Below are 56,465 nucleotides of genomic sequence, written 5' to 3' on the forward strand. Positions count from 1 at the left end.
TAAACCCGTTTCACTCTTGGGCATACAACGCCGTAAAGCACAGGATCTCACGGGTCCGGGAGGAAGTAAAATTAGCTCTTCTTCTGGGGGTAATTCTGGTTGAGGTTGTCCCCTAAATGGCACGGGAATATTATGCTCTTGACAATATTTTCCTGCCACTTCTCCTGCTAAAATCATCATCTCAGCTACCACAAGGCGCGATCGAGACATTTCTAACAGTTCGATGGAAACTTCTTCTTCGTTTTTCACTTTGATAATGGCTTCTGGCATGGAAATCATTACAGAACCGTTATTCTTGCGCCATTGTTCCCTTTTCTTGGCTTCTTGGGCAATACGGATGATTTCTTCTTCTCCCTGAATATTAAGGGTTAACATCTCATCGACATCGTGGTAAGTAAGGCGATAAGTAGGTTTGACTAGGGTAGAATGAATTTCGTACTCCTTAACCGCCCCCTCTTCGTCTAAAACCACTCCAAAACTTAATGCAGGGCAAATTTGACCTTGTACTAAGCTCATAGGGCCTGTAGCTAATTCTGAGGGGAACATTGGCACCATGCCTGTGGGCAAATATAAACTTGTGCTACGTCTTCTTGCTTCTAAGTCTAAGGGATCATCGGGATTAATTAAACGGGTGGGATCAGCTATATGTATCCAAAGACGGGCTAAACCGTTATCTAAAAACTCTAAACTGATACCGTCGTCAATTTCGGTGGTGCTTTCATCATCAATGGTGTAAATTTTATGATGGGTTAAGTCAAGGCGTTGACTATCTTTATCGATAAATTCTTTAGTGAAGATGCGATCGAGGATTGAATGGGCCACTTCATATACCTGTTGAGGGAAATCATTGGGGTAAGAACTACGACGTAAAAAGATATTTTCGTGTTTACTCCATAGTTGCAAGTCTATCAGTAATTGTAGTGATGATTCAGGAGTTTTCTGTTTACCTAAAGATTCTAATATGTCTAATGCCTGTTTGGGGGGATTTTCAGGTTGTAGGACATATTTTTCGAGAAAATTTAGTCGAGTTAACTCCGAATCTTGCCAATGGACTTTTTCTCCTGACAACGCTTGTTGAATTTTTTGGGCGAATATTTCTTTTTCTAGTTTTTTTTGTATCTCAATTTCAATTTGATGTTTAATTTCTTCTACCTGAGTTTGAGGACGAGGTTCATAAACATCCCCTTTTTTCTTAAAATAAATCTTGTCATCAGATAAAAGTAAATGGGCGGCATAACGGAAAACTGGTGTTTCCTCCTCAAAAATGAGAGTTGCTAATTCAGCCGGAGTAACAGGAGTTGCTTCTTCAATCAATAACTCCCAAGCAATTTCCAAGCTAGAAGCATCTAAATGAGGGGTTACTTGTTTAACAAATCGGGGTATATCGGTATATTTAAAGGATTCTCCTTCTACTAAAAAATCTACTTTTTGGGGTCTAACTTTATGGGAATTGCCGTTTTCATCTATGGCTATCCAGTCTTTTTTCCCTTCTGGTTTTTCAATGACACCTAAGCGGCGATCGCCATTTACTTTAAATTCAACTAATGTTCCTTTTTCCACCCGTGAATCCTTGTTACTAAATTGACTGAGTTAGTTATTTTATCGTTACTCTTTTAATAATTTACCATCAATATTTCAATTAGCAATTAACAATTAACAATCAAAGGTAAAGGACAAAGTAAAAAGGGCAAAGATGAATAGTGAATAACTGATGTTACGCAAAAATAGAATACATGATTGGTTTTAGGTGTCAGGTGTCGGGTTAAAGAGTTGACAAGAAATAGATGTGATGTTTATTGATTTTCTTCTTTATTCTTGTACAAGAGTCTATTGAAGCATGGGCGTACAAGGGCGTCAATGAGGGACATTTGAATTGTTTATGTAAAACCTTTGACATTTGGAATCAATGTTTGAGATTCTTAAACCTGTTACCTGCTACCTGAAACCTCCCTATTTCTATTCACTACTCCAAACCTTCCAATATCTAAAACTGTACTAAATGTACTGCACAATGACTGCGATGAATAACATAGCTACTGACACTGCCTAATAATAATTCGCTTACGGTAGAATGTCCTCTCCTACCCATAACAATTAGATTTGCACCCCATTCTTGAGCCTCTTGACAAATAATAGTACCCGGATGCCCATAAATTTGCTTAAATTCCGCCTTTAGCCCTTGATCTTTTGCTTGATTTGTCCAATATTGCAACATTTCGATCGACTCTTGTTTATATTTCTCCCATTGATGCTGTAATTCTTTAATTATTTCCGTGTCGTAAGTAAAAGAATAAGGAGCAAAACTGAGGGGAGTTTCTGTGGTTTCCTGAGACAACACATGAAGGAAATTGAGTTGGGAGTGACAATTTTTCCCTAAATATAAAGCAGTTTCAAATACACTTTGTGCTATGGGGGAGCGATCGAGAGATACCAATATCTTGTCATACATACTTATTTACCTCACTATTAGCCCTATATATCTCTATTGTATTTTTCTTTTTCCCCTATTCCCAGATCTTGTAATGAATCATTACTCTCTGAAATATACCTAAATTTTATGGTTATTTGTAAAATATCTTAATAAATGAACAGGCAATCATATTTTGTGTTAGTCTAATTATTAAGCAACTACTGAATTTATATTCAGATATTCACAAATAGGAGAATTTTGATTATGACTACCACTACAGTAACTCAAATGAAATGTGCCTGTCCTTCTTGTTTATGTATAGTTGATATTAGTCAAGCAATTTCCAGAGACGGACACTATTATTGTTCAACAGCTTGTGCAGAAGGACACAAGGAAGGAGAAGGATGCGGTCATAGTGGTTGTGGATGTCACTCATAGATATTTATGAAAGGCAAGGAGTAAAGTTAAAAGGGCAAGAGACAAACCGCTCTGTGTCTCCCCTTAAAAAAACCCCCCTTTATCCCCCCTCACCCCAGCCCTCACAGCAGGGCTGTTTCATTCTAAAATTTTTAGTTAAGAGGGAGTAATGATTAACGAGTAATAAGTGATGAGTTTTGATAATTTAAAATAATTAATTGATTGCTTCAAGATTTTTTATTATTAGTTAAAATCTGTAAGGCAAAAATCCCCCTAATCCCCTAATACCCAAATCCCTTAACTTCTAACTCCTTCTTGGGATTTTAAGGAGAATTACTGAGATTTTCCGATAATATTTGTAAGAGAATTAAAGATAATAATTTAATATTCAATACTGTATGGGACAACTAGAAGTTAAGCCAAATATTCGTACTTGCGGAGTTAATCCTAATCATTGGTATGTGGTTGCTAGAAGTGTGGAAGTAACGGATAAACCCTATTGTGTGACTCTTTGGTATGAAAATATTGTAATTTTTCGTAACGCTCAAGGAAAAATTAAGGCTTTAGAAGACCGTTGTCCCCATCGTCAGGTAAAGTTAAGTGATGGTGTGGTAGTAGGTGATGATATTGAATGTGCTTATCATGGTTGGCGGTTTAATGAGGAGGGGAAATGTTCTTTTGTACCTTATTTACAGGAAAATCAACGGTTGCCCAATTGTAAGTTAAAGGCTTATCCCGTACAAGAATTAGATGGTTTTATTTGGTTGTTTTTAGGTGATGGTGACTCGGAAAAAATTAAGCCTATGGGTTTGCCTGAGTGGGAGCATCTCAACTATATTGCTAGTGTAACCACTATTGACTGCCCCGGACATTTTTCTTATTTAATTGAAAATTTAATGGATATGTATCATGGGCATTTACATGACAATTATCAGGCATGGGCGGAAGCGAATTTAAAGGAAATTGAGACAACTTCTCAACGCATAGATGTTTTATATAATGCTCAAAGTTATTATCGTATTGACAAAATATGGTCTGTTTCTCAATTATTTTTTCCTGCCCTAAGACGTTTACATCCTGAACCTTTAAGGGTAAGCTATGTCTATCCTCATTGGAGTTCGAGTTTAGGGGAAGATTTCAAAATTTATTGTTTATTCTGCCCCATTGATGAAACTACGACTAAGGCTTATCTTATTCATTTTACTTCTTTACAGGCTTTTTGGCGTTTACATAAGTTACCTGTGTGGTTTCGTCGTTTTGTCAAAAATAGTTTATTTAATGCGGCAAAGGGTTTATTAGATGGATTGGTAGAGCAAGATATTGCAATGATAAAACAAGAGCAAGAGGCTTTTAATCGTAATCCTTTACGGCGTAATTATGAATTAAATAGTGCGATCGCACCTGTACAAAAATTAATTATAAACCAATGGCAATTAAGAAATTTTTAAATATCTAAATAGAAAAAGGGGTAAAGATTATTCAACCCCTAAATTTAAAAGTCTATTACAAACGACGTTCGATCGCACCTCCCCAAGTATCAGTTAAATTATTAACATCGAGGGTAATGAGATTTTGTTCAGGATTGTTAATAACCAGAGAATTACCCTTAACAACTCCGATTTTTTGCCAATTATTGCCTAATTTTGCCGTTAATTGGGCTTCCCATTGCTCTTGATTGTCAGCAGATACAGAAACGATAATTAAACTGGCTAACTCTCCGAATAGCATAGTATCAAGGCGATTATCTCCCATTTCGAGGGTGACATCACAACCTAATTTTCCACTGATACAACATTCCGCTAAAGCAGTGGCAATACCTCCCTCCGCACAATCATGGGCAGATTTGACTAAATCCGAGCGAATCCCCTCACAACAGACTGATTGCACCGCTTTTTCTAACTCATAATCTAATTCTGGGGGTTTTCCTGCCACAGTGCCATGAATAACCTCTAAATACTCCGACGCACCTAAACTGGGGTTAAATTTACCTAATAAGTAGATAATATCACCCTCATTTTGCCATCCTTGTCCACAAATATGGTTAATGTCTGGGATTAAACCCACCATACCAATCACAGGAGTAGGATAAATAGGTTGGGGATTACCTTCGCTGTCAACGGTTTCGTTATAGAGAGATACATTTCCACCTGTAACAGGGGTTTTAAACTCTTCACAAGCCTCGGAAATGCCTCGACAGGCGTGGTGTAATTGCCAATAACCAACGGGTTTTTCAGGGCTACCAAAGTTCAAATTATCAGTAATTGCGATCGCATCTGCACCCACACAAGAGAGATTACGGGCGGCTTCAGCAACGGCTAATTTTGCCCCTAAATAGGGATCAAGATAGGTATAACGGGAATTACAATCAGTGGTGGCAGCGATACCCGTAGTGGCTAACTCAGGTTTACCATTGACAGGGCGCACCCGAATAATAGACGCATCTGCACCACCGGGGAGCATAACAGTATTGTTCTGCACTTGGTAGTCGTATTGACGATAAATCCATCGTTTAGAGGCGATAGAAGGGCTATCAAGGAGGCTTAAAAGGATTTCACCCCATTTTTGACCTTTTACTCCTTCTTTCGAGCATTCAGGCAATAATGACTCATGCCAAGCCCATGCTTTTTGGGCGTATGCAGGGGCTTCGCTCATCAATTCTCGATGGTAAACGGGAGTATTATCCGCTAAAGCTGTACAAGGCACTTCGGCGGCGATCGCACCTTGATGGAAAATTCTGACAATGGGATCTGCGATCACCTCTCCTGCGACAACCGCATGGAGTCCCCATCTTTCAAATATATCAATTAATTCCTGTTCCCGTCCTTTTTGGGCAACAAATAACATTCTTTCCTGAGATTCGGAGAGGAGATACTCGTAAGGAATCATACCCGTTTCCCGTGCAGGGATTTTGTCTAAGTCTAACTCAATGCCTAAACCGCCTTTTGCCGCCATTTCAGAGGTAGAACAAGTGATCCCTGCCGCTCCCATATCCTGTGCAGAAACAACCGCCCCCGTTTTAAAGGCTTCTAAACAGGCTTCAATTAAGGATTTTTCCAGAAAAGGATCTCCTACTTGTACTGCGGGGCGATCGTCCATAGATTCATCGGTTAATTCCGCACTAGCAAAACTTGCCCCTCCCATGCCGTCTCTACCAGTGGTTGAGCCAACGTATAACACGGGATTACCTACCCCAGAAGCCCCAGCTTTGACGATTTCATCGGTTTCCATAAGTCCGATCGCCATTGCATTAACGAGGGGATTGCCCCGATAAGCACTGTTAAAGTAAACTTCACCTCCAATAGTGGGTACGCCAACGCAATTACCGTAATGTGATATACCCTCTACAACCCCTTTAAAAATACGCTTAGTATGGGCATTATCAAGGTTTCCGAATCGTAGAGAGTTAAGAAGGGCGATCGGTCTTGCCCCCATAGTAAAGATGTCTCTTAATATACCTCCTACCCCTGTAGCCGCCCCCTGAAAAGGTTCGATCGCGCTTGGGTGATTATGGGATTCAATTTTAAAGGCAACCCGTAAACCATTACCAAAGTCCACAACCCCTGCATTTTCTCCCGGTCCAACTAAGATGCGATCGCCCTCTGTAGGAAATTGGGAGAGTAAGGGTTTCGAGTTTTTATAGCAACAATGCTCTGACCACATTACGCCAAACATTCCTAACTCGGCTTTGTTGGGGTGTCTGCCTAAACGATTAACAATATCTTCATATTCTGCTGGTTTAATACCTTCGGAGGCGATTTCTTCAGGAGTAAAAGGTGAGGTCATAATCAATAATTAACAATAAAAATAACAATAAACTAGGTTAGCTTTAGCATTCGAGACATCCTAACCTTTAGTTACAATATACCAGTTTGGGAAACGGTGATTCAATTAGAAATTAAGAAAAGGGCAAAGTTAGAAGGGCAAGGGGCGAAGGTCAATAGTTGATAATTAAGAATTAAAAACCCCTAACTCCTAACTCCTAACCCCGAACTCCGTACCGCTTCTAAAGAACGACTTGCATAGGCTTGATAACGTTCTCGTTTATTGCGAATTTTCTGGGGAAGATTGGGCAAAATACCAAAGTTAGGAGGCATGGGCTGAAAGTGTTTCGCATCAGCAGTACTAATAAAATCCATTAAAGCTCCCATCATGGTGACATTAGGAAGAGTAATCGGACATTGATTTAAAGCAATTCTCGCCGCATTCGTACCAGCTAACCATCCTCCTGCGGCGGCGGCGGTGTAACCTTCCGTACCGATTAATTGTCCTGCGGCTAATAAGGTATCTCGATACTTAAATTGTAAGGTGGGTTTTAAGAGTTGAGGTGCATTGAGAAAAGTGTTTTTGTGCATGACCCCCATGCGGACAAATTCAGCATTTTCCAACCCCGGAATTAAGCGAAATACCCGTTTCTGCTCTCCCCAACGTAAATTAGTTTGAAATCCTACCATATTCCAGAGTTGTCCTGCCTTGTCTTCTTGTCTAAGTTGTACAACGGCATAGGGTCTTTTAGCTTTATTTTCAGGAGCTTTGAAGTCCCCCAACCGAGAATCAAATAAACCAATGGGCTTAAGAGGACCATATCTCATGGTATCTTCTCCCCGTTGTGCTAATTCCTCTATGGGTAAACAGCCTTCAAAAAAGTTAGCACTTTCTCGCTCAAAGTCTTTCAATTCTGCTTGTTCTGCTCTACATAATTCTTGCCAAAAATGCAGGTACTGCTCTTTATCCATCGGGCAGTTGAGATAGGCCGCTTCTCCTTTGTCGTAACGAGAAGCTAAAAACGCTATATCCCTGTTAATAGACTCCCCGACAATAATGGGACTTGCCGCATCAAAAAAGTTCAGGTAATCCATTCCTGTTAAATCTTGTAGTTGTTGAGCAAGACTATCACTGGTTAAAGGACCTGTAGCTAACACCACAATACTATCCCTAGGAATTTCTTTAATTTCCGAGCGTTCTAAGGTAATTAGAGGATGATTGGCAAGGGTTTGAGTCAAATTTGAACTGAACACTCCTCTATCCACTGCTAATGCTCCTCCTGCAGGAACTTTATGTTCGTCTGCGGTTTGAATGATAATGGAGTTAAGACGGCGTAATTCTTCATGTAATAAACCTGCGGCTCGATCAACGGCATCCGCACCAAAGGAATTACTACAAACTAATTCTGCTAATTCTGAGCTATGATGAGCAGGGCTATTTTTTACGGGGCGCATTTCGTAAAGGGTTACAGGCACACCAGCTTGGGCTATTTGCCATGTGGCTTCTGTACCAGCTAAACCTCCACCGATTACAATTACATTGGTATCTGTCATAATGGCATAATGGTAATGATTTGTTAGGGATTTGGGATTTAGGACTTATAGTTAAAATGTACAAAAATTCAATCAATTGATTGTCAATAATTTTTTGTCAAACTTAACCAAAACGAGGCTTATTTTTATTAGTTTATATTTGTTGATTTATCTTTGTTAATTCCTGATTAGACTTTTTTCTATAAGTTCAGTAAAGAGAGAAAAGAGAAAAAAATTGATTTTAAATTATGGAAATTACATTTTAGCTTTATTTTCCAAAAGGTATTTTTATCCTACATTATGCTTGAGTAAATATTTGATGGTTTTTAATAGTTCCATCGTTTTAAAAGGCTTGATAATATAAGCATCAGCCCCTTGTTTGGTTGCCCAGTGAATATCAAATTCTTCTCCTTTTGTAGAGCAAATGATTACAGGGACTTTTTCTGTTCCGGGATTACTCTTTATCCAACGACATAATTCATAGCCATTCATTTCAGGCATAACTACATCAGTAATTACGAGGTTGAATTTTTCTTTCTCAATGATTTTGGTTGCCTCTACCCCATTGGATGCTTCGGTTACTTGAATATTAAATTGTTTCAGTGCTTCGCTGATCACTTCTCTGGGTGTGTGATTATCATCGACTACTAAAATTTTAATCATGATTTGATTAACGCTCAAAGATTACGGGGAGTAGATGGACTATATTAATAACAATACTTATATTATTTAATAATAAGCTAATCAGGTACATTAAGCTATAAATTAGTATAACTAAAAATGCTGGAAAGTTTTTTTCTGATTTAGTGGGAGTTGTAAATTGCTATTTTGTTGATCAATTATTTGCATTTCTAATGATGATGTTATTTGACCAATAATTTGACATTCTTCTCCGAATTTTTGCTGAATTTTCCTTGCTAAGTTTAAGGGTAAACATAATACTAATTCAAAATCTTCTCCTCCATAAAGCACCCACTCAAAGGCTGTTTTTCTGTCGATAATAGTTGAAATTGCTTCGTCGATGATAATTGAGGTGCGATCGAGTCTTGCCCCTACTTTACTTTGATGGCATATTTGTATAATAGCATCGGCTAATCCGTCACTACTATCCATTCCTGCAATGGGATAACCACATTGACATAGTTCATGTAAGTATTTTATTACCTCTAAGCGAGGTTTCGGGTATTGATGGGCAAAAATGACCTTTTCTCTAATTTGAGAGGGTATATGACTATATTTTTCGGGATAGAGGAGGATTTCTAACCCTGCCCTTGACAATCCATGATTACCTGTTACTAAAATGACATCGCCCACTTGTGCTTGATGACGATAGATACCCTGAGACGGAGAAACTTTTCCCAAGGCTGTAATGGAGATAGTGTTAGTGTCAGATTTAGTTATATCTCCGCCAAGAATATTGATGTGATATGGGGTTAAACATTTTTTCATTCCCTGATAAAGTTTTTCTACCCAATTAATTTCTGTGTCACCTCTGAGGGATAAACCTACGGTAATACCTATTGGCATTCCCCCCATGGCGGCTATATCTGACAAGTTAGCAGTTACACCACGATAACCAACCGATTCTGGAGGCGTAGTGCGATCGCTGAAATGAACATTTTCGACTAAAATATCAGTGGTAACGACTAAGTTTTTATCACTATCAAAAGGTATGATTGCCCCATCATCACCATTAATGGTTTGGTCACAATACTGATTTACGATTGATAATAGTTGATGTTCACCAATGTCTTTAATATACATTTAAAACTTAGTAAGAGAATAAAAGATAATGGTGAGGTTAGGGAAAAGGGCAGTGAGTGAATGATTGATAATAAAAAACTCTTAACTCCTAATCCGTCTTCCTTTTCTTCGTTAATACTGGATATTTTCAGAGCTAAGATTTAGATGAACTCTAATAGTTTTTATCAAGAATTAAGTTGAATAAAATAGTAATTATATAATCTTTAGTTCACTACCAGACGTTTTTCAAGAGATTGGACTCTTTTCGTTGCTACCATATTTTTAGGATCAAATTCAAGGGTTTTTTTATAACACTCAAATGCCTGAGTAATTAACTGTTTTTTCTCGTAAACGTTTCCTAAATTATTTAAAGCTATAGTATATTCAGGATATAATTTAATTGCCTCTTTATAGTTACGAATAGCAATATCATATTGTTCTTGAGAAAAATAGGCAAAACCTAAAGCATTATACATCAATGCCTTATTCTCAGGCTCTATTCCTTCATCGCTTTTTAAACCTCTTTGCAATAATTGTACTGCTTGTACAAATAGTTTTTTATCTAAGTAAATTCCTGCTAATTCGTAGTATTCTTGGGCAGTTCCTTTTTGATTTTGGAGTTTATTTTGTAGCTTGGAAAAGCGAGATTCTGTTCGCCTAGTTTTAATGATTTGTCTAAATAAAAGGATAGCAACTATTAATAATAAGCCCAATAAAATAGAGATATAAATTATAGGTAAATTCTCTTTCATAATATTTTTTTTAATGTTTGATAATTATATTTTCTTATAGAAATGCTATATTAGCACATCTCTACCAAGCACAAATCAAAGAGTTAAAATAAATTAGCAAAACAACGCACCAAGAAATTTAGAGTCAAACCCTCGGCAATATTTTACGTTTTCAAAAAATCAAAATTAACGGAGAAAAACCACTGTGCTAAGGAGAGATAAATACTAGATAAAGTATTATATTGAAATCAGTTTGAGCGAAAGATTCGATCGCATTTTATTCTAGTCTTTTCCTAAGAGTGACGATTATCAGGAGAAAATTTATCTAACTTGAATCAACTTGTAATCAATTTTTATGGGGCTTTTCCCTTAAACATCAATATTTTTACATCAAGTTCAGGTTAATATTAGTATTTTTAAACTACTATTCGAGAAAGATTGTGGCAAAATAAAGATAGTTAACTAGCAGAAATAGAGATACATTTATGAATAGCTGTGTTTTAATGGGAAAAATTGTCCGTAGTCCTCAATTACGATATACTCAGGACAATCAGTTGGCGATCGCAGAAATGATGGTAGAATTTGAAAATATATCGCCCAATAGTCCTCCTAATACCTTAAAAGTTGTAGCGTGGGGTAATTTAGCTTTGGATGTAGAAAAAAATTACATAGAAGGTAATGAAGTAGTGGTAACGGGGCGTTTAAAAATGGATTTAGTAGAGAGGCAAAATTATAAAGAAAAAGTCGCCGAGTTAACTCTTTCCCATATTTATCCTCTTTCGGGTAGTAACCCTCCTCATAATCCCGATAATGTCGTTAGTTTAAATAGTTATCAATCCAACGAAGATGCCGATGATTACAGTTTTGATGAAGGGGAAATAGATGGTAAAAATTTAGATAATATACCCTTTTAATAAGTTTTTCATTAATTAACCTCAGTTCGGTTAAGGATAGGTGTCAGGTATCAGGTGTCAGGTTTAAAGTAACTTTTAATTTTTGCTCTTTAAGATAGCCTAATCGTCCTATAATCATCAAATGAGTTTCGAGTTCTTTGAGTGAGCCATTTGCAATAGAAAGATGACGGATATAATCACCCAAATAATTTCTCCCTTTTCCTTCTGCGATGTTGGCAGGAATTGAAACTGCGGCTTTATTATTTCCTGAAACCTGAAATCTGAAACCAGAAACCCACTAAAACTTAACACATGAATAAGTGGGTAACGTCAGTTAGTAAGAGTTTTTAATTCTTCTTCTAGGTGATTATTCAATTTTGTTTCTGGTTGATAAATCAATAAATCAAACCAAAAAGTTGTACCTGCTCCCACCTCACTGATTAAATGAATACGGCTATTATGTTTTTCCGTGATGTTTTTGACGATGGATAAGCCTAAACCTGTCCCTTCTAAGGTGTGAACTCTGTTTTCTACTCTAAAGAAGCGATCGAATATTGCTTCTTGATCTTCAGGTGCAATACCAATCCCTGTATCTGCGACTTCAACCCTAACATGAGTTATATCATGATTATTTTCTGGGTCTCCTTTAACTCCGTAAGCCCTTACTGTGACTTTTCCGCCTTCTGGGGTAAATTTAAGGGCATTGCCCACCAAATTGGTAAATACTTGTAGTAAAAGATCATAATGTCCCCAAATAGATGGTAAATCGGCTTCTACTTCTTGAACAAGTTCAATATTTTTATCTTTGGCATTGAGTTGATATGTTCTTAAGGTTTGTTCGATGGGTTGAGCTAAATCAAGGGAATTAAATTGATAGCTACGGGAAGATTCAAGCCGTGATAGGTCTAAAACATCATTAACTAAGCGCGTTAGTCTGTCTGTTTCATGATTGGCAGTTTGTAAAAATTCTAGTTTTTCACTTTCTGTTAAATCATCTCCGTATTCAAAAAGAGTTTCAATGAAAGATTTGATATTGAATAAGGGAGTCCTCAATTCATGGGATACATTGCTAATAAATTGGCTTTTTGCTTCATTTAATTCCACTTCTCTGGTAATGTCTTGTACTGTCATGACTATACCCTTAATATTTTCCCTATTTTGGTCTAATACTTGGGTTAAGAGAATGCGAAAAGTGTGATGTTGAGGTTTGGTAATCGTAACGGTAAATTCTCCCCTAGTGGGCAGGATACTATTATTATTGTTTTCTTCTTCGGGATGCTCTCCATAGGAGATATTTTCTAGGGGTTGTTGCAGTTGTTGAGTAACTTCTTGAGGGAGGTATTCTAAAAGATTTTCCCCCAGAATGTGGGTTTCTTCCCAACCAAACATTTTTCTGGCGGTAGGATTAACTAATACAAGTTTTAACTGTGAGTCGAGTAAAATTGCACCATCAGCAATAGTAGCCACAAGGGTTTCTAATTTAGCCTTTTCGGCGGTTAATTCTTCAATGTTTTGTTCTTCATATTTTTCCAGTCTCTCCGCCATATCGTTAAAGCTAAGGATTAATTCCCCTAATTCTCCTCCAAGGGGTAAATCTATTCTCTGTTTAAAGTTTCCTGCGGCGATGTTTTTTACCCCCATAAGTAATTCTTTAATGGGTTGAGTTATGGTTAGAGCGTTGAATACTCCTCCTAAGATTACCATTGCCCAAATGGAGATAAATACTGCAATAGTAACATCTCTGGTTAGATTAGAAGACGCTACAACGGTGGGATTGGGATTAATTCCAATGGCTAAAACCCCTAAATATTCATTGTCGTTAGAAATGGGTACGAAAACATCGGTTACTTTTCCATCAGGGGTAAGGTGTTGTCTAACAACGGGGATATTAACAGTGGGGTTATATTCTTCTGGTAATTGTAGTTTGCGTTGGAGAGTAAATGAGTTTTTTACTTCTTGTTGAGAAAAAGGTATGCCAAAAATTATTTCCCCTTCTTTATTACTGTAGATGATATAACGAACGCTGGAAGTGCTATGAAAAAATCTCCCTGAAAATCTAGCGACTTGGGTTAAGTCTTCTTCTGCTAATAGGGGGGCGACATTACTGGCTAAAAGCAATCCTAAATCTCTGCCAAAACGAGTGTCATTCATTTGAGCATCTTGTTGAATGGAGTTGACAGCCCAAAAAGTTATACTACTCATAAACAAGGATACTACTAAAGTAGCGATCGCCATTAATTTAGTTTGTAATGTAAATTCTGACCACCAACGGGCGATAATTTCCTTAAAGACTTGCACGGGATTTATTTTCAATGATGAAATAAAAAACTGATTTACTAACTATGTTAATATTTACCATGATTGTTTACCTAACCTCTATTTTGTTTTACAAATCTTTGGTTAAAATAACCTATTTTAACAAGCTACAAACATCACGCTCTGGCAAAAAGAAAAGGAGATGAAGTTAAATCGCAATACAATAATTTTGTTTATCACTGCATTTAGTTTAATGGGGTTGGTGTTTTTAACGGAAATCAGGAAAGATGGTTTTAATATTTCTCCCGTTGGTAAACAAGAGGATAGTATTCCGTCTATTTTTCCTTTTAAAACTGAGGAAATACAAGCCTTAGAGATTAAAACAAATGGTCAATTGATAGCTTTTGAAAAAACTGGTAATGAGCCACTATCTTGGATGATGAAACAACCGGAAAATACTAAAGCGAGTGATGCTGCGATCGCATTTTTACTGAATCTTTTTCCCAGTGCTACAAAAAAAATAGAATTATTAGCAACAGATGAACAAAGAAAGGAATATGGCATTAACAACAACTCTCCTACTATCACTATAACCCTAAAAAACAGTGATCGCTATCAGATGATATTGGGTAAATCTAACTTTGATGATACTCAAATTTATGCGGAGGTGATTTTTCCAGAACAAGAAAAGATAAAACCGCAGATTTATTTAGTTTCTAAGAGTTTTCAATATGCTTTGGAAAGAAATTTTGATGAATGGCGAGAGAGAGGGAATTAAACTATTTCCCTATAGATTCAATCTCAAAAATAGTACCGACTCTACAATCTCTACAATCAATGGATTTTAATTCATGCCACAAAAATGCGATCGCATCTAAATTATTCAGAGAGACTCCTAATATATCTCCATTGTGAATTAAAGTCATCCCTTGACCAGTATCAAAAAGGATTCGAGAGTTATCCGCCTCTATCAAAAAAGAAAGTCCATGTTCACCCAATAAACCTCGCCTCCCTGCAGTATTTTCCACTAAAACCGTTATTTTTAACGATGAAATCATGATTTTTCTCTCAAATAAAATTAATAGAAATTACTGTTTTTACTTTTAAGTTTAGTTGTTTTGCTTAGTGCCACAATGATAACAATAGGATAAATATTTATAAGTTAAATTATGACAATTACTACATTCTTGATATTGATAAAAACCACAATGAGGACAATAGGCAGTGTCATGATGAATTTTTTTCCCACATCTCAAACACCTCGACTTTTCCACTCTTTTACTAGCTTGAGTGTAAGGGTTGAAAACAAATTTTTGAAAAAACTTAATTAATAAAAAGCCTACTAAGGGAATAATAAATATATATAAATAAGAAACTAAAAAGAGTAAACCGCCAAAAAGAATTGTAATTATATTTAATAAGGACTCAAAAATAAATCCAATTTGTAAAAACTCAAATAATTTAATCAGTAAGGGAATAAAAAAAATAACCAACAAATGCCAACTCATTAAAGAAACTAACCCATAACCCTTATTATCTGACCACTTATGAATTAACAAACTAATGATAATTAAAGGTACTAAAAATACCATTTGCCATAGTAATTTTATTGTTGGATACCAAAAATTAGCTCTTTCCCAACTGCTCTTAATTTGACTAAATTTGTCCTGAGAATTGACAAAATTCAAAAAAATAACCGATTCATTTTTAGTTAATAATTCTTTTTTAAGTGTATTAATTTCTCCAGTTAACAAATTAATATTATTTTGATTCTTAGCTAATTCTTCTTTAGCTGTTTTTGCCTCAATTTCATTGATAGATAATTCTCTGGGTTGCCCCGCAATTTCTTCGAGTAAAGTAGAGTCGTATTGTTGGCGAATTTGTTTATTTTTATCTTCTAATAGTCTAATTTGAGTATTTTTTTCATCAATTCTTCTAACAATATCCTGATTGATTTTATTATTTAAAGCCTGAGTTAAACTTTCATACTGTAAACACAGGGGAGATACTTTTCCTAAATGATTTTCCTCGACAGAGTTAAAAGAGGATGGGTTTTGATTTTCACCAATAAAATCCCGAATGAATTGATACTTATCCGGAGAGGAAGAGTCTTCTTGATAATTTTGCCAAGATTGATAACAAGGATAAGCCTGAGCAGGAGATAAAGGCCAGCGACTAATATCATCTAAACCATAGAAAACATTACCCAGTATAAATAAATCGATGATAATAATTACAATCAAACTAACTTTATTTATGGGTTCGTCTTCAATTTTTCTTGATTTTGCGAAAAATACTCTAATAAAGTCACGAATTCTATTCCACATATTCCCCCTGCCCAATTGACAATAAATATATCTTAAATTTATCTTAATTGATTTTCTTCTTTCTCCTGAAACCTGCTATTGCATTCTGTCAATGGTTCGATACTGAATAGCTTCGGCAATATGAGGGGGTTTTATCTCATTTTCTCCTGCTAAATCGGCAATGGTGCGAGAGACTTTAAGAATTCTATCCATCGCCCTAGCAGATAAACCTAGTTTTCTAATGGCATTTTCCAATAGATTTCGACTTGTTTCATCGAGAGAACAGAATTCTCTTAAATGTTGCGATCGCATCTGTGCATTACAAGAAATTTTAGCATTATGAAAACGATTTTGAGCTTTTACTCTTGCTTTTGCTACTCTTTCTTTAACTATCCCTGAGTCTTCTCCTGTTTTTTGCTGGGTCATTTCTTCAGGCTTGAGACGACTCACTACAACTTGTAAGTCGATGCGATCGAGCAGAGGTCCAGATAATTTTGCCCAATATTGCTCTCTTTGACGGGTAGAACAAGAACAAGGTTGAATAGTATCACCATAATATCCACAGGGACAGGGATAAGTGTACAATAACATAATAATACATTTTGAGGATATGTAAATATTTAGATGAGAGTGGGATATTGTCGGGTCAGTACAAAAGAACAAGCAGTCAATAGTCATGCTTTAGAGCAACAAATAGAAAGAATTAAATCTCAAAGGGTAGAAAAGGTCTATTTTGATATTGACTCAGGTCGAAAGAGTAAAAGAGTACAGTATCAACAATTATTACAAGATATTCAAGAAGGACTTATCACGGAAATAATTATTACCCGCTTGGATCGATTAACTCGAAGTTTGGCGGATCAAATTAAGACTTTTACTATTCTTGAACAGTATGGTGTTCAACTTATTGCTCTTGATCAGAAGACTGATTTTTCGACCGCTTCTGGCAAACTTACTCTAAATATGCTCGGTGCGATCGCACAGAATGAATCTGACTTAAATTCAGAGAGAACTCGACACGGTTATGAATATTTCCGTAAACAACATAAAGTGCATTCTGTTCCTTTGGGTTATCGTGTAGTTGACAATAATTGTTTTATAGACGATATTCCTTTTCTCTGTAATATTCATGATAAAAAAGAATATTCTAAATTTACTATTGCTCGTTTAGTAATTGATTATTTTTTGGATGAGAAATCTTTACACGGATGTTTAACGAGATTAAATATTTATTTTGGACTTCAGAGATTAAGTACTAAACAAGATAAATATTCTTTAAGTTTTTCAAAAGCTGGTTTAGATGTATTTTTTCATAACCCTATGATACGAGGACATTTAGCCTATTTTCACCGTAATAAAACAAAAGAAACTGTGATTATTTATAATAATCATCCTCCTATCCTAACTGACTTAGAGTATCAAGAAATTTGCGATATTATTGCCCATAATCGTAAAGTTAGGGGTTTTGGTAAAATTGCTAATTATCCTCTATCTGGCTTAATTTACTGTAGTTCTTGTCAATTTTCTATGAGAGCTTTAAAGTCTTTTCGTAACCATACTAATCCTCAGTTAGGACACAATTATTATTATCAATGTTATAACTGTCGGACTGGTAATTGTAATAATAAAAAAATGATTAGAATGGATGTAGTTGAAAGTTCTCTTATTGATATTTTCAGACAAAAATACAGAGAATTAACTAAATTATCTACTACTACGACTAAAATTATTAATCCCCAAATTATTGAACTACTACAACAAATTACCACTCTCAAATCTTTACCTAAAAATCCAGCTATTGATGAAGCTATCGATAAACTGGAAGCACAAATTAAAGAACTAGAATTTAATCAGAATAATCAGGATTTAAGTGTCAAAGAAAATCAGGAATATTTAAAATCTATCTTTTCTTCCTTCGGTTTTTGGGATTCTTTACTACCAGAACAGCGTAAAGAAATTTACCATAAATTAGTATCTAAAATTATTGTTAAGGACGGGAAGATTCAAGATATTATCCTTAAGATATAGGAACAGGGAACGAGATATTTACAGTTAATCTCTGTTGATTTTCTTCTTCTGTTATAGTCGATAATAGCTATTTACTCTTAGTTTCCCACAATGTTCAGTCTTAAGTTAATTTTCAATACACTTCTCTGTGTAATACCATTCTTTAGTTTTTGTGAAGACCCTGACGAAGCATTAGTGAAACAGATAGACCAACAAGAAAGAGCATGGGAACAACAATCTGATTCAATAACTTCTGAAATGTTAGAATGATAATTAAAGAAAGTAATCATTCAAAAGATGGATAAGCGTATTATTCTTCAGCTACTAATAGGGTTAAGAAATAACTCGGAGAAGGGTCTGTCATTAATCGAATTAATTGTTGCTCTCGTTATTAGTGGTATCGTTCTAACTTTTGCGGCTAGTGGTTTTGTTAATATTTTGAGGGCAAATCAAAATGTTGAATCTAAAACTGTGCGTAGTGCCACGATAGCTAAAGCTATAGCTTATATACAAGATGAAATTAAAGAAGCAAAAGCTGTTACCGCAGTCGCTGTAGGTTCTACAGGATGTCCTAGTGCTAGTGTTGACTCCGCTCATTGTTTAAAGCTGACAATGCCCGATGATAGTACTGTACTCTATGGTTTTGATGATATTAGCACTGGAACAAATGTATATTTAAAGCCAGGTCTTCTAAAAAGACAAGAGTATGATAGTTCAGGCAATGCGGTTCTACAGACAGGACAAACAAGTGCATGGGATACGCAATACACAACTATTGTAGATGGTCTAACCAGTGTTAACGAAACTGCACCCACTACTGTTGCTTGTAATCAGGAATTGACTGCTTGGCCTAGTGGCACTACCGTCTATGGTGGAACATCAGGGGGAAAAGGAGGATTCCGTTTTTGTCTTGCAGATAATACTGCAAATAATCGTCTAGCAAGAATATTTCTCTATGGACACATTACAGGTGTAGCTGACGGAAATAATGTTATCCCCGCAAGTACAATTAGTTTTGCAAGGTCGGAGTAATTCTATCTATCATTTTCTAAATTATTACATCGTCCATCGTAGTAACCAGCCCTAGTTAAGAGTCCATTAAATCCTATACAGTATTGTTCAGGATAATTACGAGAACTAATAATTAGTAATTCATCTGCCAATAATATTTTGTTGTTGTAGCTTAATTTTAGAGGTTTATCAATAACTATGTGTTCAGGTAATGTAAAAGCATCTGCACAGTTTGAGCTAATCTCCCCTTGTTGAATATTGACCTGACAGTTTCCTTGCTCTCTTATTCCTTCTATATAATCTACTATCTCCTTAGCTAATGATTGATAATGCGATCGCTCTATTATTCTGACAATAAAGGGAGAGGCTACCAGTACGCCACCAATTAAAACAACAATTATCTGAACTGTCTGAAAGTTAATTTTCTCTATTAGTTTCATTGTAATTCTCTGATAATTTCTTGAAGATTAAAACTAGGCACTAATACCTCCCCATTTATTGTAGAACCATCAATCGCTAGTGCTTGACAGGTGAGTTTATCGATATTATTACTAATTCTTTGTTTTTGGCAATCTCCTCTAGCCTCAAAGATCAAGGGTTCTTTTCCTTTTAAGTCCATCATTATTAAAAAAACATTGTTAGGAAATTCTACAGGCAATCCATAACTAACACTATATAATTTGTCTTCATCATTCCTTAAACCATAGTGATAATTAATAATATTATCGCCAACAGTAATAGCTAAATAATTACAAGGTAGTTCCGTTATTTCATCGGTAGTCATTACAACAGTACAATCATAGGTAGTAAAATAAGTAGCTGGAAATTGTTTAATAATTGTTTGTGCAACAACATTTTCTTTATGAGGATATTTTTCTTGTGCCTTGAGTCGGTTAATTAATAAACTGCTCGATGCTATAAAGGTTATTATCGTTACTATTTTATTCATCATTATGGATAAGCGGTTTGTGTTTAATGAGAGAATAGGACATAGAAGAAGGTGTAAATATTTACAGCCCTAGTGATGAGAGAAAAAATAATAATTTCTATTAATTTTCTTCAAATAAGTCATCAAAAGTGAGGTCAAAGCTATTATTGATCATATTTAAAGGAGAAGTCTTTTCTGTGGTTTTCTTAAACGCTCCTTCTTTTCTTCTATTTTGCTTTGATAAGTCTTTGACATTAATTAAACTTCCATGCTGAAATTTTAATTCTAATAATGTTTTGTATGCTGTTCCCTTTTGATAACCCATGTGAATATACAGTTCATTTATTAATTCTTTAGCAATCCTGATTACTCCCGTAAAATCAGTAAGTAAACTAAGGTTTTCATAATAAACTCCATAATCTTGTTGTTTAGGTTCTACTCCATTAATCTCAGGATATTGTCCTGTTATTTCCCCCACTACCATTTTTTGTAATAATAATTGATTGTCTTTAATTTCGTAAGTTGAATAAAAACCACGATAACAAGCTGTGTGAAGCATTTGAGGATTCATGCCATAATCTTGGGGAGTAATTAAGTCTCCACCTTTTAGATAGACTAACTCGAATTTGTCTTCGTTATAAATGAAAGTATCAGGAATTTGTCCAGTCATAAATTATCTCCTAAGTTCTTACTTATATATCAGTGTCATTTTTCTGATTTATGCAGAATTTAGAAATATTCTTTGACAAATTTGATTAACTTTTGTTTTAACTCCGCAGAAATAAGAGGGAACTGCTCTATTTCAATCACTATCTCTAATTTTGTTTTTCCTTTATCTCTCATCTCCCTCACCACTCCCTTTGCAATATTCTCAAACCCATATTCTGCTATTCCTTCAGATATTTTAGTTAACAGTAATAATACTCCTATCCCCCCTAACATTCCCATTGGACCACCTAAAGTAGCTAAAGCAGTAGTAATCGCCGCCGCCCCTGCATAACCAGAAAAGAACATTAGGAATAAGAGAATTAACCCTGGTACACCGAGACTAGCTATTTGTGTAATTAATTTATCCATTATTTTAAGTGTAATTCGTTACAATTAACTATCAGTGTTATTCTGTCTATTTATGCAATATGGGCAAATGTTTTTTATTGTTTCTACTTCTTTAAATCATTAGAATAATGAAGTGTTAATTAAAAAGCAAATCAATAAGCCCAAAGGAATTAACAATAAAATTACTCAATATACACAAGATTAAAATTGCTTAAATAAAACTATTAGAAAAGGGTATTATTCTGTTATAATAAGGACAAAAAATAAAAATAATCTATAATAATGGAAAGAATAAATAAATCAGTAATAGCTATCACCAATTTAACAGATGAAACAGACGAAAAAATTTATTGGTTAAATACTAAACCAGACGATAGATTAAGAGCATTAGAAATGATGAGAGTAATTAATTATGGCAAAGATGCAACTACCGCTAGACTTCAAAGATTTTTTGAAATTGCTGAACTTAAAACAAGTTGAATATCTGCTGATAGGTGGTTATGCTGTTACCTATTATGGTTATCCTCGTTCGACAGGAGATATGGATATTTGGATAGCAATTAATCCAGATAATGCCGAAAAAATAGTAGAAGTATTAAAAGAATTTGGGTTTAATTTACCTGATTTATCCCCTGAACTTTTTTTGCAAGAAAATAAAATTATTAGGATGGGTGTACCACCTTTAAGACTAGAAATATTAACCACTATTTCAGGGGTAACATTTACAGATTGTTTTGCAGAAAGATTGGTTACAAAAATTGATGATATTGATGTCAATTTAATTAGCTTAAAACATCTTAAATTAAATAAACAGGCTAGTGGAAGATTTAAGGATTTAAACGACTTAGAAAACTTACCTTAGTCTTTTTCTTACACTATAATAGCTTAATAATTATTCAAAATTTGTGTGTGAGGAAATGAATTTAATATTTATAGAAGCTCGTGGTGGCTTAACTACGAGTGAGCAGTTATTGGGTGTAATTAACCAACATCCTCAAGGATTAACTATCAAACAACTCAGTCATATCATTAATCGTCCTGTTAGTATGATTAATCTCTGTTTGAAGCAATTAAGCAGTAGGAAACAGGTCAAAATACAGTTAAGGGGGATGCAAAAATTAGTTTACCCCAAGATTTAGAGAATCTCAAGGTTTAACTCATATTGCAAAGAGTGCTTGGTCAAATTCATGGCGATGAGCAAAAGCTGATTGCGCCCCTGACTTGGTAACGGATAAACTACCGTTAATCACTCCCCATTGTATTGCTATTGGTAATGAGTGACCTTCTATTAACGCTGTTGTTAGCCCCGCATTAAAAGCATCTCCTGCTCCTACTGTGTCCACCACTGTTACTGATGGTGTACTCACCCAATATTTCTGTTCTTTGGTGACACAATATACTCCTTTTTCTCCCATTGTGATAATTACTGTTTTTACTCCTCTATCTAAGAACCAATCACCTGCTTTCTGGGCTGTTTCTGAGTTATTTACCTCGTATCCTACTAATTGACTAGCTTCGATTAGATTAGGTGTAATTATCTCTAATCCTGTATAAATATCTTCTCCTAATGTTACTGCTGGTGCAGGGTCTAATATTACTGCTACATTATATTTCTTGGCAAGGGCGATCGCTTCTTTAATTATCCAAACAGGAATTTCTAATTGTAATAATAAATAACTAGCAGAGGGTAAAAGAGACTCAAGGTTAGCTAAATCCTGTTCATTAACTGCACCGTTAGCACCAGATACCACAATAATTTGATTATCTCCCGATGCTTCTATGGTAATGACTGCGACTCCTGTAGGGTGGTCATCATCAACAATAACGTGGTCATGGTTTACTTTATTATCCGTTAAGGTTTCTTTTAATTGTTTGCCGAACTCATCATTTCCTACCCTGCCTACTAACTCTGTATTTATTCCTAAACGAGAGAGGGCGATCGCCTGATTAGCACCTTTACCACCACCGCTAAGATTAAAATTATTACCTGTTAAGGTTTCACCCCTAGACGGTAAATAAGGAACAGTGACCGCTAAATCCATGTTGATACTACCAAAGACTATAACCTTTTTCATCACTATTATCTGATAACTTATATATAGAATATTAGGTTCTTCTACAGTAGTTATGATAAATTATCAGTTAAAAAAGGTTTCAGGTAGAAGGTGGCAGGTGTCAGGTGATACCAAAATTAAAATTTTATCTATTATTATTAAATAATTCTCTGTTCCCTGTTCCCTGTTCCCTACCTAAACGAATAATTTACATATTCACAGTAAGAGAGCCGAATATTATTCCTTCAATTATGCAACCAGAGATTATTATTGGTGATTATCAACAGTTAAAAAAAGAGTGTAATTTAATTCGTTATCGTGTTTTTGTTCTTGAGCAAAATGTTCCTGAAACTTTAGAATTAGATGATAGAGATTCAGTTTGTATTCATCTACTTTTAAAACTTAACAATCATTATATTGGCACAGGAAGAATTGATTTAGAACAACAAGGAAAAATAGGAAGGTTAGCGGTTTTACCATCTTTTAGAAATAAGGGTTATGGTCAAATTATTCTACATAATTTAGAGTTAGTAGCAAGAGAGAATCAATTAAATTCTGTCTGGCTTAACGCTCAAAAACAATCTCTTAATTTCTATTTAAAATCTGGTTATACCATTATCAGTGATGAATTTTTAGAAGCTAATATCCCTCATCTAAAAATGATTAAATACTTCTCTTATTAATCAATAATTGATGCTGTTTGTCCAAAGAGGATACTTCGGCTTTCTTCAGTAACGGTTGGTTGTTTAAATTGTTCTGCTATTTTGTACGCTCTCATGACCGCTTCTCTTTCTCCCATGCGTTTAAACCATGCTTCTAAATGGGGAAATTCTGTTATATCCTGTTGTTGATTAGCATAAGGTACTATCCAAGGATAACAAGCCATATCAGCAATGGAATAATCCCCTACAATATAATCTTTTCCTTCTAATTGTTTATTCAATACCCCATATAATCGATTAGTTTCTTTCACATAGCGATCTACTGCATAGGGTATTTTTTCGGGAGCGTATAAACCAAAGTGATGGTTTTGCCCTGCCATTGGTCCAAGTCCGCCTACCTGCCAGAATAACCACTCTAAAGTTTTAGTATATTGTCTAATATCAGAAGATAGAAATTGACCTGTTTTCTGTGCTAAATAGAGTAAAATTGCCCCAGACTCAAATATACTAATGGATTCCCCCTTATCAGTGGGTTCAGTGTCGATAATGGCAGGAATACGATTATTAGGAGATATTTTGAGGAAATCTGGGTTAAATTGCTCTCCTTTGGCAATATTGACAGGAATAATTTTGTAATCAAGATTAGCTTCTTCTAAAAAGATGGTTATTTTATGTCCGTTAGGGGTTGCCCAATAATATAGTTCAATCATCTGTTACTCTTTATTTCTTATAGTTTGATTATATTCCAGAAGTTTTATATATCTCCTTTATAAGTAGATGACCAACCAAATAATTTTCGTAGGCGTTGAGAAGGATTGAATTTAAACACTGTACTATCCCTTTTTCCTTGAATGTAAAATGTGCCAAAGTTTCTTAAATTAACACTTTCTTGAGCTTTTAAGCACTCATATACTTCTTCTAAGGTAGCGTTAACAATTTCCTCCACAACCTCATCTTTTTGATTAATTTTTTTGGCAATACGCTTTACTAATTCTTTCTGATTAATTGACATTTATGCTTTCAAATCAATTCCGTTTTCTTCTAAATATTGGGTGATTCCAGCTTCTAAATCAGCTAAGGCATCCTCCATAGTCTCATACTCATCTTCACCAATATAAACTGTTCCTCCTTCATCGTAAGCCATAACAAAAGAGCCAGTATTTTCATCATAACCAATTTCTATTTTTCCTTGATAGTACACAAAATCGCTAAGGTTGGGGTATTTTTCCTCAAAACTTTGATTATTACTCATGATTTCTCAAATACTAAATAATGTTGTTGAGGTAAAAATTCGGCGGTTGTGACCCATTTTAAACCTACCGCTTCCATTTCCTTCTTTACCTGTTTCTCACTCATTTTATGTACCCCTTTAATCATAATCAAGGGATTTTCTTTACGATACTCTACTAAGACAACTTTTCCTTGTGGTTTAAGGGCTTTTACTATCCCTTCCATCATTTCTCTAGGATGATTAAATTCATGGTAAGTATCCACCATCAGGGCAAAGTTAATGGATTCTGGAGGTAAATTAGGGGAGGTTTCGCTACCCAACACGGGTAAAACGGGTAAATCAGGAGATTCTTTGACAAGGAAATCAATAATATCAATCATCTCAGGTTGCACATCCACCGCATAAACCAATCCTTGAGAAACTTTTTGGGCAAGGCGAAAACTGAAATACCCCGAACCTGCCCCAATATCTGCTATGGTATCGTCAGGACTGAGATTTAATGCTTCAATGACTTTACTGGGTTGTTCTTCTGCTTCTCTACTCGGACGCTCTAACCAGAGAAATTCTTGATGCCCCATCACCTTCGCTATTTCCCTACCAAGATAATATTTGCCGATACCATCTCTGTTATGTAATGCTCGATATTCATAGTATTGATTATCTGTTGCTTGTACGGGTTCGTAAACAAGGGACGATGCGAACATTACCAGACTAAAAACAAAGATAAAGATAACAGAGATAATGATGTTTAAGTGTTTCATTTAGAGATTAAGAGATAATTGACCGATAAGAATATTACTTTTACCGCCACGATGATATTTTAAATGACAGGTATTACAAAGAGCTACTAAATTTTCTGGTCTGTTATCTTCTGGTATTCTGTTCCAGTGATGCACTTGCAGAGAGCGACCTCTACTTGATTTATTTTTGAAGTCTGTACCGCATTGACTACACTTCCAATCGGCTTTTTGTTTGACTGCTGTAGCTATTTCTCTCCAATCTTTGGTATATCTACTCATTTGATCATCCCTAAGTCTGTGTCTATTTTAGGGCTTTTTTCTTACGAATTAGTGGACAAAGCAAAAATAGTGCGATCTCAATCTCATCTTTCATTCAAATAGTTTCCCCCATAAAGGGAGAAAATCATTTATTACACTAGATGCGATCACCTTCGGTGGTGCTGTGCGATCGCAGTCTATGTTCTGATAAAGAAGGTTAAGCAAAGCCTTTACCCTTTTTCCTTGGTATCCCTGAAATATAAACCCAATAAAGTTTAACAGCAATGATCGCCCTCATGATCAAATTTATTGTCAGGAACAGGATGAATGGGTGATATAAAAGTAATTATACCAACTCTTTATAAGAACAACATTTAATTTATTTCTCTAATTTTTTTCAAGTAAGAACTTTAATTAATTAGTTGAAAAAGATAATTGGTATAAAATAAAATATCTTCTTATATCAAGAAAAAGCTATTCATCCCAACATCTTTTCTGTCCATCAATATAACGACAAACTCGCTTTTGCAAAATAATATGTTCTTTTACTTGATTGTTACTTAATGTTATTACCTGTTGGCTAATGTTTGTTTTTCCATAGGGAAAAGATTCATTTAACGGCATAGCAAAAGCAGAGACAGTTGTAGTAATATAAACAACGGTAACTGTCAATAAAAAGAGTGTGATTTTCTTTAGAAATATCATGATATTAATTTTCAACCTGAATTTGTATTAAACAATATATAACTAATATACCATTTAGTAATAATTTTAAAACAGATTTTTTATTATAAAATAATAAGATTTTTACTCATATATTTCAATATTTAATATTTGTTTATAATGCAAAATATTATTTGTAATAATAGTTAATACTTTTAATATTCTGCAATAAATATCAATTTCTATTCCAACTTTCGCATTTCTCAATATATCTGATTTTCTCAATACTAAAAGCTAAAATTCTTGTCTAACACTAAAAATATTCTGAGGAAGCATTCATCAAAGCAACTTTATCAGCAAATAATTAATCAGAACGAAGCGATGTAGTAAATGCAGAAAATAGAGGAGCGTGATGTAGAGTAAATTTTCCACCATAATTCCACGCTTTCTATCTATTATTTTTATCATCTTAGGTGCGATCGCATTTATAAATTATTTCTTCTTTAATTTTCTTCTGTACCGTTACAGAAAACACAGGTTTCTTCTCTCTGGATTTCCCCCGTACAATCCCTAATCTCTATGTATCTTTTACCGTCACAGTAATTACATTTACTGTTTTCTTTATTCATTTATCTACTTTATTGTTTGAATTATTGAGAACAGACTAATAGTAAATGATTAATTAATCAATTAATTTATAGTCAATAGAAGTAGAACCTGAATATTGATTAATATTATAGAAAGCATAGTTATTGTCTATTTCATCATTAGCAAGATCAAATAAATAACTTTGATAACTTTCTAATTGATCATCTTCTGGCAGTTTTAAATATTTATTAGAAATTGCATTTACATTAATATTGATATTTACTTTTAATGAAGGATAACTATCGAATCTTGCATCAAATTCATATTGAACTGTACAACAATAATTGAGTCTTTTGTTAGGGTCATCACTAATAGCAAAATCTTTAGCTAAAAGTAAAATGTCAAATTTTTGCTCATCAAACATACTCTCACCATTTTTATTTATTAACTTTTTTAACTCATTTTTATCATTTTTATCTAACTTTTCTATCCATGTTAATGTCTCGTCATTTGTCTGATAATATAGCATGATAAATGAATCAAAGTTATTCCATTCATAGTCAATTTTATACTCTTTACAACAATCTAAAAAATCATTAAAATCTTTGCATATGTTATCTTGTGTCATAATTAAATTATCTTCATCCTTTAAAAAATTATCTTCATCCATTTGTAATATATTTGGTATTAAATCTTCTTTTTGTTGACTTTCTAGTATTGATGGAAATAGTTTTTCTCTAATCCATTTGGGCATTACCCAATTGACGCCCCATAAAATATTATGTTTTTCACTATAGTTATTTAAGCCTAATTTTGACCAATACCTCTTTAATAATTGTTGAGCTTTTTTTATCTTAGGACGATCTTCTTCTTCAATACACCTACCAACTGGTTTAATATTATTTATATTAATAGGATGCGGATGACACGCAACTACCTGAACATTGGTGATAGATTCCAATAATATAGATTCCAATAATAAGGCTAAGGCATATAATCCGTAATCATAACCACGATATTTTGGTTTAATAACAACTTGGTCAATGTAATAAATACTGTCAGCAAAAATATCTTCTAAAAATTTTTGTCCTTCATCATAGAAAAAGTAGGCAATCAGTTCCTCTAAATCAGGATTTTTGTCATCAGCTAATTCCCATAAATCCGTTTGAAAGTATCTTAAATCAACACGGTTAGATATGATTTTCCCAATTTCTAATATACCTTCATCTTCTCTCCCATAATATTCATCATCACTGAGAGTATCAGATATGTCGAGAAAAATATTGGTTTCCATTGAGCGTATCATTAAATCATCATAGTCAGAATGTGATCCACGATTAGAAATGGTGCAACTAGATTTTAATATTAATTTCATATTTTTTAACTCATTAGTTGTAGGCTATGTATCAGAATAAAGATCAACTAATTTAACCTAATAGATTATAATTAAAGATAATAAAACCCCCTACGGCTCTGCTACGGTATCCGCAAAGAGGAGGGTTACTATCCTCTATACTCTGAGTAATGCTATTTTATAAAAATCCAAATTTTATCCTAATAAAACTGGTTATAAGTGAACCTATTGTAACCCCAATAATTGAAGTAATTAGTCCTGTTCTTATCTGATCTATATGCCTTTTAAAATAATTATCAACTTCATTATATTTTTTGGCTATAAATACGACTTTTTGCTTGTTAAAAAAAATATATAGACTGTATAGATAACTTAAATTTATTACCATAGATATAATAAAAAATATCAAAAGTAAATATTGAGTATCAGGTAAAAAATAAAATAAGAGGAAATAGATAAATAATATAATTATAGAAAAGAAAAGATTATATTGGTTATATTTCTCCATAAAAGTGACTCTTTTCTCCGTAATTTTTTTTATTTTCTCTATTATTCCTGTTAAAAGAGGATCATCTTCATGAAAAATAGAAATACCATACTTATCTATTGTTAAGTTTAAAGATTTGTCCTGAAACAATTTTTCTGGTTTTATTTCTAATCTATTAAATTTTTCTTTTTCTGTTATTGAAAGAATATCATTTATTTCATCTAATTCTAATTCATATTCATCAATAAAAATCTTACAGCATATTTGATTTTCTTTAAGAAAATTAATAATCTCAGCCAAGTCATCAAGATATAATTTAGAACCTTGTAAATAAGTTGTTATAGATGGAATATGTTTTTTCATAGAAAGTATAAATTATATTATTTTAAATGTAAGGATATTCAAAAATTTTCAGTAAACACTGCTGTAAATAATAATGGCTTATTTGAAAAACTTCAGTTAAAATTTGTTCAGATGTAATTTTATTATTTTTATTATTTTTACTAGGGGGATGAATAATAGCATTTCTAATTTCAGTAATTGCCTTTATACTATCCATCCAATTTAACTCTTTTGCTTTTTTATTTATTTCTAAATATTTATCTACTGGTTCTAATGGAATATTAAGAAATTTTAATAAAAGCCTAATTTGTCCAGAAGCTTTTAATCCATTAAAATCCTCGGAATTAACACATTGATTAGTTTTTAAGTATGTCCAAGCTAATTTTTCTAAAGCTGATTGTATTAAAATAATAGATGTATTGTATCCGTTGCTGTGCTTATAGCTTTCGACATACCATTGAATAGCATTTTGAATCGTCTCTTTCCAATTTTCATCTTCCCATTTCTTCATAAATTTAGGAAAAATAATAACCATTTCTGTTGTATCACTGGTTGTCCAACAATAACTAAGAGATTGCCATGAATCAGCTTTAATTTTAGGAGTTGACCATTCTTCTAAGATTTTATTTCCTTCTGCATCCCAACCATAAATCAATAAAGGAGATACCCAAATTCCCCTAACAAATGATAAATAATAAACAAAAGCATCAATCATTTTATTGGCTTCATCTAAATTAAATGCTTGTTCATCAGAACGTTCTAGTTTACAAATATGAGTAACTCCATAACCACCTTGTGCTTCTAGTTTTTCTTCTAGTTCACCATTTTCATCTAAAGTGGCTAATACAAAGTGCCAATTATCGTAATCAAATATAAATTGACCATCAAACATTAACCAACCTTCTCGTTGGATTTCAATTTCATTACCATTTTGATCATATTCATAATCAAAAATGTTAGAGATATTAAACCAAAAAAAATTAGTTATATGGAAAGTAACTGATGATAAATTATCTGTTATTCCCTGTCTAAAAGGTTTAGTTAAATAGCCAAACAATTCTGTTTTTTTACTACCGCAATAATGAATATATTTTGATAAATGAACACTCATCCTAGCTTGAGGAATTAGCTCAGTTAGCTTTAATTCAACGTCTTTTAAATTTATGTCTTCTTCACTTTTATAGACAAATTTAACAGTAATAGTAGGATAAGGATACCAAGAAATTTGAACCCAACTTTTACCTTCAATAATATTCTCTCTATCAATTAATTCTGTAAAACCACGATATAAAATAATTGGTTGATTCGGTAATGTTTGTCGTATTATTTTGGGTTCTGGTTTCCAAATAGTCATTTTTTTGTATCCTTTAAAATAAATTGAATATATTTACAAATAGGTATAGATTTATCATCATTATTATTAGACTCATCAGAATAAGGAAAATATAAATTTTTACTCTTTACTAAAACGTCGAAATAATTCTACATATTCGCTAACTTTAATTTCATTTACGTTTGAACCAATACGCTGATAAAATTTATCATTATATGATGTAGGTTCTTTTCCTCCTTTTAAAGAAAAAATAATAACACTTTTATTTTTATAATTAATTACCTTAATTTCTCTACCTATAGTATCTTTGGTGGTTTGGTTTATTGGTTGTAATTTAATTAACTGAATTATCCAACGATAAAAATTATCAAGATTACCTTGTAATCTCTCAGCTTCATGTGTTATTCCTGTTATCTTAAAATTTTTATATTCAACAAAATCTACATTGTATAGATCATATATTTTCTTGGCTGTTTTATCATTATCAGCTATTCCTACGCAAACATAACCAGTTGCATTCGGTGAATGATTTGCCATTGCCGTCAATGTTTTAATTATTTTGTCAAAATTATCTTGATTAAATTGTTTTCCTTCATTTAATTCAGTAAAACCTTGCTTAAAATCATATAAAGATTGTTCTGTTGTTGATTGAGTTAATAAAGTCTCAAATTCAGTCAGCCATGAATCAATTGCAGGATCAATCGTATCTTTTTGTTTAAAACAATCTTGTATTATTCCTTTTATTTTATTTATATTACGTTGTTTATTTTGAAAAGCCCAAGTTTTTCCCGTAGTAATTGTCATTTCTTTAGTGATACTGTTTAGTTCAGAAATTAATTTATCATAGTTACTAATTTCCTGATTTTTTTTAATTAATAAATCATAAAAACTTAAGAAAATTACTTGAAATTGACGTACCATAGATGTTAAATTTCTATCACAGATAAGTTCACGAAAATTTTTTTGAGAAACCACTAAAATTTGACGAATTTGATCATAAACTTTAATAAATTGTTTCTGAATTAATTCTGGTTGTTTTATAGTTAAAGAAGATTCTATTTCTTTTTGATGTTCATTATCTTCTCTAAATCCATAATAATCATCCAGCCTTGTAGAGTTACTTAATGGTATATCCTGTAATAACATATAAGCAAGAACATCAGCAATAATTTCTTCATCTTTGGATTCTCTTAACATTTCTTTGGTTAAAATTCTATTTTTTACCCAAAAAATATCATCTACATTAATCCCATATTCCAATTGTTTATTAGTAATACTAATTTGTTTCATGTTATTAAGAAGAAGAATGTCTGAAGCTGATGTATCAGTTCTAATTTCATTAGCAATTTTTCTTACTAGATCAGCAAATTTAGAAGTGGAGCCAGCAGACCTCAACTCTTGTCTAGATAAATGTTTACCATTAGAATTAATTCGTCTAAAAATTTCATCAACTTTTTCATTATCATCAAAAGAATAAACAGATAATGGCAGAACATAACTACCTATTATTTCACAGTAATGTCTATTAAGAATAGGAGTTTTTTGTGTTAATTTTTCTTGATCAAGAAGTGATTTTGATTCTACCATTGTTTCTAAATCAAAATATTTATCTTCTATATCAAATTCGCCTTCTATAAACGCCGTGACAGCATTTAATCTTTGCATTCCATCTATAATTTCAAAGACTGATATTTTATTTTTTTCTGTTTGAGCTAATAAAATTATAGGTACGGGAAAACCCTTCAATATTGAATCAATAAATGCTCTTTTTTCTTCAATAGTCCAAACTAATTTTCTTTGGTATCTTCTATTAACATAAAATAGATTATTTATATAAAAATTATATATTCTTTGTACCGTTTCACTTCTAATAGAAAGTTCTTTTTGAACAGCTGAGGATTGAATTTGTTTAATCATAATTATAATTTTTATAAAGTAAATAATTTCGTATTAATCGATGTTTAAAAAGGTGAGTGAACAATCATTATTTCCTTGATCGTTAAGGCATATAATTTTGAGATTATTTCATCAATTTTTTCTTCATATTTTTGCACATTAACTCCTTTATTCTCTAAACATTTATGCACCAAAGTTTCTATCTCTCTTTTCTGTTCTTCCGTACCTTTAGGTATTGGTATTTGTGAAATATAAGGAGTTTGCATGGCGTAAGCTCCTCCTTGTAATTTTGATGCTGTATAATGAAGAAAAAACCAAACTATTCGAGAATTTAATAACCCTAAAAGATATAAATTAGAATCATAAATAAAAAATGTTTTGTTATTAGAAATATAGTTGTTATCATCCCAAGCAAAAGCCTGATAAGTTGCAATTTCTTGATAAAGTATTTTAGGTAAATTATATTTATCCCAGTAGGTACATGAGTGTAATTCCCAAAAATATTTACCCTTATTATTTCTTCTTATTAAATTATATCTATACTGATGAAATCTCTTATAAATAGCAGGATAAGTTTGACCAAAAATCTTTTCGGCTTCTTTTTCTGGTTTATCACTCCAAGGATGTTTTTTATTTTCTGATGATTCAATTTTAATTAAATATTGTTCGGCAAAATTTATAATCCATCGTTTTACATCTCTACCTCTAATTAAGGGTTTTAATACTTCTGCTGATGAGGGATGCTCATTAATTAATTTATCTCTTGTTTCTCGATCGACAATAAAAGCCTCATTAAATCCTGTTTTAATACCATAATAAAATCTACCATTAACATATTCTCCTAAAGGTATTCCTGTACTTTTCAGTTTATCTAAGAGGTTTAATATTTGAGAAGATTCTAACCGCCAACCATCAGCCGTTAATGATTTTTGTGGTACTAAAAACTTATCTTTTTCATAGACTACTTTGAAATCATTTAATGAGTTATTTTCATCCCAATTTAAAACTTTAATATCCTGATTATCACTATTATTTTGTTTCTTAAATAAGATAATGCTAGGGTAAGTAGTTGCTTCAAACACATTAGCATCCCCAAAATCTATTAATATCTCTATTTGGCTATTTTGAGTAAGATATTGTCTTAGTTTTTGTCCATAACCTGCCCTAAAATATTTATTAGGAGTAATGTAGGTCAAATAACCATTATTTCTTAGTAATTTTAACCCTTGCTCATAGAAATAAACGTATAAATCAGCTACTCCAGTATAGCAATTATACTGTTTCTGAAGAATTGGTTTTAAGTATTTAATTGCTTCCTGACGTACATAAGGGGGATTACCAATAACAATATCAAAGCCTGTTACCCCGAACATCCACTCACTATCAAAGAAGTCAGAGCTAACATTCTGGTCATAGGGATTCCATCTAGCCAGAGTATCTGCGATCGCACCTGTCAGACCAGTTTCTTTGAGTAAAGTTGTAATCTCTGTTCTGAGTTGTTGGTCTTGTTGTTTACAGCGTTGCTTATCTTGGGGATTATTAGCAGAGAAGTAGTTATGCCTTACCTTCTTTAACTCAGCTTCTTTTTTCTCAACTTCGTTAGTTCTAAGGGTTTTTTGATTATCAACACCGATGAGGGTATTAGCAGAGACAAACTTAGTTTCGAGGTTAGGGAGAGGGAGAATACCCCTATTCTCTAAATTATCATTAACCTTCTGTTCTACTATGAGGGAGATAAAGAAGCGTAGTTTAGAGATTTGTACTGCAATAGGTTGAATGTCAACACCATAAATACAGTTCTCAATGAGAAATAGTTTACGGGGATAATCCTGTTCATTATTGTTAAATTCATCTTCTATCTGCTGTAACCTAGTCTTTAATTTTTCTATTGCTAGACTACGAGCCTCCTCATCACCAATATTCTGGGCTGTTTTAATATCTTTTTGTACAGGTGCGATCGCCCTCTCCTTTTGTTGATTACGCCATTGTTCATTATGAGGGTCAAGTTTAGAGAGGATATGAACCAGCTTTTGGAGGATACCCATAGGAAAAGCACCAGAACCACAAGCAGGGTCAAGGATTTTGAGACTATCAATAGCAGTAATTAACTTCTGGGAAATATCAGGGGTAAAAGGATTAATCTCAGAGAAAGATAGTAATTCCCTTAAACTAGACTCTAACTCATCCTCTTTACCGATAAATGGGTTATCCTCTACCTTAGTCTGTAAAGTTTGCTGTTGATTATGCTCATTCCCGAAAAGATTAGTTTGATTACTACCAAGTTCTACATAACCGCTACTATCATTTAATAATTGTTGTTTAAGGTAAGCAATGATGCTCTCATCTACCATATAGTTAACGATTTCTCTAGGAGTATAGAAAGAACCAGTTTGTTTTCTAGCGGTTGTCTCAGTCTCAGGATTATACTCAGCTAAGAGATTCTCGAATACTTTACCCAATAACTCAGGGTCAAGGGCAATCTCCTCATCTATCGGTGTATTTTCATCAATAGTAAATTTGTAATCATTGAAGATATTGATGATACCCCTTACCTTCTCTCTATTTCTTTTCTTACTACCATAAACTTTACTAAGGTCAATCGATTCCTCACCGCCGAAGAATAGTTTATTAGGAACTGTTAGGGGATTGTCCACAGCTTCAGAGAAACCATCAATAAGCATTTCTTTATCAAGACATTCAAATAAACCACCATTCAGGAAAGGGATATTAGTGGTTAACTCAAGGAATTGCTTAGTATCCTCAAAATAATCCTGATAACGGTAACTGTTGGGGCTATCATTAAACTGTCTATTATCGGGTTTTATCTCTGTGTTTAAGGTAGCAAAAAATAGATTCTGTAATATTGCTTTATAATATGTTGACTCCTTATCTTCGAGCGGTCGCACTATCTTAGTTACTGAGTTAACATTAAATAGAGTATTAGGAATAAGCCCTTTTTCCTTGAGAAACCAGACAAAGATTAGTCTAGTAATTAATCTAATAATATTAGTAGCATTATTAACCGTTTTATCTTCTATTATACTAGGGAAATTAACAGTTTTTACTGCCCAAAAATACCAATTAGCAATCTCTCTATAAAATTGTTTATTAAGAGCAGAAGTATCTAATACTTTACGCCATGCCAAATGTAAATCATCAAAATTTTCTGGTTTATTATTCTTTATTATAGTGGATAAAGCAAAATCATTTAGTATCTCTAAATGCGCTCTATGAGGGCTAACAAAATTTATATCCTTAATTAAGGTTATCTTTTGCAAAACATCTTTATCATTATCTTTCTGGTTAGGGCGACGGTCAATAATAGCTAGAGTTAAACTATTACCATGTCTAAAGGTTAACATAATAGGAATAGCAGAAAGTTTATTAATCTCTCTGGTAATACTAGATAATTGAGTACGGGAATAATAATCTTTTTTGAGGGTAATAGTAAGGAATAAATAAGAATTAATATAATCTATATTAAACTGAGGAATATCAGATATTTGTTTAATTTGCTCTTCTGTTAACTGAAAGAGATAATCTACTGATTGCCACTCATCTAATAATAATCTTTTACTGTCTATTTTATCCTGATTAATCATCATCAAGAAATCAGTGGGCGAAGCATTATCTAACTCTACATTAAGCTCTGTAGAATACCCTAATGTTTGATAAAACGGTGCGATCGCATCTACAGTATCTTTAGCAGAAAAGAGAGAGAGGGAGTCAAGAATATTGGACTTTAAATCAATGTTATTTTTAGGCATAGTTAGTAATAGAAATTAGAGATATTGGTGAGGGTAGGGAACAGGGAACGGTGTAAATATTTACAGGGAAGAATAATTAAGCAGTATTGCTTTTAATTACTAACCATGTGATTAACTCAAAATCAGTAGTTTTAGTAATCTTCTGGTTAGCAGATGGTAATTTACCTTGTTTACTAGAGAAAAGAGTAGCTACCGTTCTCTGCTGAAAGGTACGGGTGACAGACTCAACAGCAGAGTGTAGTAATTGGTTATAGAGAGTTAGGTTTTCCCCTTGCTCTGTTTCAGTGCTGAACAAATCAGCTAATTCCTGATAAACAGATGATTGATTACTACAGAGTAAACGGTAAATATCAAGGATTTGCTTCGGTTGGGCAAAACTATAACGTACTGTCCTATCTTCCCTGACATAGACTAAATAATAGGGTTATAAAGGATTAACTTCTTGATTATCCTTCGTATCCCCTTTCTGCTGAAGACAGAAGATTACCCCGGGTTTAATAACAGAATGTTCGGGTAATGGTGGCACAACAGCATAAAGTCCGAGAGGAGCTTCTTCTAATGCCTTCCTATTTTCTTGAATATAGTTTAGTAAATCTGTTCTAAAATCTTCTAAACTAAACTCATTGAGGGAGATGGAATCATTGAAATCCTCAAGGTCTAACACTTCTTCTTGTAACCGTAGTAATTGATTATCCCTATAATTTAAGTCTTTCTTAATCAATTCTTCATCTAAAAGATTATCCTCCCCTGTTGCCGTCAAATCCATTAATGCCATCCTTGACTCGACCCTATCCCTCAAATTAATGTACTGGTCAAAGTCTTGGGTAATCCAGAAATTAACTAACTGTACTGCACTGTTAGGACTACCAATCCTGTCAATCCTTCCAAATCTCTGTATAATTCTTACAGGATTCCAGTGTATATCATAGTTAATTAAATAATCGCAGTCTTGGAGGTTTTGACCTTCAGAGATGCAGTCAGTGGCGATTAATAAGTCTATTTCTTCATGTTGGGGTAAAGATGGTATTTTATCCCGTTTCTTAGCATAAGGGGCAAAATTAGTCAGGATATGCTCAAATTTAGTTTCTCCTAGAGTAGTCTTATTCTTATTGCTACCAGTAACAAGAGCAAGATTAATATTTAATTCATTTTTAGCCCATGTTTTAAGGGAGTCATAGAGATAAGTTGCGGTATCAGCAAAAGCAGTAAATACTATTATTTTACGGTTAGGTTTACCTAATTTATTAATGGTAGGATTATTTACTTTTTCTTTAATTAACTCCTTTAATTCTGCTAGTTTAGCATCCCTATTATTATCTATTGCCTGAGCTTGTAAATATAATTTATTTAGTTGCTTTTTATCCTTTATTAATTCATTTAACCATTTCTCAATATCAAGGTGAACTAAATGATAATTAATCTTTTGACCGACCTGAAAGGCATCAGCAAACTCATCATCATCATTAATAATATTCCTTATTTCTTCATCTTGAGTGTAAATTATATCTTGTTTATACTGCTTAAATTCCTTAATTATTTTTATTAATTCCTCAATTTTAGCTATAGTTCTCTCTAAGGTTAATTTAAAAGAATAAATAGAACTCTCTAATCTTTTAAGGAAATTTACCCTCATCATTCCGATTAGATAATATTCCCTATTTTCTTGGGTAAAATTACGTTGAATAACCTTACCTTCATACAATGATTTATAATCTTCTAAAACATAACTAGAAGGGGTAAACAAAGATAATTTATACTTAGAGATTTCGTTATATATATCTTCATAGTCAAGGAAATTATCATCTAAGTCAATGCGATAAAATACTGATAATGGTTTTAATCTCTCAGGAAAACCACCTAAATTATCCACTACTTCGGGGTAATACTGTTCTATATGTTTACGGGAACGGGCAATAGTTAAACCATCTAAAAGAGTAAAGAAAGCAGAACTAAGACTCTCTAGTAATTCATTATTGCTACGATTATCTTTTGTTGCCCACTGTTTAAACTTAGTTTGGGCATTGGTTAATACCTGTTTAATGTTACTAATCCCTAATGTCTCACTAAAAGCTGATTCTTTACCTTCAGAGATTAAGTCTAATTGGTTCTTTAAGTCTTTGAGGTTATTATTGACAGGAGTAGCAGATAATAATAAAACTTTGCTTTTTATCCCTGATTTTATGACATCATCTAACAGTCTTTCATATCTACTTTTCTTTATGATGTTGCCGTCTTCATCTTTTTTTCCCTTAGTATTATTCCTAAAGTTATGGGATTCATCTATTACAATTAAATCATAATTACCCCAATTAATAGTAGCTAAATCAATATCCCCTACTTTACCATTATCTCTACTTAAATCAGTATGAGAAAGCACCGTATAATTAAATCTATCTTCTAATAATATATTAAGTTCACTATTATTTTGTGCCTGATAAATTGTCCAGTTTTCTCTTAATTTCTTAGGACATAATACCAGTATTCTATAATTTAATAACTCAAAGTATTTTATAACTGCTAATGCCTCAAACGTCTTCCCTAAACCTACACTATCAGCAAGGATACAACCGTTATAGGTCAATATTTTATTGATTACTCCTTTTACCCCATCTTTCTGGAAATCAAACAACATTGACCATATTTTAGTATCCAATAAATGCTGTTGTTGTAATAGTCGATCACCCTTTTCTTGGTTTAATAAATCTCTGAAGAAAAGATGATATAAAGTTTTATAATAAATGAAACTAGGGGGATTATCCTGATATAATTGTTGGAGATAATTAATAACCTCTTGTTTAACATCTTTTACTAACTCTGGGTTATTCCAAACCTCATCAAACCAGAACTTTAAATCTTGTCTATCTCTATCACTATCAACTACTAAATTTAATTCTATATTACTATTATTTTCTGCTAATCCTAATCCCTTAACAGTGAAATTAGAACTACCTAAAATAGCTGATTCTTTATTACCATTAATGATATGGTAGAGTTTACCGTGCAGTAAATTAGACTGTATAATAGAACGAATATTAACCTTTTCTTTTATCCATTGTTCACAGCGTTTAGCAATACTATTCTGCTGTAATTTAGTCTCTAATTTTATCTGGTCATCTTCTATTTTAAAGGACTGTAATTGAGCAGTATCATTAACAGACTTTATAAAGGTGGGTTCGCCAAAGAGAAAATTCAACTCCTTAATCTCTGATAATTCCTGTTCTAACTTCTCAAAGGCATAGATAGTAAAGTAAGCAGAGACAATCGACAGTAGAGAGCCAGAGTAAAGGTTACTGCGGAGAAAATCAGCTACTGAACCCCTATTATGGTTATCCCTTATTCCTGATGTTAATAAGTTAGGTTGCTTCATAGTGAATCTTTAGCATCGGGGTTATTATTAGAGGGTAGTTGTTTAACAGCTTCTTCCAGTTGTTCGGGAGTAGGTGAACCATGATTTAACCAGTCGTAGCTAAAAACATCTAACAGAGTTTTGGGGATATTATCAGTAGCAATGAAACCAACACCGGGTAAACCAGTATTTTGATTAACCACCAAAATTGTTAGGGGCGGTAAGTTATTCAGTAAACAATAAGACTGTATTGGTTCTAAACATTTACCGAGTCCAGAGATTGCCATACCTGTTAACTGATAAACCATCTTATAGGTGAGCATTTGACGGTTATGGGCAGATAAAGCAAGAATTGACCATATTTGAGCTGAACGTTCCGATATTTTCATTATTTATTTCTAATCTCCTCTGGAATATCAGTATCAATTAATTCTTGTAGGTTCTCAATGGCTTCATTTAAACAATTAATTTCTGAATTATATTTATTTTTTTTTTGTTTAATATAGCTTTCTTTCTTTTCTATCATTTGAGTAAGATATTCAAATATTTTGGTAATAAAATTTTGTATATTCACTTGATTTCTCCAACAACAATTAACCAATTCTTCTGTAGTAAGACTTTCTTCAAAACTTTTGGGGTTACTACTAGAATCTATTTGCCATTTCGCTTCTCCCTCATTATTCATTAGTAAAATGACATATAAATAATGATTTGATTCGGCTTGAAAATAGAATTTATGAGTTTTGGCAGTATCGTATTTTTTTATTAAATTAACAGTTAGTTCTAAGACTTTTGCTAACTTATCACAATAATCTTTCTTTAGAGCTTCTTGGTCTTCTGCAAAAAAACTATTGGTAAAGTTAATACAATTTTTTATTTTTTCTACATACGAGTTGAACATAATTAACCTCATTTAGTAATTTCTACGGGAACACCGCCATAAATGGTTCTACCGTTAACCTGACGGATATTGACATCGATAACAGAGTTGTTAGCATTAACAGGGGTAGCTAACTCAATCACAATCATCACCAAACTAATAGCAATGACTGTGAGAATGATTTTTAGATAGCGATCGCTTCTCATGGATTTTAGGATTAATGTTCTAATTATTTATCAGTGACGGATTGGCAATTTATGAAGTAGTCGATAAAATTGCTTAAGCTGATTTCTGTAATGACTCAATTCCTTTCCCTACCAGATAAGAGGCAAGATTAGCTGTGGTTCTTCCCTGAGATTTTGCTTCTTGCACAAGATTCTCATAAACTTTGTCTGACAGGGTAATATAAACTCTCTTACTCATAACTATTAACAATTCAGTAATATAAATGATTATACTTTGATTAGATTCTATTAATTACTGTTCGTTACTATTTGTTACAAGTAGAGAGAATAAACTAGCTATGGGAGGGAATGATAAACCTGCAACCAGTGAAACTTTGCTATTGTTATAAATATTTCTAAGTAAATGGTAGTTACTTTTTTTCATGATTATCTCCTAATAATTAGCTAAAAATTCTTCTGCTTTTAGTTTAAGTTTATCCCCCTCTAAAATTACTGCATCTATATAATCTTTTAGATTGATATAAGGTTGTCTCAAACTAATTTTTTCTGCTTGAATTGCCTTCCTTGTAGATTGTCTAATTTGACCAGCTAATCTCCTTTTCCCGAATAAATCTAATCCCACAGAAATTAAACTATCAGGGGTTGACTGAGATGCAGTTTGATTGATTTGTTTTATTTGTAAATTAACCTCTTTTTTTATTGCTTTTAATTGCTTTTGAATTAGGTTAATCTGCTTTATCTGTAACTTTACAGATGAGGGATTATCTAAAGTTAACTTTAGTTGATTTTGTAGCTGATTAATGGTTAATTGAGTATCGTTTATATCCATTTTACTCCTTATCTTTTACGAATCATAATACATTCATAACTAGCAGAAACACTGTATGAGCCACTGGTTGCTCTACGACATTCAGCAGTTTTCCATCCCTGTATGCCATAATTATTCATTTCTTCCTCAAAAATATAATCAGAGGGAGAAACAACCTGATATTCATATTGTTCAGAACTGTTTAATTGTTCCAATATTTGACCTTGTAGCTTATTTAATTCTTCTAGTTTTTGGTATTGTTTTAATTGTTGTTTATAGAGATAAAAATTTATTCCTAATCCTGTAATTAGTACAATAGATATTAAAATTAAATTACCGTGTAAAAGTTTGGTTTGGGGATTTAATCTATTATTCTCGATTAGATATGATTGAATATCATTTAATTTCTGGGTAATTTTTTTCAGTTCATTTACTATTAGTAAATTATCTTTATCTGGTTTAGGTATTTTACTGTCCATTTTTTTCAATTATTGTTGGAATAATATATTTAGAGTTCTCTACTGATATATCAGTGTCCAAATCTTTATTTATGCAGGGAAATCATTTTTTCATAAGCCATTAAGCATAACATCATAGCATTCAGATATAGTTGTAATTTCATTACCGATGATGCAGAGTTCTGTAGAGGTTGGGTTATCAGTGAGGAAATAATGGTCAATAATCAGTAAAGTAGCGATAATCAGACAGTAACCTAACAATAGTTTGTAAAAATTGTGCCATTTATTCATAGACTGTGCCACACTCAGGACAATCCCATGATGTAGATTGTGAAGGATAATGATAACCGCAGTTTCCGCAGACACCAGTAAAAGCAGGGTGATTATCCAATAACCATAACTGTCTCTCTTTGTTTGGTTTATCTGGTAGTTTAATCAGTTCATCATCATAATAAACATAACCATCTGGACACCACTGTCCTTCAAAGATATAGGTAGGGTCTAACCGATAATCAAGACAATCATTCTCTACCCCAGAAGGATGGACAGCACAGACTATGTGAGAGCTATTACTATAAAACTGACAGCGATCGCACTTATCGATTTTCATGGTGATTGATAATGATAAGAATAATTTTAGTTTAGCACTGTAAATATTTACAGTAGGGTAGAATATTCTATCTGTACCTGATTATTATAATATGACAAAAACAATAGTTATTACAGGAGTGAGTAAAGGATTAGGGAGAGCTTTAACAGAGAAGTTTATCAGTCTCGGTCATACTATTATCGGTTGTTCCCGTTCTCAAGATGCCATTGAACTTTTACAGCAACAATATCCTCAACATTATTTTAAGGTTGTTGATGTAGCGGATAATGAACAGGTAAAAGCATGGGTAGAATCTTTTGTTAATGTTCCAGACTTAGTTATTAATAATGCGGCGATTATTAATTATCCTGCTCCGTTATGGGAGATTAGTGCTGAAGATTTTTCCTATCTTATCGATGTCAATATCAAGGGTACGGCTAATGTTATTCGTTTTGTTGTACCTTTAATGCTCAAGCAAAAACAAGGGGTTATTGTTAATTTTAGTTCTGGTTGGGGGCGATCAATCTCTCCCGAAGTAGCACCCTATTGTGCGTCTAAATGGGCAATAGAAGGATTAACCCAAGCATTAGCTCAGGAATTACCGTCTGGTATGGCAACGGTTGCTCTTAATCCCGGTATTATTCATACGGATATGTTAGATATTTGTTTTGGGGATGAAGCAAAGTATTATACCCCGATTAACGAATGGGTAAAACAGGCAGTACCATTTTTACTAAAATTGTCGGCAAAAAATAATGGACAGTCATTAACCGTTAGTTAAACACCTTATGAAATAGTGAATTTTAACTAGATGTTTTGGTAACAAGAATTTGGTACACTTGGTCGACATCGTCAGGGGTAATAACAGGTTTTGTTAACTCTCCCTCATCAATAATGATTAATTTATCTTTCCATGGACGTTTAAGGTCTAAGTTTAGCCAATAGCTTAACGAACCGCCCCATATTCTCGTTTTACCAGTCCACCATGTCATTTCTTGTGTGCTAACCTGATTTATTTTTTTGTAGGGAATACGCTTATCTCCAAAAGGAAAATAGTAATAGAGAATAGTTAAAGCATCATCGTCACAAATAATATATTCATCTTCATATAAAATAGTCATGGGTTGTTCAGGGTTTTAATTGAGACTTTAGGTTATGCTATTGATTTCAGTTTATCATTACTAATGCTGTAAATATTTACACTAACCCCATGATTAAACTATTTATTACTACTTTATTACTCATTACTTTATTTGTTAGTCCTATCTTTGCCGAAGAAAGTAAAAAACCATCAGACTCTGACAAACCAGAAAAGGAATTACCAGAATGTGTGAAAACTGATTGTAATTGCTCTGATTTTAAAACTCAGGAAGAAGCTCAGAGAGTCCTCGATGCTTTCCCCAGTGACCCCTACAAACTAGACCAAGATAAAGATGGGGTTGCTTGTGAGAATTTACCATAATTACTCCATATTAGCTTCATCTTTTTTATAAGGGATATTCCTGAGTTTCAATATGATTTAATTTAAGTTGGGTATTATTCATCAATTCATATCGGGTTAATTCTTCCTCAAAATTGTCTAACATTTCCAACAGTAAATTAAGTTGATAAGTTTTTCTCCTCATTAAATCTCGATTATGTTTGTCTTTGGATTCAAGGTTGCATAATTCGTTATAAAGATAGTCTCTCATTTCTCTGATATTATCCATAGTTACTTAAAATAGTGAATTTATCTTCCACTTATATATCAGTAAAGAATTAGAAAATTATGCGTTTAATAATATTCCTCAAATACTTTCTGCACTAATTCACCGTTTAACTTCAATATCTCATCGGTAAGGCGGATAATTTCTATATTCGGCATAGCTTGAGGACGTACATCATTAATAAGCTCGATCGCACCTTCAATATCTCCAGTAAGATGAGTAAGAATAGACAAAGCCATACCAGTAGAGCGACTTATCCCCTCATGACAGTGGATTAAGAGAGTGCCTTCTCCCTTGTATTTTTCTTGAAAGTTATCAGCAAAATCGAAAACTTGATAGATTATGTCTTCCGTCACTATTTCGTCACCAGCTTCAGCAATTTCTGACCATACATCATCAAAATCTAATTTTAAAACACTGTGGTAATTGTCCTCTTGTTTTTCTTCAATGGATAATGGAGCATAAATACGCCAAGCAGGATTCATAATGGAGATAACTGCATCCACATCATCAATATAGTCATTAACTTCAGACACACCGCAAATAATAATTTCCATATTTTACAATAATAGTTATAGAGTAATTAATGATTAACTAACAGAGCATACTATACGGAAGTTCGAGTAACCATTTTTCGACTAAATTGATAATTTGTTTGTGGTCATAATTAATGTTAATGTTGTAATCTTTTTTTATGTACTTAACTAAACCGATTTGTAGAATTGTTTTAATTATTTCTAATTGATGGTCAATTTCTGTTTGATGTTGTTGAAAACGAATGGCTATTTCTTTTCTTGATAGACCAATATTACTTTTATTTATTGAATAATCACCACCATAAGCTAATTTTAGTAATTGTTTTTGAGAGACAGTTAAATTAAGAAACAGTTTTTGTAATTTTGTATAGAAAGGTTTTTGATAATATTGGCTTAACCAAACTTCAATAATTTTACTGACTTTATTCAGTTGAGGACAAGTTATAAACTTATTTCCTAACTCATGATTAATTTCTTGGACAAAAATTTGTAATATTTTTTCGGTAATTTTTCCTTTTTGTTTTGATATTTTATCTTGGCGGATATTGAATAATTGGGAAATATAAGTTTGTTTTAAACCTAAACCATAATATAAAGCTAATAATTTTGTTTTTTCAGGGTCACTTTCATTAATATTTTGGATAGTGTTGACTAAAATTAAATTTAATTGTTGTTTATCCCATAAACTGAATAAGTCACCATTCTGATTATTATTATATTCTTTTCTCTGTTGTTGAAATAAAATTTGTTCTAACGTTAATTTATTAATATTTTCATTTTCTTCCATTTCTGATTGTAGAGGCAGATTATAAGCATAAGCACAAGGGCGTTTAATTTTTTCATAGGCAATAAGGGCTTGATAACATTGATCCATAACTTGTGGGAAAACAGTACCATTTATATTTAGATATTCCTCATCAGAATCAATTTTAATTAAACTATGATAAAGACCAATTATTTTGATAATAATTTCAGAAGTAGGTTGAGCAATTTTATCGGATTTTTGTGTTTGTCTATTGGCATTATATATTTCTTTAAAACATTGCCATAATAATAAGAAAGATTGAATTTCTTTTTGAGAGTTACCTTGATTAGTTAAGGCTAGTTGAAGATTAGTTTTGCTAGTATTTTTTAATAAACCCCAATAAGTATATTTACCAATTCCATATTCTTGATAAATACCATCTCTAATTAAGTTATAAAGCCATCGTTGACTATAGGTTTTGATATGAGAGTAGCTAGGGTTAAATTTACTAAATTCTCTAAGAAGTTTTGCAGTGTTAATTGTGTTATCTCTAAGAATATTAAAGGTTTTGATATATTTCTCAGTATCAGAAAGTTTGTTTAAATAAATATTTTGTCTTTCTAAGAATTTTCTAACTACCCAATAACAGTTATACTCAAGATATGCGGTTAAATGATATTTTGCTAGAGGATTTTGTTCAATATTGTTAAGCCAATATATAAACCATTGGTTTTCATCTAAATTATGTAAGATAGAGCTATATTTTCTGAAATTGTATGCTAATTTTGGATCTTGTTTCCATTGGAATTTAATATAGTTTTGTTTTTCTTCCCAGAGTAAAAATTGAGTGAATTTGTCTCTTAAGCTAATCGGTGCAGAAAGATAAGATATTGTCATTTTCTCTCTCAGTATCAATTACAACAATCGAAGATAATGGAACTAGAGACGAACCTTTTAAGGATGGATATAATTAATTTCTGATTACATTGTCTAATTTAATTGTTATTTAACTGAGTGTCTGTCTTTTTGAAGCGAATGACAAAATACTCATCATTATCTCAAAATAATAAACTTTTTGATCGCACCGAAATTATTAAGATCTCTAGGTGCAAGTTTCTCCTCCTTCAGTTTTTAACTTGTTTTGTTGTTCGCATGAGAGAGTTGTTAGTTGATAAGTTTCACCTTAAATTAGTAAATGTCAGGTAAATAATTAATCTGTACCGTTAATTAACCAGCAAATTTAACATACACGGGCAAAGGTAAATTATGAGTAATCAAAATGAGAATGGCTGTGCAGGATGTTTATATGTGATTATTGCATTGTTTGTAGTAGGATTACTTGTAACGTACTGGCAATTTGTTTTAACGTTTGTATTAGGATTTTTTGTCCTATGCTTTATTTTTAACATTATCTCATATGTTTGGAGCAGTCTTTTTGGTAGTAAATATACTCACACTTACCACCCTGTAACTACAAAATTTAACGGTAATAATGATAGTTATGCTAGTCCCGTTTATACTATTGATACAAAGGCGGATGCGATCGATCAATCCTCTGCCTCCAAAACGACCAAACCTAACCAAAAATCTTCTAATTTAGTCAAAAAAGATTCTCCGAAAACCGAAATAGAGATGACCAAAAATAGCAGTAATAAAGGTAAATTAGTCAAAAAAAATATTCAAACTAACTTGGCAAAAGATATAGATCTAAATATTAAAGACAAAAAAATCAAATCAGTCAAATATACAAAAACTACGATTGAGGAAGTTGTTTATGAAATAGACACTAATGATTAATATTCTGCTACTGTAACTCTCTGTCGATGAAGGTATAGCACAGAAATTATTAAGCGTGTAAATATTTACAGTTCAGAATCAATATTTTGTTTTTGATAGACATTTATAGTATTACTTGAAAGTGTAATAATTTTTTTCTGTAGTATTTTAGGTTTATGTACTTTCACTTCACCACCAAATCCTAATATCCAGCGAATGAAATCAAATTCATCTAGTGACCATTGAGGTAATGTAACCTGAAAACGATAAGGTTTTTGTTTGTCTTTACTTTTACTCAAGCTAAATAATGATGAATTACTATTCGATAATAAGCGGGGGGGTTTTGTCATTTTCATTTGTTGACTAGGAAACCTTTTTGTACCTTCTGCAACAAAACTAAATATTTTTTCACTAAACCATAATTCAACTGTTTCCTGTACTTTTTGTTTATCTTCTTTATTACTGCTTAAAAATAACTTTTGCTGTTCAACACTATTCCCCAGATGAATACCATAACTAGCTGATAATAATTTAGTTAATTTTTTTAATGCTTTTTTCTGCTCTGTGATACTTCTAGTTGTATCCATTTCCTGTTGAATATAAAGTCTGTCTAACCTTTCAAAACGAAATAATTTATCTTTTTCTCCTCCCTTCTGCTCAAATCCTACATACCATGCAAAATTATAAAAAACTATCTGTAATAACCATCCACAAAAAGCACCTTTTTCTTCTCCTTCGTAACTACCACGATTAGCAAATTTATTTAGTTGTACTAATTTTCCCTGTTCAATAATTTCCTGTATTCTCTGAGTTTGATTACTTAGTGTTGTGGAGTCTAAAGATTCAGTATCAATCATGGAGTGATTGGCGATCGCTCTAACAGGATAACTATAATGGTCATCAAAATTAGCCCATTTCATTTTCTGCTCAAACTTATGATAAAGGTTAAGAGCTAAAGGATCATCAATATTTTTGGTTTGGGTTTGCAGGAGACGAAATGTCTCAACTAATTCTCTTTCAGAAAGGATACCAGTGCCGAGGAAATAACCATTACGCATAGTTTTAGGTAAAATTTGATAAGGTTTGAGAATAAATTGAATATCTTTTCTAAGTAAATCTCGTCTTGCTTTTAGGTGTTTATCAGGACATTTTTCCAGTGAAATCAACGTACAGGTTAAATTAGTTAAATGTCCAGAAAGATTTGATTTGCTACTATCTTTTATATTTTGCTCATCAGGATATAATTGATTGAGAAAATCTGCTTCAACATTGGGAAGAAAAGGATAATCCGCAATAGTCTTAATTGTGTTTAAAATTCTCTCAAAAGTGTATTTATCAGAAGCATAATGAGTAATAATACCATCTAAATTATCATTCATTTCTGTCAGGGATAATTCATACTTAGGTTCTGTAATATTATGTTTGATTAATCCATAATTAATAAGAAATTGTAAATCTTTTTCAATAGCTAATTTATCAGCATAAATATTACCTTTTAATTTTGCCATAACGGCACTAATTTCACTAAGAGAATCATCAAAGGTAACAGGATTACCAAATATTTGCTCTAAAATATCGGGATAGGCATATTCTAAATTTCCCAACTCAGGATAAGCGATTAACAAAGATATTAGGTGCATTAACCTGTCAAAATCTAATAATTTAGAATAACGATGGGGGGTAATATTTTCTATTTTAGTACGATTCTCTCTATTAATTATAGAACGTTCTAAACCATTTAATTTTTCTTCAATAAACGATAAATTGTACTGTTGGGGTTGTTTAATTTCTACAATATTAATAAAACCTTCGGCTACATGGGGCGGAAATTGCTGTAATGAATCATTCATCCTCTCTATTATATTATCAGGCACGGTGCGATCACGCTGACTATTCCATTTTTGAGCAATTTTAAGATCTAAATTGAGATACCATGCTAACCAATGAATTTTACCGATTTGCTTCTCTATTTTTGACAATAAGTCCATTCTCCATGCTCTTTGAGCGTTGGTGGCATCATAAATAATCCCTTTATTAAGTGTAATCGTATTTTTTATTTGTTTAAGAACTTCAGCTTCAATTTCTAACCAATTACCCTGTACAATTTCATCTCCATAAAGTTCTTTTCTGATGGTATCCGTAGAGATAATTTGATAGTTACCAGTTTGGGCTAAAAGTTGAGCAAAAGTTGATTTACCAGAAGCGGGAACACCGATTAAAAAGTGACATATCATAATAATTCAAAAATTTTTGTATTGACAACTTTAAAAGGATTAGTCTCTGGTATTTTGCTGATTAATTTTAAAATATCTAACATTGACTTTGTTAATTTTTCTTGTTCTTTAATTTCTTCCACTCCTTGTAAATGATGAATATGATTATTTCTTTCTGAAGCATACTTTTCTATAAAATTTATATTTTGTAAGAAGTTAGAAAAGTCAGTATCATACTTAATTATATCCATCATCATTGGACGATTAAGATACTTAAAATTAACATGATTCTTTTGTAAATGCTTGTATAATTTATCGTTATCAAATACTTTAATTTTCTCAATAATTTCTAACTCAACTGCCTTCCATTTACTATTCTCCCACTGAGATTTATTTAAAAATTTTCTTCTCATTAAATATTGTAATAAATTTTCTTGAAAAGCAAACAACCAAATTAAAAAATCAGAATATTCTTTCTGTTCTAATTTAATACAGGCTTTAAAATAAACTTCTTTTAATAAAGCAACTACATTATTTTGTCTTAAAGGAATAATATCAGTAGTAAAACTTTTTATATCATCTTCTTGATAATGAGAAATTTGACTGTATGCTTGATTAAAATTAAAAGCTAATCTTTGCTTTCCATAAATTAATAAATCATCAACTTTTTTTGAAAATAAGGAGCTTTGTTCTAATGTTAATGATGCACCACTATAATTATAATTATTGATTTGCTGAATAATAATTTTTCGATCAAATTCCTCTTTTAATGTATTGACATTTGTCGTAAAAACTGGTTCCTGTCCTGTGTTGATGGTATCAGGGTTACGAACTTGCCAAACATTACTATGAGGGGCATAACCAGCACTTTGAAGAATTGCCCACGCTGATTTCATCACTGGTGTACCCGAAGAAGCATTTAAAGCTAAAATATCTCCTAATTGCCAATATTGATCCGCAATATTTAAGCCTTTTTTTGCTTCATTAATAGCTAAAGAAAAATTAATTGGATCTTTAGATAGTTCTTTATTTACAGCTATTATTTCTATCTCTAAAATACCATATTCAGTTTGCAATACATCTTTTGTTAATTCCGCATTAGTGTCTAAATCTTGAGTGTAAAGTAAAATAACTTTTTTGATATTTTCTTGAGTATTTAATAGATATTTTGTTAAGGTAATAATTGATCCATCTTGCTGATTTTTTGGGGAGTAGGGATCTTGTGTACCAACAAATGATATTAATATTGTTGTCATAATTATCTTATTTTTATTATTTAAAATTACCACAGACGTTGAAACGCACTGGCATTTGAGCCTAAAAAGTTTAAAAAATTATTTGTTATGTCACTGTTATCAGGAAAAATAGTTAATAATTCTACATATTGTTTAGTAGGTAAAATTCTTTTATCTTCTTGTTTGACTCTTCTAGGGTACATTCGATGAATAATTCTGCCAACTCTTCCCATTCTTCCTGTTAAATTTGATTGTTTGATACCATAATCTTGATCATGGAAATAATAAATAGCCTCACTCTCAAAACGATTTTCAGCAATTCTTCCCCATACTTGCACGTTATCTTTTTTGAAAGATTCTCGCCAGTTAGCACCATTTGCGTTTAATTCTTCTTTACTAGCTTTTTCTACCCAATTCTGCATATTTCTATAAACACCGTCAAGAAATTTAGTAACATCACTTAATTCATTGATGGGAATAAATAATTTAGTGGATGATTTAATAAATTCCCAATGACAACCAATCATTGGTTTATTTCCATTGTCAAGATAATCACTGTAAAATAATCGATGATCAATTCTTCGCCACGATTTCCCAAAACCACCTAACAAAAGGCTAAATTGGAGTATTTTAGTTAAGAACTTATGTAAATGTTCTTTTCTCTTATCCTTAATTTTACCCATTGCTAAAATATCGAGAACACCATGTTCTAATTTATAAATAGGCATATCAAAAGAATTACGAGCTGGAGTATAAGTAAAGTTATTCATCTCTAAATCAATAGGATTAAAAACGATTCCTAATTCACCCACTATTGCTCCATTCCTTCCATCAAAACCACCCCATAATTTTTTAGTCAGTTTTTCTGCAATTTCGGCTGTGGTAACACCACCTAGTAATCTCATCGTATGCCCTCTCAAAGCCGCTTTAAACATATTTACTCGAAATTCCCCTTCTTTGCTAATTAACTGAGAAGCTAATCCTTGTCCTTTCAGATTGACACTGATAATAGAGTTTAGTTCATCACGATTATCTAATTTTACTTGCCCATATCCTGCACTTACCCTTGTACCTAACCCCTGTGCGATCGCATCTTCCCAAATTTGCCAAATTTCTTGCCATTCTTCCTCATTTAAAGTTTTGTTTGAGGAGATACCAAAGGTAAATTGAGGTTGATAGAGGGAGATTTGAATAAAAGCCGAATGATTATCATAACCCTTAATTTGCCAACCTTCTTGGGGATGAACCACATCCACTAATTCTTCTGACATCCATTCCTTGTCGGGATAACCACCATGAAAGCGTAAAATACCAGGGTGACTTTCCCCATTTTCCTCATAACCACAGTATATAGGGCGTTTCTTTTTCGGGCAACTACGCCAAAAAGCACCTTTCATACTCGAACCAGGGAAGTAGGGAAAACCCTTTGCTCCAATTACAGGACGAATCACCCCGTCATCTTGTCCACTATTAGTAATAAATCGCCATGTAAATTGATAGGACTTAGTTTGTACTTGTGAACTAAATTGATAATCCTGAGAATCAGTAACAGAATCTAACCATTCATCTGCCCATATTTCTCCATCTTGTATCTTAGCTTTGGGTACTAATCTTTGAATTTGACATCTACTATCAATTTGAGATCTAAACATTAATGGTACACGTTCATAAGCATCTCTAACCATCTTTTTCTCCTTGAATATTTTTTTGCAATATTAACTATTACTTAGTCTGATTTTATTTATAGCGTTGTGTCCACCACACCATCGACTCCGTTAATTGAGTTAAAACAGCGATCACTACTTTTCGTTGTTCTTGGTCAAAACTCCATAGTCTATCAGCCATAACTTGAATTTGTTGAGTATTATTAGGGTCGATGTTATCATTAGGTAAATCAACTCCGGCGTTTGCCATAATTTCTACTAACTTTTGCCAAGTATCACGCCAATAATTAGCCTTTTGTTCACTGCCACGAATACCCTGTAAGCGAAATTGCTCACCCCAAAAACGCTCTAAACCGTAAGCAACAGTCATACGCATTTTATAACTTTGATTAAGAGCATCACTGCCTCTATATCTCAACACTAAATCATTAGCTACTCGATCTAAATTGTAAGACTGCCAAGCCATATTTTTTAAACTCCAAAATAATGTAAGTTAAATTAAATCAATAATTTCCCCTTTTATTAAAGAATCATAGGGGAATCGAATTTATTCCTTTGGGATGATCAAATTCCTTTTATTTCGATGGCACAATGTCCAAAACCAATAGACTCTAAACCGCCTAGATAAATCTCTCCTTTAGTTGAATTATCTTCAAAAGGCTTCCAATCTTCCTCATCTTTTTTTATTGCTACCGGAAAAATCATCTGTGTACCCTCTGGAAGAGCTTCAGTATTAAAGAAAGCACCTTTTACCGCTTTTTTCTCATTTTCATCCAAACGCACCCGACTTTGACGATATAAAGCCATATCGTGAATCATGGCAATTTCATCATCGGCTACCACCACCGCAGGTAATTCTTCCCCATTAGCAAACCATGTTTTTAAATTCTTGTTTGGGTGATCTATAGTAAGAAAGCCGAAGTTAAAGAATAAAGTTGGTTTATTTTCTACTGTTAACGGTTTCAATACAGATGAACCACTATACACTTTAGGTATATCATCATCTATCCCCGTGATACGTTTATAACGTTTTAATAGTTTAGGACAACTGACCCAGACTATTGGTTGTCCTGGACAAAATACAGGAAGCCAAACAATAGATGCGTATTCAAATTTGATGAGCGATTCCGTTGTTGAATCGGTTACTCCTGAGTCTGCATCGTGTCCATACCATTTATTCGTATCATTATCACCTTTTATCAAAAACATTTCCGAGCGAAAACGTCCCCGAATCGAGCTACCCGGTATAACCCCTGTGAGAGTAAATTGATCTCGAAAAATAAGGTTTAAATTACCGCTTTCCTCTCCTGCTGTAGCCCCAACATGAACAGGTGCAAGAGTTTCAATAATACCGTAAGCCTTTTTATACATTGTTAATTCACTCCATTAATTTCTAAAGGTAAACATAAACCACTACCAACTTTTTTCAGGGAGTAGCCTTCATTGGGAAACCAATTTTCATCCCAATCCCACCATGATTTATTCATGGATTCTGATAAAACATAAACACTACCAGCACTTACTCCATAGCGTCCTCGCCCCATTCTCCCCCCTGCACGATAACGGTAGGGTATAGCTTTATCAGTGAGGATTTTATCAACTTTTGGGAAAGATTCAGATTGTGGATAACGGAAAGATAAGCGATTAGTTCCCCATACTGCTGATGTAATTAAAGCAAAGGTTTTGGTGATCGGCTGTTGCAGTAATTTTAGGATGGGATTATTTTCACTAATAGGGATAGTGTTAATTTCTACGAGATGATTTTCCCCTCCGAAACGATACCAACCATCGGGTAATTCGTGGGTTGATAAATAAACGAGACAAACATCATCTTCCATCTGTACTGCATTCTCTAAGAATAACCCTCCTTCTTCCGTATGTCGTTCATCTTTTTTCATTTTTGGATGTAAAACTGAGACATACTTCCAAGGATTTTTCTCAATACTTTTATTCCCTTTAATTACCTGAGCGGATAAATTCCATTGATTAATTTTTACCCAACTATATTCAGGAGTTAAATCAGGTTTTTCTCTGCACCATTTATTATTTTTTATTAACCATTCATCAGTTGTTTTTTCATCAATAATTTTTGTCCAAGGAATTGGTACATAGAAAAATTGATATTGATTTTCTTTTGCCCAAAATGCTCCTGCTATGTGCAAATTTTCCCTTAATTCTTCTTCTTTATACTTTTTATCATTATAATGAGTACTGAAGAATAAACCTGACAGTGTTGCAGGATCTGGCGGAAATTTTGAACGCGATCGCCCTACTAAATTCTCAGGAGATAAAAACCCTCCTGCACTACCATATAAAAACCCTAAAGGCTTAATTGTGATTAAATATTTGAACATAATTATTTTACTTTTAAAATGGTTTGTAGTAAAGGCTTTAGCCTTTTTTCTCAAACTCTAAAGAGTTTACTACTAATTTTTAACTGCATAATTGCCATCCTACTTCTACTAAATTATTAACCCAAATTTTAAAAGCTAAAGAATCATTATCTCCGACAATATGTTTTCTCTTTTTAAAAATTTCTTCTCCTTGATTATCAAAGTAAATATCAATTAAACTTTTAGCTAATAAATAATCATTAGTTACTTGTTTTCCTTCCGTTAATCTAATACCATGACGAGCTTTTAATTGGGCTAAATCATTATAAATATGAGTCCAATTTTGCTTCTTATCCCTATCTTGATAATCGAATAAGATACCTAAATTATCCCAAGGAGTTGTCCACTGTACATATTGTCCACTATTAAAAACAATACGAATAGTAACTCGATCGCGCCCTTTATTTTTTGAGACTTTTTCCGCCTCTCGACAATGCTGTAAAACATCCCGTTGCGGTACACTTCCTGCTACCCAGACAAAACCGACACTTAAATTAATCTTTTGCTCGTGTTTTTCCCATTGTTTTTTGAGAGTTAATAGCCATTGGAGAGCATCTTGTCGCAAATCTTGTGGATTTTTACGGTGATTTTTGTTGTAAATAACCCCTAAAAAATCATCACCTCCTGCATAAATTATTCTACCTAAATCTGAGGGAAAATTATTACTAAAATCCTCACCCCATTGACGCATTGCATTACTAAAGTCTTTGATTTTTTGTTCCTCATTAGGTTGAGCAAGTAAAGATTTTAGATGATCCCCTACTTTGTCACCATCCCCCATAAACCAACCCGTCCATTGTCCAGTAATATTATTCTCTGGCTCTGGTTTTCTGGTTAATTCCGTGAATTTTTCCACAAAAGGTATATCATTTTTAGGAAATTTTTGAGGAATTCCAGTATTAGGTAAAGTAATTAATCTTTTCACTAATTCAGGAATGCTTAAACGCTCATTTAAGTCTAAAACTTTTCCCTCTGTGGCTTCCTCTGTACTCCTTTCTAAAACTGCTGATAATTTAGTATAAAAATTATCGATTACTTCTTTTTCCCGTTCATAGTTTAATGTTTTGGGATTACGATGTCCAGCACCTAAAAAGTTAAATGCGATCGCATCTGTCCCCGTCAAACTCGAACTTTCCCCAATCCAGTTAATACCGACCCAATCACGGGATAACTTACGATTTTCTAAGTCTTCAATAGCGGAACTAATAGAATCACCTTGCCCCCAGAAAAACTCCCATGTATGAGTAGCCCACATTTCCCAATCTCGATCCCAAGTATAAACATCAGACACGTGAGTTTCAATCCATTGTTTACACTCCCAGAGAATCTTTTTCCATGAATGAAATAAAGTTTGTTTTACCAAATCTTGAGGAAAATCTCCTTTAATCAAAATGCGGTTGGGCATTCCTTTTGCTAAATTCGGTAATCCAGGGGAAATTATCTCACAGTTTTGATTAATCGCCTCATCAACAATTTTCTTACTCAAGTAGGAAAGAATTAATGA

The 56,465-nt window shown here is 32.9% G+C and carries 63 protein-coding genes and 3 pseudogenes (2 of these 66 only partly in view); 15 read left to right on the forward strand and 51 right to left on the reverse strand.

What is annotated here, in order from left to right:
- Positions 1 to 1,560, reverse strand: the 5' portion of a protein-coding gene (locus Dongsha4_RS17330; protein WP_330203536.1) for a ribonuclease R family protein. Its footprint begins 447 nt before the window's first position; only the first 1,560 of its 2,007 coding nucleotides appear in the window; it begins with the start codon at positions 1,558 to 1,560; the stop codon falls past the left edge of the window.
- A gap of 424 nt (positions 1,561 to 1,984) precedes the next feature.
- Positions 1,985 to 2,449, reverse strand: a complete 465-nt coding sequence (locus Dongsha4_RS17335; protein ID WP_330203537.1) for a universal stress protein — start codon at positions 2,447 to 2,449, stop codon at positions 1,985 to 1,987.
- A gap of 225 nt (positions 2,450 to 2,674) precedes the next feature.
- On the opposite strand from Dongsha4_RS17335, the gene Dongsha4_RS17340 reads away from it, so the two are divergent.
- Together Dongsha4_RS17340 and Dongsha4_RS17345 are read left to right on the forward strand one after the other, a co-directional pair.
- Positions 2,675 to 2,848: a metallothionein gene (locus tag Dongsha4_RS17340; protein ID WP_330203538.1), complete on the forward strand. Its 174-nt coding sequence runs from the start codon at positions 2,675 to 2,677 to the stop codon at positions 2,846 to 2,848.
- Between the two features lie 377 nt (positions 2,849 to 3,225).
- On the forward strand, positions 3,226 to 4,275 hold the full coding sequence (locus Dongsha4_RS17345; protein ID WP_330203539.1) for an aromatic ring-hydroxylating dioxygenase subunit alpha: 1,050 nt from the start codon (positions 3,226 to 3,228) through the stop codon (positions 4,273 to 4,275).
- 55 nt (positions 4,276 to 4,330) lie between these two features.
- On the opposite strand, the gene purL is transcribed toward Dongsha4_RS17345, so the two are convergent.
- From purL to Dongsha4_RS17370, 5 genes are all read right to left on the reverse strand, one after another.
- Positions 4,331 to 6,610: a phosphoribosylformylglycinamidine synthase subunit PurL gene (purL, locus tag Dongsha4_RS17350; protein ID WP_330203540.1), complete on the reverse strand. Its 2,280-nt coding sequence runs from the start codon at positions 6,608 to 6,610 to the stop codon at positions 4,331 to 4,333.
- A 182-nt stretch (positions 6,611 to 6,792) separates the two neighbouring features.
- Positions 6,793 to 8,142 carry an FADH(2)-oxidizing methylenetetrahydrofolate--tRNA-(uracil(54)-C(5))-methyltransferase TrmFO gene (gene trmFO, locus Dongsha4_RS17355; protein ID WP_330203541.1) on the reverse strand — a complete coding sequence of 450 codons (1,350 nt, stop codon included), beginning with the start codon at positions 8,140 to 8,142 and terminating at the stop codon, positions 6,793 to 6,795.
- A gap of 267 nt (positions 8,143 to 8,409) precedes the next feature.
- Entirely contained in the window at positions 8,410 to 8,784 is a 375-nt protein-coding gene (locus Dongsha4_RS17360) for a response regulator (protein WP_041922412.1), read from the reverse strand.
- A gap of 111 nt (positions 8,785 to 8,895) precedes the next feature.
- Entirely contained in the window at positions 8,896 to 9,885 is a 990-nt protein-coding gene (gene thiL, locus Dongsha4_RS17365; protein WP_330203542.1) for a thiamine-phosphate kinase, read from the reverse strand.
- Between the two features lie 203 nt (positions 9,886 to 10,088).
- Positions 10,089 to 10,616: a tetratricopeptide repeat protein gene (locus Dongsha4_RS17370; RefSeq protein WP_330203543.1), complete on the reverse strand. Its 528-nt coding sequence runs from the start codon at positions 10,614 to 10,616 to the stop codon at positions 10,089 to 10,091.
- 105 nt (positions 10,617 to 10,721) lie between these two features.
- Here Dongsha4_RS17370 and Dongsha4_RS19015 point away from each other — a divergent pair.
- Positions 10,722 to 10,817 (forward strand): annotated as a pseudogene (locus Dongsha4_RS19015) (IS630 transposase-related protein); the annotation flags it as partial.
- A 263-nt stretch (positions 10,818 to 11,080) separates the two neighbouring features.
- On the forward strand, positions 11,081 to 11,509 hold the full coding sequence (locus Dongsha4_RS17375; protein WP_330203544.1) for a single-stranded DNA-binding protein: 429 nt from the start codon (positions 11,081 to 11,083) through the stop codon (positions 11,507 to 11,509).
- Positions 11,510 to 11,552: 43 nt separating this feature from the next.
- Here Dongsha4_RS17375 and Dongsha4_RS17380 read toward each other — a convergent pair.
- Together Dongsha4_RS17380 and nblS are read right to left on the reverse strand one after the other, a co-directional pair.
- Positions 11,553 to 11,738 (reverse strand): annotated as a pseudogene (locus Dongsha4_RS17380) (four helix bundle protein); the annotation flags it as partial.
- 80 nt (positions 11,739 to 11,818) lie between these two features.
- Complete coding sequence (gene nblS, locus Dongsha4_RS17385; protein WP_330203545.1) at positions 11,819 to 13,786, reverse strand: two-component system sensor histidine kinase NblS; 1,968 nt, start codon at positions 13,784 to 13,786, stop codon at positions 11,819 to 11,821.
- A gap of 160 nt (positions 13,787 to 13,946) precedes the next feature.
- Here nblS and Dongsha4_RS17390 point away from each other — a divergent pair, with 160 nt between their 5' ends.
- Positions 13,947 to 14,522: a DUF4340 domain-containing protein gene (locus tag Dongsha4_RS17390; RefSeq protein WP_330203546.1), complete on the forward strand. Its 576-nt coding sequence runs from the start codon at positions 13,947 to 13,949 to the stop codon at positions 14,520 to 14,522.
- Between the two features lies 1 nt (position 14,523).
- Here Dongsha4_RS17390 and Dongsha4_RS17395 read toward each other — a convergent pair whose 3' ends face one another.
- The 3 genes and pseudogenes from Dongsha4_RS17395 to Dongsha4_RS17405 all read right to left on the reverse strand — a co-directional run.
- Complete coding sequence (locus tag Dongsha4_RS17395) at positions 14,524 to 14,802, reverse strand: hypothetical protein (RefSeq protein ID WP_330203547.1); 279 nt, start codon at positions 14,800 to 14,802, stop codon at positions 14,524 to 14,526.
- Positions 14,803 to 14,853: 51 nt separating this feature from the next.
- Positions 14,854 to 16,071, reverse strand: coding sequence for a hypothetical protein (locus Dongsha4_RS17400; protein ID WP_330203548.1), 1,218 nt, complete (start codon positions 16,069 to 16,071; stop codon positions 14,854 to 14,856).
- 75 nt (positions 16,072 to 16,146) lie between these two features.
- Positions 16,147 to 16,629, reverse strand: a pseudogene (locus tag Dongsha4_RS17405) (ATP-binding protein); the annotation flags it as partial.
- 45 nt (positions 16,630 to 16,674) lie between these two features.
- On the opposite strand from Dongsha4_RS17405, the gene xisF reads away from it, so the two are divergent.
- The 3 genes from xisF (at position 16,675) to Dongsha4_RS17420 (ending at position 19,089) form a co-directional block, all read left to right on the forward strand.
- Positions 16,675 to 18,078 carry a fdxN element excision recombinase XisF gene (gene xisF / locus Dongsha4_RS17410; protein ID WP_330203549.1) on the forward strand — a complete coding sequence of 468 codons (1,404 nt, stop codon included), beginning with the start codon at positions 16,675 to 16,677 and terminating at the stop codon, positions 18,076 to 18,078.
- 90 nt (positions 18,079 to 18,168) lie between these two features.
- Positions 18,169 to 18,327: a hypothetical protein gene (locus Dongsha4_RS17415; protein ID WP_320001000.1), complete on the forward strand. Its 159-nt coding sequence runs from the start codon at positions 18,169 to 18,171 to the stop codon at positions 18,325 to 18,327.
- A gap of 27 nt (positions 18,328 to 18,354) precedes the next feature.
- Positions 18,355 to 19,089, forward strand: a complete 735-nt coding sequence (locus Dongsha4_RS17420) for a prepilin-type N-terminal cleavage/methylation domain-containing protein (protein ID WP_330203550.1) — start codon at positions 18,355 to 18,357, stop codon at positions 19,087 to 19,089.
- A 2-nt stretch (positions 19,090 to 19,091) separates the two neighbouring features.
- Here Dongsha4_RS17420 and Dongsha4_RS17425 read toward each other — a convergent pair whose 3' ends face one another.
- From Dongsha4_RS17425 to Dongsha4_RS17440, 4 genes are all read right to left on the reverse strand, one after another.
- Positions 19,092 to 19,508: a hypothetical protein gene (locus tag Dongsha4_RS17425; RefSeq protein WP_330203551.1), complete on the reverse strand. Its 417-nt coding sequence runs from the start codon at positions 19,506 to 19,508 to the stop codon at positions 19,092 to 19,094.
- Positions 19,505 to 20,020, reverse strand: a complete 516-nt coding sequence (locus tag Dongsha4_RS17430; RefSeq protein WP_330203552.1) for a hypothetical protein — start codon at positions 20,018 to 20,020, stop codon at positions 19,505 to 19,507. The genes Dongsha4_RS17425 and Dongsha4_RS17430 overlap by 4 nt, the downstream gene beginning before the upstream one ends.
- A 97-nt stretch (positions 20,021 to 20,117) precedes the next feature.
- Positions 20,118 to 20,666 (reverse strand): hypothetical protein, encoded by a 549-nt coding sequence (locus tag Dongsha4_RS17435; RefSeq protein WP_330203553.1) that lies wholly within the window; start codon positions 20,664 to 20,666, stop codon positions 20,118 to 20,120.
- A 59-nt stretch (positions 20,667 to 20,725) separates the two neighbouring features.
- The gene (locus Dongsha4_RS17440; RefSeq protein WP_330203554.1) at positions 20,726 to 21,073 is read right to left on the reverse strand and encodes a hypothetical protein; all 348 of its coding nucleotides are present in this window, start codon (positions 21,071 to 21,073) and stop codon (positions 20,726 to 20,728) included.
- 261 nt (positions 21,074 to 21,334) lie between these two features.
- On the opposite strand from Dongsha4_RS17440, the gene Dongsha4_RS17445 reads away from it, so the two are divergent.
- From Dongsha4_RS17445 to Dongsha4_RS17455, 3 genes are read left to right on the forward strand one after another with little or no spacing between them, the layout of a single operon-like run.
- On the forward strand, positions 21,335 to 21,532 hold the full coding sequence (locus Dongsha4_RS17445) for a hypothetical protein (RefSeq protein ID WP_330203555.1): 198 nt from the start codon (positions 21,335 to 21,337) through the stop codon (positions 21,530 to 21,532).
- A complete protein-coding gene (locus Dongsha4_RS17450; RefSeq protein ID WP_330203556.1) occupies positions 21,510 to 21,914 on the forward strand; it encodes a hypothetical protein in 405 nt (134 codons plus the stop codon). The genes Dongsha4_RS17445 and Dongsha4_RS17450 overlap by 23 nt, the downstream gene beginning before the upstream one ends.
- A gap of 55 nt (positions 21,915 to 21,969) precedes the next feature.
- Entirely contained in the window at positions 21,970 to 22,191 is a 222-nt protein-coding gene (locus tag Dongsha4_RS17455; RefSeq protein WP_330203557.1) for a hypothetical protein, read from the forward strand.
- Between the two features lie 18 nt (positions 22,192 to 22,209).
- Here Dongsha4_RS17455 and rbsK read toward each other — a convergent pair whose 3' ends face one another.
- Positions 22,210 to 23,127 carry a ribokinase gene (rbsK, locus tag Dongsha4_RS17460; RefSeq protein ID WP_330203558.1) on the reverse strand — a complete coding sequence of 306 codons (918 nt, stop codon included), beginning with the start codon at positions 23,125 to 23,127 and terminating at the stop codon, positions 22,210 to 22,212.
- A 230-nt stretch (positions 23,128 to 23,357) separates the two neighbouring features.
- Between rbsK and Dongsha4_RS17465 the strand changes: the two genes are divergently transcribed.
- On the forward strand, positions 23,358 to 23,789 hold the full coding sequence (locus Dongsha4_RS17465; RefSeq protein ID WP_330203559.1) for a GNAT family N-acetyltransferase: 432 nt from the start codon (positions 23,358 to 23,360) through the stop codon (positions 23,787 to 23,789).
- On the opposite strand, the gene Dongsha4_RS17470 is transcribed toward Dongsha4_RS17465, so the two are convergent.
- From Dongsha4_RS17470 to Dongsha4_RS17580, 23 genes are all read right to left on the reverse strand, one after another.
- Positions 23,786 to 24,478 carry a glutathione binding-like protein gene (locus Dongsha4_RS17470; protein ID WP_330203560.1) on the reverse strand — a complete coding sequence of 231 codons (693 nt, stop codon included), beginning with the start codon at positions 24,476 to 24,478 and terminating at the stop codon, positions 23,786 to 23,788. The two genes, Dongsha4_RS17465 and Dongsha4_RS17470, sit on opposite strands and share 4 nt — an antisense overlap.
- Positions 24,479 to 24,522: 44 nt before the next feature.
- On the reverse strand, positions 24,523 to 24,780 hold the full coding sequence (locus Dongsha4_RS17475) for an HU family DNA-binding protein (protein ID WP_330203561.1): 258 nt from the start codon (positions 24,778 to 24,780) through the stop codon (positions 24,523 to 24,525).
- Positions 24,781 to 25,020, reverse strand: coding sequence for a hypothetical protein (locus Dongsha4_RS17480; protein WP_330203562.1), 240 nt, complete (start codon positions 25,018 to 25,020; stop codon positions 24,781 to 24,783).
- Entirely contained in the window at positions 25,017 to 25,760 is a 744-nt protein-coding gene (locus Dongsha4_RS17485; RefSeq protein ID WP_330203563.1) for a class I SAM-dependent methyltransferase, read from the reverse strand. The genes Dongsha4_RS17480 and Dongsha4_RS17485 overlap by 4 nt, the downstream gene beginning before the upstream one ends.
- Positions 25,761 to 26,018: an HNH endonuclease gene (locus Dongsha4_RS17490; protein WP_330203564.1), complete on the reverse strand. Its 258-nt coding sequence runs from the start codon at positions 26,016 to 26,018 to the stop codon at positions 25,761 to 25,763.
- Positions 26,019 to 26,108: 90 nt separating this feature from the next.
- Positions 26,109 to 26,282: a hypothetical protein gene (locus tag Dongsha4_RS17495; protein ID WP_330203565.1), complete on the reverse strand. Its 174-nt coding sequence runs from the start codon at positions 26,280 to 26,282 to the stop codon at positions 26,109 to 26,111.
- Positions 26,283 to 26,471: 189 nt separating this feature from the next.
- Complete coding sequence (locus Dongsha4_RS17500; protein ID WP_330203566.1) at positions 26,472 to 26,669, reverse strand: hypothetical protein; 198 nt, start codon at positions 26,667 to 26,669, stop codon at positions 26,472 to 26,474.
- Between the two features lie 494 nt (positions 26,670 to 27,163).
- Entirely contained in the window at positions 27,164 to 27,289 is a 126-nt protein-coding gene (locus Dongsha4_RS17505; protein WP_330203567.1) for a molecular chaperone DnaJ, read from the reverse strand.
- 53 nt (positions 27,290 to 27,342) lie between these two features.
- Entirely contained in the window at positions 27,343 to 28,623 is a 1,281-nt protein-coding gene (locus Dongsha4_RS17510) for a hypothetical protein (protein WP_330203568.1), read from the reverse strand.
- 157 nt (positions 28,624 to 28,780) lie between these two features.
- Positions 28,781 to 29,452: a hypothetical protein gene (locus tag Dongsha4_RS17515; protein WP_330203569.1), complete on the reverse strand. Its 672-nt coding sequence runs from the start codon at positions 29,450 to 29,452 to the stop codon at positions 28,781 to 28,783.
- Between the two features lie 22 nt (positions 29,453 to 29,474).
- Complete coding sequence (locus tag Dongsha4_RS17520; protein WP_330203570.1) at positions 29,475 to 30,785, reverse strand: hypothetical protein; 1,311 nt, start codon at positions 30,783 to 30,785, stop codon at positions 29,475 to 29,477.
- Between the two features lie 99 nt (positions 30,786 to 30,884).
- Positions 30,885 to 32,681: a GmrSD restriction endonuclease domain-containing protein gene (locus Dongsha4_RS17525; RefSeq protein ID WP_330203571.1), complete on the reverse strand. Its 1,797-nt coding sequence runs from the start codon at positions 32,679 to 32,681 to the stop codon at positions 30,885 to 30,887.
- Between the two features lie 44 nt (positions 32,682 to 32,725).
- On the reverse strand, positions 32,726 to 36,427 hold the full coding sequence (locus Dongsha4_RS17530; protein ID WP_330203572.1) for an Eco57I restriction-modification methylase domain-containing protein: 3,702 nt from the start codon (positions 36,425 to 36,427) through the stop codon (positions 32,726 to 32,728).
- Positions 36,428 to 36,503: 76 nt separating this feature from the next.
- Positions 36,504 to 36,722 (reverse strand): hypothetical protein, encoded by a 219-nt coding sequence (locus Dongsha4_RS17535; RefSeq protein ID WP_330203573.1) that lies wholly within the window; start codon positions 36,720 to 36,722, stop codon positions 36,504 to 36,506.
- A 129-nt stretch (positions 36,723 to 36,851) separates the two neighbouring features.
- A complete protein-coding gene (locus Dongsha4_RS17540) occupies positions 36,852 to 39,794 on the reverse strand; it encodes a helicase-related protein (RefSeq protein WP_330203574.1) in 2,943 nt (980 codons plus the stop codon).
- Positions 39,791 to 40,162 (reverse strand): hypothetical protein, encoded by a 372-nt coding sequence (locus Dongsha4_RS17545; protein ID WP_099435095.1) that lies wholly within the window; start codon positions 40,160 to 40,162, stop codon positions 39,791 to 39,793. The genes Dongsha4_RS17540 and Dongsha4_RS17545 overlap by 4 nt, the downstream gene beginning before the upstream one ends.
- Positions 40,162 to 40,674: a hypothetical protein gene (locus Dongsha4_RS17550; RefSeq protein ID WP_330203575.1), complete on the reverse strand. Its 513-nt coding sequence runs from the start codon at positions 40,672 to 40,674 to the stop codon at positions 40,162 to 40,164. The genes Dongsha4_RS17545 and Dongsha4_RS17550 overlap by 1 nt, the downstream gene beginning before the upstream one ends.
- Positions 40,675 to 40,682: 8 nt before the next feature.
- Complete coding sequence (locus Dongsha4_RS17555; protein WP_330203576.1) at positions 40,683 to 40,859, reverse strand: hypothetical protein; 177 nt, start codon at positions 40,857 to 40,859, stop codon at positions 40,683 to 40,685.
- 73 nt (positions 40,860 to 40,932) lie between these two features.
- Positions 40,933 to 41,076, reverse strand: a complete 144-nt coding sequence (locus tag Dongsha4_RS17560; RefSeq protein ID WP_155082435.1) for a ribbon-helix-helix domain-containing protein — start codon at positions 41,074 to 41,076, stop codon at positions 40,933 to 40,935.
- Between the two features lie 195 nt (positions 41,077 to 41,271).
- Positions 41,272 to 41,667: a hypothetical protein gene (locus tag Dongsha4_RS17565; RefSeq protein WP_320000980.1), complete on the reverse strand. Its 396-nt coding sequence runs from the start codon at positions 41,665 to 41,667 to the stop codon at positions 41,272 to 41,274.
- Positions 41,668 to 41,675: 8 nt separating this feature from the next.
- On the reverse strand, positions 41,676 to 42,125 hold the full coding sequence (locus Dongsha4_RS17570; protein ID WP_330203577.1) for a hypothetical protein: 450 nt from the start codon (positions 42,123 to 42,125) through the stop codon (positions 41,676 to 41,678).
- Between the two features lie 90 nt (positions 42,126 to 42,215).
- Positions 42,216 to 42,395 carry a hypothetical protein gene (locus Dongsha4_RS17575; RefSeq protein ID WP_330203578.1) on the reverse strand — a complete coding sequence of 60 codons (180 nt, stop codon included), beginning with the start codon at positions 42,393 to 42,395 and terminating at the stop codon, positions 42,216 to 42,218.
- Positions 42,388 to 42,714, reverse strand: a complete 327-nt coding sequence (locus Dongsha4_RS17580) for a hypothetical protein (protein WP_330203579.1) — start codon at positions 42,712 to 42,714, stop codon at positions 42,388 to 42,390. The genes Dongsha4_RS17575 and Dongsha4_RS17580 overlap by 8 nt, the downstream gene beginning before the upstream one ends.
- Positions 42,715 to 42,805: 91 nt before the next feature.
- Here Dongsha4_RS17580 and Dongsha4_RS17585 point away from each other — a divergent pair, with 91 nt between their 5' ends.
- On the forward strand, positions 42,806 to 43,474 hold the full coding sequence (locus Dongsha4_RS17585) for an SDR family oxidoreductase (protein ID WP_330203580.1): 669 nt from the start codon (positions 42,806 to 42,808) through the stop codon (positions 43,472 to 43,474).
- A gap of 22 nt (positions 43,475 to 43,496) precedes the next feature.
- Here Dongsha4_RS17585 and Dongsha4_RS17590 read toward each other — a convergent pair whose 3' ends face one another.
- Positions 43,497 to 43,814: a hypothetical protein gene (locus Dongsha4_RS17590; protein ID WP_330203581.1), complete on the reverse strand. Its 318-nt coding sequence runs from the start codon at positions 43,812 to 43,814 to the stop codon at positions 43,497 to 43,499.
- An 89-nt stretch (positions 43,815 to 43,903) separates the two neighbouring features.
- Here Dongsha4_RS17590 and Dongsha4_RS17595 point away from each other — a divergent pair, with 89 nt between their 5' ends.
- On the forward strand, positions 43,904 to 44,155 hold the full coding sequence (locus Dongsha4_RS17595; protein ID WP_330203582.1) for an excalibur calcium-binding domain-containing protein: 252 nt from the start codon (positions 43,904 to 43,906) through the stop codon (positions 44,153 to 44,155).
- Positions 44,156 to 44,180: 25 nt separating this feature from the next.
- Here the strand turns inward: Dongsha4_RS17595 and Dongsha4_RS17600 are convergent, their stop codons facing one another.
- The 3 genes from Dongsha4_RS17600 to Dongsha4_RS17610 form a co-directional block, all read right to left on the reverse strand.
- Positions 44,181 to 44,402, reverse strand: a complete 222-nt coding sequence (locus Dongsha4_RS17600) for a hypothetical protein (protein ID WP_330203583.1) — start codon at positions 44,400 to 44,402, stop codon at positions 44,181 to 44,183.
- Between the two features lie 65 nt (positions 44,403 to 44,467).
- Positions 44,468 to 44,956 carry a hypothetical protein gene (locus Dongsha4_RS17605; protein WP_330203584.1) on the reverse strand — a complete coding sequence of 163 codons (489 nt, stop codon included), beginning with the start codon at positions 44,954 to 44,956 and terminating at the stop codon, positions 44,468 to 44,470.
- Between the two features lie 37 nt (positions 44,957 to 44,993).
- Complete coding sequence (locus Dongsha4_RS17610) at positions 44,994 to 46,577, reverse strand: hypothetical protein (RefSeq protein ID WP_330203585.1); 1,584 nt, start codon at positions 46,575 to 46,577, stop codon at positions 44,994 to 44,996.
- Positions 46,578 to 46,946: 369 nt separating this feature from the next.
- Here Dongsha4_RS17610 and Dongsha4_RS17615 point away from each other — a divergent pair, with 369 nt between their 5' ends.
- Positions 46,947 to 47,477: a hypothetical protein gene (locus Dongsha4_RS17615; RefSeq protein ID WP_330203586.1), complete on the forward strand. Its 531-nt coding sequence runs from the start codon at positions 46,947 to 46,949 to the stop codon at positions 47,475 to 47,477.
- A gap of 65 nt (positions 47,478 to 47,542) precedes the next feature.
- Here Dongsha4_RS17615 and Dongsha4_RS17620 read toward each other — a convergent pair whose 3' ends face one another.
- The 7 genes from Dongsha4_RS17620 to Dongsha4_RS17650 all read right to left on the reverse strand — a co-directional run.
- On the reverse strand, positions 47,543 to 49,690 hold the full coding sequence (locus Dongsha4_RS17620) for an AAA family ATPase (RefSeq protein ID WP_330203587.1): 2,148 nt from the start codon (positions 49,688 to 49,690) through the stop codon (positions 47,543 to 47,545).
- Positions 49,687 to 50,925 carry a hypothetical protein gene (locus tag Dongsha4_RS17625; RefSeq protein ID WP_330203588.1) on the reverse strand — a complete coding sequence of 413 codons (1,239 nt, stop codon included), beginning with the start codon at positions 50,923 to 50,925 and terminating at the stop codon, positions 49,687 to 49,689. The genes Dongsha4_RS17620 and Dongsha4_RS17625 overlap by 4 nt, the downstream gene beginning before the upstream one ends.
- Positions 50,926 to 50,951: 26 nt before the next feature.
- Positions 50,952 to 52,589, reverse strand: coding sequence for a hypothetical protein (locus tag Dongsha4_RS17630; protein WP_330203589.1), 1,638 nt, complete (start codon positions 52,587 to 52,589; stop codon positions 50,952 to 50,954).
- 52 nt (positions 52,590 to 52,641) lie between these two features.
- On the reverse strand, positions 52,642 to 53,034 hold the full coding sequence (locus Dongsha4_RS17635) for a hypothetical protein (protein ID WP_330203590.1): 393 nt from the start codon (positions 53,032 to 53,034) through the stop codon (positions 52,642 to 52,644).
- Positions 53,035 to 53,132: 98 nt separating this feature from the next.
- Positions 53,133 to 53,939, reverse strand: coding sequence for an RAMP superfamily CRISPR-associated protein (locus tag Dongsha4_RS17640; RefSeq protein ID WP_330203591.1), 807 nt, complete (start codon positions 53,937 to 53,939; stop codon positions 53,133 to 53,135).
- Between the two features lie 2 nt (positions 53,940 to 53,941).
- Complete coding sequence (locus Dongsha4_RS17645; RefSeq protein WP_330203592.1) at positions 53,942 to 54,922, reverse strand: type III-B CRISPR module-associated Cmr3 family protein; 981 nt, start codon at positions 54,920 to 54,922, stop codon at positions 53,942 to 53,944.
- 79 nt (positions 54,923 to 55,001) lie between these two features.
- Positions 55,002 to 56,465: the 3' portion of a Cas10/Cmr2 second palm domain-containing protein gene (locus Dongsha4_RS17650; protein ID WP_330203593.1), read on the reverse strand. 84 nt of this gene lie beyond the right edge of the window; only the last 1,464 of its 1,548 coding nucleotides appear in the window; its start codon lies beyond the right edge, outside the window; its stop codon occupies positions 55,002 to 55,004.

The sequence above is a fragment of the Cyanobacterium sp. Dongsha4 genome (assembly GCF_036345015.1).
Classification (GTDB): Bacteria; Cyanobacteriota; Cyanobacteriia; order Cyanobacteriales; family Cyanobacteriaceae; genus PCC-10605.

What these genes read in the sequence shown, in the direction of transcription:
- Dongsha4_RS17620 (WP_330203587.1), bottom strand. Translation starts at nt 49,690, where the DNA reads ATGATATGTCACTTTTTAATCGGTGTTCCCGCTTCTGGTAAATCAACT.
- Dongsha4_RS17505 (WP_330203567.1), bottom strand. Translation starts at nt 27,289, where the DNA reads ATGAATAAAGAAAACAGTAAATGTAATTACTGTGACGGTAAAAGATAC.
- Dongsha4_RS17415 (WP_320001000.1), top strand. Translation starts at nt 18,169, where the DNA reads ATGTTCAGTCTTAAGTTAATTTTCAATACACTTCTCTGTGTAATACCA.
- Dongsha4_RS17560 (WP_155082435.1), bottom strand. Translation starts at nt 41,076, where the DNA reads ATGAGTAAGAGAGTTTATATTACCCTGTCAGACAAAGTTTATGAGAAT.
- Dongsha4_RS17345 (WP_330203539.1), top strand. Translation starts at nt 3,226, where the DNA reads ATGGGACAACTAGAAGTTAAGCCAAATATTCGTACTTGCGGAGTTAAT.
- Dongsha4_RS17490 (WP_330203564.1), bottom strand. Translation starts at nt 26,018, where the DNA reads ATGAGTAGATATACCAAAGATTGGAGAGAAATAGCTACAGCAGTCAAA.
- Dongsha4_RS17575 (WP_330203578.1), bottom strand. Translation starts at nt 42,395, where the DNA reads ATGAATAAATGGCACAATTTTTACAAACTATTGTTAGGTTACTGTCTG.
- Dongsha4_RS17645 (WP_330203592.1), bottom strand. Translation starts at nt 54,922, where the DNA reads ATGTTCAAATATTTAATCACAATTAAGCCTTTAGGGTTTTTATATGGT.
- Dongsha4_RS17555 (WP_330203576.1), bottom strand. Translation starts at nt 40,859, where the DNA reads ATGAGAAGCGATCGCTATCTAAAAATCATTCTCACAGTCATTGCTATT.
- Dongsha4_RS17465 (WP_330203559.1), top strand. Translation starts at nt 23,358, where the DNA reads ATGCAACCAGAGATTATTATTGGTGATTATCAACAGTTAAAAAAAGAG.
- thiL (WP_330203542.1), bottom strand. Translation starts at nt 9,885, where the DNA reads ATGTATATTAAAGACATTGGTGAACATCAACTATTATCAATCGTAAAT.
- Dongsha4_RS17430 (WP_330203552.1), bottom strand. Translation starts at nt 20,020, where the DNA reads ATGATGAATAAAATAGTAACGATAATAACCTTTATAGCATCGAGCAGT.
- Dongsha4_RS17390 (WP_330203546.1), top strand. Translation starts at nt 13,947, where the DNA reads ATGAAGTTAAATCGCAATACAATAATTTTGTTTATCACTGCATTTAGT.
- Dongsha4_RS17475 (WP_330203561.1), bottom strand. Translation starts at nt 24,780, where the DNA reads ATGTCAATTAATCAGAAAGAATTAGTAAAGCGTATTGCCAAAAAAATT.
- Dongsha4_RS17370 (WP_330203543.1), bottom strand. Translation starts at nt 10,616, where the DNA reads ATGAAAGAGAATTTACCTATAATTTATATCTCTATTTTATTGGGCTTA.
- Dongsha4_RS17595 (WP_330203582.1), top strand. Translation starts at nt 43,904, where the DNA reads ATGATTAAACTATTTATTACTACTTTATTACTCATTACTTTATTTGTT.
- Dongsha4_RS17610 (WP_330203585.1), bottom strand. Translation starts at nt 46,577, where the DNA reads ATGACAATATCTTATCTTTCTGCACCGATTAGCTTAAGAGACAAATTC.
- Dongsha4_RS17520 (WP_330203570.1), bottom strand. Translation starts at nt 30,785, where the DNA reads ATGACTATTTGGAAACCAGAACCCAAAATAATACGACAAACATTACCG.
- Dongsha4_RS17515 (WP_330203569.1), bottom strand. Translation starts at nt 29,452, where the DNA reads ATGAAAAAACATATTCCATCTATAACAACTTATTTACAAGGTTCTAAA.
- Dongsha4_RS17445 (WP_330203555.1), top strand. Translation starts at nt 21,335, where the DNA reads ATGGAAAGAATAAATAAATCAGTAATAGCTATCACCAATTTAACAGAT.
- Dongsha4_RS17630 (WP_330203589.1), bottom strand. Translation starts at nt 52,589, where the DNA reads ATGGTTAGAGATGCTTATGAACGTGTACCATTAATGTTTAGATCTCAA.
- Dongsha4_RS17640 (WP_330203591.1), bottom strand. Translation starts at nt 53,939, where the DNA reads ATGTATAAAAAGGCTTACGGTATTATTGAAACTCTTGCACCTGTTCAT.
- Dongsha4_RS17540 (WP_330203574.1), bottom strand. Translation starts at nt 39,794, where the DNA reads ATGAAGCAACCTAACTTATTAACATCAGGAATAAGGGATAACCATAAT.
- Dongsha4_RS17635 (WP_330203590.1), bottom strand. Translation starts at nt 53,034, where the DNA reads ATGGCTTGGCAGTCTTACAATTTAGATCGAGTAGCTAATGATTTAGTG.
- Dongsha4_RS17580 (WP_330203579.1), bottom strand. Translation starts at nt 42,714, where the DNA reads ATGAAAATCGATAAGTGCGATCGCTGTCAGTTTTATAGTAATAGCTCT.
- Dongsha4_RS17510 (WP_330203568.1), bottom strand. Translation starts at nt 28,623, where the DNA reads ATGAAATTAATATTAAAATCTAGTTGCACCATTTCTAATCGTGGATCA.
- Dongsha4_RS17400 (WP_330203548.1), bottom strand. Translation starts at nt 16,071, where the DNA reads ATGTGGAATAGAATTCGTGACTTTATTAGAGTATTTTTCGCAAAATCA.
- Dongsha4_RS17335 (WP_330203537.1), bottom strand. Translation starts at nt 2,449, where the DNA reads ATGTATGACAAGATATTGGTATCTCTCGATCGCTCCCCCATAGCACAA.
- Dongsha4_RS17375 (WP_330203544.1), top strand. Translation starts at nt 11,081, where the DNA reads ATGAATAGCTGTGTTTTAATGGGAAAAATTGTCCGTAGTCCTCAATTA.
- Dongsha4_RS17480 (WP_330203562.1), bottom strand. Translation starts at nt 25,020, where the DNA reads ATGAGTAATAATCAAAGTTTTGAGGAAAAATACCCCAACCTTAGCGAT.
- Dongsha4_RS17615 (WP_330203586.1), top strand. Translation starts at nt 46,947, where the DNA reads ATGAGTAATCAAAATGAGAATGGCTGTGCAGGATGTTTATATGTGATT.
- Dongsha4_RS17570 (WP_330203577.1), bottom strand. Translation starts at nt 42,125, where the DNA reads ATGGACAGTAAAATACCTAAACCAGATAAAGATAATTTACTAATAGTA.
- Dongsha4_RS17585 (WP_330203580.1), top strand. Translation starts at nt 42,806, where the DNA reads ATGACAAAAACAATAGTTATTACAGGAGTGAGTAAAGGATTAGGGAGA.
- Dongsha4_RS17545 (WP_099435095.1), bottom strand. Translation starts at nt 40,162, where the DNA reads ATGAAAATATCGGAACGTTCAGCTCAAATATGGTCAATTCTTGCTTTA.
- Dongsha4_RS17605 (WP_330203584.1), bottom strand. Translation starts at nt 44,956, where the DNA reads ATGGAAATTATTATTTGCGGTGTGTCTGAAGTTAATGACTATATTGAT.
- Dongsha4_RS17525 (WP_330203571.1), bottom strand. Translation starts at nt 32,681, where the DNA reads ATGATTAAACAAATTCAATCCTCAGCTGTTCAAAAAGAACTTTCTATT.
- trmFO (WP_330203541.1), bottom strand. Translation starts at nt 8,142, where the DNA reads ATGACAGATACCAATGTAATTGTAATCGGTGGAGGTTTAGCTGGTACA.
- Dongsha4_RS17420 (WP_330203550.1), top strand. Translation starts at nt 18,355, where the DNA reads ATGGATAAGCGTATTATTCTTCAGCTACTAATAGGGTTAAGAAATAAC.
- Dongsha4_RS17625 (WP_330203588.1), bottom strand. Translation starts at nt 50,925, where the DNA reads ATGACAACAATATTAATATCATTTGTTGGTACACAAGATCCCTACTCC.
- Dongsha4_RS17550 (WP_330203575.1), bottom strand. Translation starts at nt 40,674, where the DNA reads ATGTTCAACTCGTATGTAGAAAAAATAAAAAATTGTATTAACTTTACC.
- Dongsha4_RS17360 (WP_041922412.1), bottom strand. Translation starts at nt 8,784, where the DNA reads ATGATTAAAATTTTAGTAGTCGATGATAATCACACACCCAGAGAAGTG.
- Dongsha4_RS17440 (WP_330203554.1), bottom strand. Translation starts at nt 21,073, where the DNA reads ATGGATAAATTAATTACACAAATAGCTAGTCTCGGTGTACCAGGGTTA.
- Dongsha4_RS17590 (WP_330203581.1), bottom strand. Translation starts at nt 43,814, where the DNA reads ATGACTATTTTATATGAAGATGAATATATTATTTGTGACGATGATGCT.
- Dongsha4_RS17435 (WP_330203553.1), bottom strand. Translation starts at nt 20,666, where the DNA reads ATGACTGGACAAATTCCTGATACTTTCATTTATAACGAAGACAAATTC.
- Dongsha4_RS17485 (WP_330203563.1), bottom strand. Translation starts at nt 25,760, where the DNA reads ATGAAACACTTAAACATCATTATCTCTGTTATCTTTATCTTTGTTTTT.
- Dongsha4_RS17600 (WP_330203583.1), bottom strand. Translation starts at nt 44,402, where the DNA reads ATGGATAATATCAGAGAAATGAGAGACTATCTTTATAACGAATTATGC.
- rbsK (WP_330203558.1), bottom strand. Translation starts at nt 23,127, where the DNA reads ATGAAAAAGGTTATAGTCTTTGGTAGTATCAACATGGATTTAGCGGTC.
- xisF (WP_330203549.1), top strand. Translation starts at nt 16,675, where the DNA reads ATGAGAGTGGGATATTGTCGGGTCAGTACAAAAGAACAAGCAGTCAAT.
- Dongsha4_RS17565 (WP_320000980.1), bottom strand. Translation starts at nt 41,667, where the DNA reads ATGGATATAAACGATACTCAATTAACCATTAATCAGCTACAAAATCAA.
- purL (WP_330203540.1), bottom strand. Translation starts at nt 6,610, where the DNA reads ATGACCTCACCTTTTACTCCTGAAGAAATCGCCTCCGAAGGTATTAAA.
- Dongsha4_RS17395 (WP_330203547.1), bottom strand. Translation starts at nt 14,802, where the DNA reads ATGATTTCATCGTTAAAAATAACGGTTTTAGTGGAAAATACTGCAGGG.
- Dongsha4_RS17470 (WP_330203560.1), bottom strand. Translation starts at nt 24,478, where the DNA reads ATGATTGAACTATATTATTGGGCAACCCCTAACGGACATAAAATAACC.
- Dongsha4_RS17425 (WP_330203551.1), bottom strand. Translation starts at nt 19,508, where the DNA reads ATGAAACTAATAGAGAAAATTAACTTTCAGACAGTTCAGATAATTGTT.
- Dongsha4_RS17530 (WP_330203572.1), bottom strand. Translation starts at nt 36,427, where the DNA reads ATGCCTAAAAATAACATTGATTTAAAGTCCAATATTCTTGACTCCCTC.
- Dongsha4_RS17340 (WP_330203538.1), top strand. Translation starts at nt 2,675, where the DNA reads ATGACTACCACTACAGTAACTCAAATGAAATGTGCCTGTCCTTCTTGT.
- Dongsha4_RS17455 (WP_330203557.1), top strand. Translation starts at nt 21,970, where the DNA reads ATGAATTTAATATTTATAGAAGCTCGTGGTGGCTTAACTACGAGTGAG.